The organism is Streptomyces sp. NPDC048197 (genome assembly GCF_043202395.1).
Classification (GTDB): domain Bacteria; phylum Actinomycetota; class Actinomycetes; order Streptomycetales; family Streptomycetaceae; genus Streptomyces; species Streptomyces siderophoricus.
Map to the genome: position 1 here is coordinate 1 of NZ_JBIDAJ010000025.1, position 47135 is coordinate 47135.

Here is a 47135-nt window from a genome sequence, read left to right on the forward strand (position 1 = left end):
GTGTTTGGGACTGCTGACGCTTTACGTCCCAAACACCGGCCCCTCCGGCCCGTCCCCTCCCGTTGGGGGAGTGTGCGGGTAAGTGGGGGCGCGCGCCGTCGAGCACGCACCTGGTGGGCCGAATCGCCGGAATACCGCCCCAGCCCACTGCGTTGAGGCCCTGCAAGGGGCCCTCCCGACCCCTACGGGATCTGTTCGACCCACCCCTACGGGACCTCCCCCACGCCCACCCCCACCCACCCCCCTTCATCCCCTCACGGGAGGGGACAGACCGGAGGACGAAGTCTGTAGGGCTGGCACCGCACCCGACACCCACCCAGCCCGCCGCAGGCGCAACGGCGAACAACACCCGCGGCGGGAAAGACAGCTACGTACGGGGCGCCGCAAAGCGCCACGGCGAGCGAGCCCCGCGGCGGGACAGCCAACTACGTGGGACGCACCGCAAAGCGCAGCGGAACGGCGGGAAAGCCAGCTACGTGGGAGGCGCCGCAAAGCGCAGCGCCCCGCGGCGGGACAGACGGGTACGTGGGATGTCAGAAGGGACCGCTACCGTCTAAACCGTGAGACCGCGTATCACCGACCCCGAGCAGCTCAAGGAGCTGCTCGGGATTCCGTTCACCCCGGAGCAGACGGCCTGCATCACCGCGCCGCCCGCGCCGCAGGTCATCGTGGCCGGGGCCGGGTCCGGGAAGACCACGGTGATGGCCGCGCGGGTGGTGTGGCTGGTCGGCACCGGGCAGGTCGCCCCGGAGCAGGTCCTCGGGCTGACGTTCACGAACAAGGCCGCCGGCGAGCTCGCCGAGCGGGTCCGCGCCGCGCTCGTCAAGGCCGGGGTGACCGACCCGGAGCCCGTGCCGGGGAGCGCCGAGGCCGTCGCCGGCGAGCCGCGCATCTCGACGTACCACGCCTTCGCCGGCCAGCTCCTCAAGGACCACGGCCTGCGCATCGGCCTGGAACCCAGCGCCCGGCTGCTCGCCGACGCCACCCGCTTCCAGCTCGCCGCCCGCACCCTGCGCACCGCCCCCGGCCCCTATCCGGCGCTCACCACCTCCCTGCCCTCCCTCGTGGAGGACCTCCTCGCCCTGGACGCCGAGCTCGCCGAGCACCTCGTGGACCCGGCCGAGCTCCGCCGTTACGACACCGGCCTGCTCGCCGCCCTCGACGGGGTCAAGCTCACCAACGCCGACCTGCGCAAGGTCCCCGACACCGCCCGCGCCCGGCTGGAGCTCCTCGACCTCGTCGCCGCCTACCGCAGCGAGAAGCGCCGTCGCGATCTGCTCGACTTCGGTGACCAGATCGCCCAATCCGCGACCCTCGCCACCACCCGCCCCGAGGTGGGCCGGATCCTGCGCGACGAATTCCGGGTCGTCCTGCTCGACGAGTACCAGGACACCTCCGTCGCCCAGCGGCTGCTGCTCTCCGGCCTCTTCGGCGCCGCGAACGGCACCCCCACCGGACACGCCGTCACCGCCGTCGGCGACCCCTGCCAGGCCATCTACGGCTGGCGCGGCGCCTCCGTCGCCAACCTCGACGACTTCCCCGCCCACTTCCCCTTCGCGGACGGCACCCCCGCCCACCGGTACGCCCTCAGCGAGAACCGCCGCAGCGGCGGCCGCCTCCTCGACCTCGCCAACGGCCTCGCCGCCCCGCTCCGCCGTATGCACGAAGGCGTCGAAGCGCTCCGCCCCGCCCCCGGCGCCGAACGCGACGGCACCGTCCGCTGCGCCCTGCTGCCCACCCACGCCGAAGAACTCCGCTGGCTCGCCGACTCCCTCGCCCACCTCGTACGCACCGGCACCCCGCCCGGCGAGATCGCCGTCCTGTGCCGCACCGCCGGCGACTTCGCCCACATCCAGGGCGAACTGGTCGCCCGCGACATCCCCGTCGAGGTCGTCGGCCTCTCCGGACTGCTGCACCTCCCCGAGATCGCCGACCTCGTCGCCGTCTGCGAAGTGCTCCAGGACCCGACAGCCAACGCCTCCCTCGTCCGCCTCCTGATCGGCCCCCGCTGGCGGATCGGCCCCCGCGACCTCGCCCTCCTCGGGCGCCGCGCCCGCACCCTCGTCCACCACGGCGGCCCGTCCGACGACCCCGCCCAACGCCTCGCCGAAGCCGTCGCAGGCACCGACCCCGCCGAGACCCTCTCCCTCGCCGACGCCCTCGACACCTTCCTGGAGGCCGACGGCACCGACGACGGCCTGCCGTTCTCCGCCGAGGCCCGGGTGCGCTTCGCCCACCTCGCCGCCGAGCTCCGCGACCTCCGGCGCTCCCTGGGCGACCCCCTCATGGACGTCCTCCACCGGGTGCTCGCCACCACCGGCCTCGAAGTCGAACTCTCCGCGTCCCCGCACGCCCTCGCCGCCCGCCGCCGCGAAACCCTCGGCACCTTCCTCGACGTCGCCGCCGGATTCGCCGCCAAACAGGGCGGCGAATCCCTCGACGGCGACGCCACCCTCCTCGCCTTCCTCGGCTTCCTGCGCACCGCCGTCCAGTACGAGAAGGGCCTCGACAGCTCCCTGCTCGGCGGCGACAACACCGTCAAGGTGCTCACCGCCCACAAGTCCAAGGGCCTCGAATGGGACGTCGTCGCCGTCCCCGGCCTCGTCGCCAAGCAGTTCCCCAGCGAACAGTCCCGCGAGTCCTGGACCAGCCGCGCCAAGGTCCTGCCGCACGCCCTCCGCGGCGACGCCGCCACCCTCCCCGACGTCGAGGAATGGGCCGCCCGCGGCATCAAGGACTTCAAGGAGGCGATGAAGCACCACCAGCAGACCGAGGAACTCCGCCTCGGCTACGTCACCTTCACCCGCCCCCGCTCCCTGCTGCTCGGCTCCGGCCACTGGTGGGGCCCGCACCAGAAGCGGCCGCGCGGCCCGTCCGCCTTCCTGGAGGCGCTGCGCGAGCACTGCGAGGCCGGCCACGGGGAGATCGAGCACTGGGCCGACCCGCCCGAGGAGGGCGCCGAGAACCCCACCCTTGCCGAGACCGCCACCGAACAGGCCTGGCCGCTGCCGCTCGACCCCGCCGCCCTGGCCCGCCGCCGCACCGCAGCGGCCGCGGTCCGCAGCCACCTCGCCCGCCACCAGGCCCCGCAGCCACCCGCCGCTGTCTCCCCCGCCGTCCCCGCACCGTCCCCCGCCTACGACCCGGAGTGGCCACCGGCCCCACCGGAGGAGGAGTGGGCGGACGACCCGTACGGCATGCCGGAGGACGACCCGTACGGCGTGCCCGAGGACGACCCGTTCAACGAACCGGACCCGTTCGCCGTCGCTGAGGCGGACCCGTTCGACGACGTTCCGGGCATCGAGGACGTTCCGGAGGCCGTTCTCGAGGACGTTTCCGGTGCGGCAGACGCGCCCCCGCGGCCCCGTATCGTCGCCCAGCGCACCACCGAACCGGACCTCACCACCCCGGACCCCGCCCACCAGGACGAAGGGACCGACGAGCACACCGGCCCCCACCCGCTGCTCCCCGAGGAGCGCCGCATCCTCGGCTCCTGGGACCGCGACCTGGAGGCGCTCGCCGACGAGCTGCGCCGCTCCCGCGCCACCGTCCGCGAGGTCCCGCTGCCCGCCGCCCTCAGCGCCACCCAGCTGCTCCGCCTCGCCGCCGACCCGGACGGCTTCGCCCGCGAGCTGGCCCGCCCCATGCCGCGCCCGCCCCAGCCCGGCGCCCGCCGCGGCACCCGCTTCCACGCCTGGGTCGAGTCCCGCTTCGAGGAGCTCGCCCTCCCGCTGCTCGGCCCCGACGAACTGCCGGGCGCCGACGAGCCCGGTAACGACGGGCCCGACGCCGACCGGATCACCGACGAACACGACCTGGAAACCCTCAAGGAGGCGTTCGCCCGCACCCCCTACGCCCACCGCACCCCCTACCGCGTCGAGGCGCCGTTCCAGCTGATCCTCGCCGGACGGGTCATCCGTGGCCGGATCGACGCCGTCTACAAGGAGCGCGGCCCCGACGGCGACCGCTACGAGATCATCGACTGGAAGACCGGCCGCACCCAGAACGCCGACCCCCTCCAGCTCGCCGTCTACCGCCTCGCCTGGGCCGAACGCCACGGCCTGCCCCCGTCCGCCGTCGGTGCCGCCTTCCTCTACGTCCGCACCGGCGAGATCGTCCGGCCCGCCCGCCTCCCCGGCCGCGCCGGACTCGAACGCATCCTGCGGGGCGAGACCGACGACCGGCCTCCCCCGGAAGGCCGATAGGCTCGGTCGTATGAGCACAACCCCGGACAGCGCCGTCCGCGCGTACCTCGACAGCCACCGCGACGCCTTCCTCGACGACCTCGCCGAGTGGCTGCGCATCCCCTCCGTGTCCGCCGACCCGGACCGCGCCCCCGACGTACGCCGCAGCGCCGAATGGCTCGCCGCCAAGCTCACCGGCACCGGCTTCCCGACCGCCGAGATCTGGGAGACCGAGGGCGACGGCCTGCCCGCCGTCTTCGCCGAATGGCCCTCCGGCGACCCGTCCGCCCCCACCGTGCTCGTCTACGGCCACCACGACGTACAGCCCGCCGCCCGCGAGGACGGCTGGCACACCGACCCCTTCGCGCCGCAGGTCATCGACGGCAAGCTGTACGCCCGCGGCGCCGCCGACGACAAGGGCCAGGTGTTCTTCCACACCCTCGGCGTCCGCGCCCACCTCGCCGCCACCGGCCGCACCGCGCCCGCCGTCAACCTCAAGCTGCTGATCGAGGGCGAGGAGGAGTCCGGCTCCCCGAACTTCCCCGCCCTGATCGGCAAGCACGCCGACCGCCTCGCCTGCGACGCGGTGATCGTCTCCGACACCGGCATGTGGTCCAGGGACACCCCCACCGTCTGCACCGGCATGCGCGGACTGACGGACTGTCAGATCGATCTCTACGGCCCCGACCAGGACATCCACTCCGGCTCCTTCGGCGGCGCGGTGCCCAACCCCGCCACCGAGGCCGCCCGGCTGGCCGCCGCCCTCCACGACACCGACCGCAAGGTCGCCGTCCCCGGCTTCTACGACGGCGTGATCGCACTCACCGACCGCGAACGGGAACTCTTCGCCGAGCTGCCCTTCGACGAGGAGGAGTGGCTGCGCACCGCCCACTCCCACGCCACCCTCGGCGAGGCCGGCACCACCACCCTGGAACGCCTCTGGGCCCGCCCCACCGCCGAGGTCAACGGCATCGGCGGCGGCTACCAGGGCCCCGGCGGCAAGACCATCGTGCCGTCCACCGCCCAGCTGAAGCTGTCCTTCCGGCTGGTCGCCGGCCAGGACCCGGCCGCCGTCCAGCAGGCCGTACGCCACTGGGTCGCCGCACAGCTCCCGCCCGGCATCCGGCACGAGATCACCTTCTGGGGCGCCACCCGGCCCTGCCTCACCCCGCTCGACCACCCCGCGCTGCAGTCCGTCGTCCGCGCCATGGGACGCGCGTTCGGCCAGAAGATCCGCTTCACCCGCGAGGGCGGCTCCGGCCCGGCCGCCGACCTCCAGGACGTCCTCGGCGCCCCCGTCCTCTTCCTCGGCATCTCCGTCCCCTCCGACGGCTGGCACGCGCCGAACGAAAAGGTCGAACTCGACCTGCTGATGAAGGGCGTCGAAACCGCCGCCCACCTGTGGGGCGACCTGGCGGAGACCTGGCAGCGGACCTGACCGCCCCGCGCCCCGCCGCACCGTTCCGCGCCCGTACGCAGCAATCACCCACGCCACAGGGGGAGTTGGAAACAGCAGTGACCACCTGGACCGAGCACACCGCCGACCGGCCGATCACGTTCAGCGCGCCGAGCGGCATCGACCGCTCCGCCCATCACCGTCTCGACGAGGCATGGCTGGCGGCGGCCTGGAGCCACCCGACGACGCGCGTCTTCGTGGTGTCCGGCGGCCAGGCACTGATCGACGACACCCCCGACGGCCGCACCGAACTGATCATGACGCCGTCCTTCGAGGCGCCGCTGACCGAGGCCCACCGCTACTACCTCGGCACCGACGACGAGGGCGTCAGCTACTTCGCCCTCCAGAAGGACAGCCTGCCCGGCCGCATCGACCAGTCCGCGCGCCCGGCCGGGCTGCGTGAGGCGGGCCTCCTGCTGTCCCCCCGCGACGCCGGCCTGCTCGTCCACGCCGTCGCCCTGGAGAACTGGCAGCGGCTGCACCGCTTCTGCTCCCGCTGCGGCGAACGCACCGTGATCGCCGCCGCCGGCCACATCCGCCGCTGCCCCGCCTGCGGCGCCGAGCACTACCCGCGTACCGACCCGGCCGTGATCATGCTCGTCACCGACGAGGAGGACCGCGCCCTGCTCGGCCGCCAGGTCCACTGGCCCGAGGGCCGCTTCTCCACCCTCGCCGGATTCGTCGAGCCGGGGGAGTCCATCGAGCAGTCGGTGGCCCGTGAGGTCTACGAGGAGGCCGGCGTCGTCGTCGGGGACGTGGAGTACGTGGCCAGCCAGCCCTGGCCCTTCCCGTCCAGCCTGATGCTGGGCTTCATGGCCCGCGCCACCTCCGCCGAGATCCAGGTGGACGGCGAGGAGATCGAAGAGGCCCGCTGGTTCTCCCGCGAGGACCTCCGCGCCGCCTTCGAATCCGGCGAGGTCCTGCCGCCCTACGGCATCTCCATCGCCGCCCGCCTGATCGAGCTCTGGTACGGCAAGCCGCTGCCGAAGCCGTGACGGGGTGAGGCGGGCCGGCCTCACGCGTACCGGAGAGGGCCGCCGGCCGGTTCCGTCGCTGCTCGACGGAACCGGCCGACGGCCCTCAGATGCACGTGCATGTGCACGTCGGTCCCTCACCGGGACCTGAGGCGGCGGGCGCCTCAGGCGGCCCGCACCGCGGCCCTCAGGCCACGCCCACCTTCTGCTTGACCTGCGCCAGGGACGGGTTCGTCAGCGTCGTGCCGTCGGCGAAGAGCACGGTCGGCACCGTCTGGTTGCCGTCGTTGGCCTTCTCCACGAACGCCGCGGACTCCGGGTCCTGCTCGATGTTGATCTCGGTGTACGCGATTCCCTCACGGTCCATCTGGCTCTTCAGCCGACGGCAGTAACCGCACCAGGTGGTGCTGTACATCGTCACAGTGCCCGCCATGCGCCCCGCGCTCCTTCGTCAGTCGTCTGTCTCAGTCGTCTGTCTCGTACCGCCCACTCGGCGCGGTTCGTACCGGCCACTCGGCGCGGTTCGTACCGCCCACCGGCGCGGTCATGGGGCACAACGCATGGGAGGGGCGGGCAATTCCCGGGGGGCTTCGGCGGGGGCTTTCCTCGGGGGTCCCCCCCGGGCCCCCGCCCCACCCCCCACCCCCTCACCCACCCCGCAGCAGCCACCCCCTCACGCCATCACCGAGCCCGAGCCCCAGCCCCCATCTCCCCACCCAGACGCTCTCTCCGGCGTTGGTTCAAGCAAAGCACTCATCGTCGGCACGCGTCGGCGGCTGTCCACAGCGGTGGTGATGCGTACGACAGGGAGCGGGAGGCTGTGGACAGGCTTCCCTGGTGTCTCGGTGGACCTGGCAGCATGGCGGGGTGACAGCAGCAACGGACTCCTCTCTGTTCCCGCCGGCCCCGGACTCGGCCGACGGGGTGCTGGACGGGCTCGACCCGGAGCAGCGGGAGGTCGCGACGGCGCTGCACGGTCCGGTGTGTGTGCTGGCCGGTGCCGGTACGGGCAAGACGCGGGCGATCACCCATCGGATCGCGTACGGGGTGCGGGCCGGGATCCTGCAGCCCGCGAGTGTGCTGGCCGTCACGTTCACCGCGCGCGCGGCCGGCGAGATGCGGGGGAGGCTGCGCCAGCTCGGGGCGGGCGGGGTCCAGGCCCGGACGTTCCACTCGGCGGCGTTGCGGCAGCTGCAGTTCTTCTGGCCGAAGGCGGTGGGCGGCGAGCTTCCGCGGCTGCTGGAGCGGAAGGCACAGCTGGTGGCCGAGGCGGGCGCGCGGTGCCGGATCCGGCTGGACCGCAATGAGCTGCGCGACGTCACGGCCGAGATCGAGTGGTCCAAGGTCACCCAGACCGTGCCGGCCGACTATCCGGCCGCGGTCGCCAAGGCGGGCCGGGAGGCGCCGCGCGATCCGGCCGAGACGGGGCAGATCTACGCCACCTACGAGCAGCTCAAGCGGGACCGGGGCGCCATCGACTTCGAGGATGTGCTGTTGCTCACGGTCGGGGTGCTGCAGGACCGGCACGACATCGCCGAGCAGGTCCGGGCCCAGTACCAGCACTTCGTCGTCGACGAGTACCAGGACGTCAGCCCGCTCCAGCAGCGGCTGCTGGAGCTGTGGCTGGGGGACCGGGACAGTCTGTGTGTGGTCGGTGACGCCAGCCAGACGATCTACAGCTTCACCGGCGCCACCCCCGACCACCTCCTGAACTTCCGCACCCGCCATCCGCACGCCACCGTCGTCCGGCTGGTTCGCGACTACCGCTCCACCCCGCAGGTCGTGCATCTCGCGAACGGTCTGCTCTCGCAGGCCAAGGGGCGCGCGGCCGAGCACCGTCTGGAGCTGGTCTCGCAGCGCGAGCCCGGTCCGGAGCCGGTGTACACGGAGTACGCCGACGAGCCCGCGGAGGCGGAGGGCACCGCCCGCCGGGTCCGGGACCTGATCGCGTCGGGGGTGCCGGCCAGTGAGATCGCGGTGCTGTTCCGGGTCAACGCCCAGTCGGAGGTCTACGAGCAGGCGCTGGCCGATGTCGGCGTGCCGTACCAGCTGCGGGGTGCCGAGCGGTTCTTCCAGCGGCCGGAGGTGCGGGAGGCCGGCATCAAGCTGCGCGGCGCCGCCCGTTTCGGGGCGAACGACGCGCTGCTCGACGATGCGCTGGATCTGCCCTCGGAGGTGCGGGCGGTGCTCAGCGACATGGGCTGGAGGAACGAGCCGCCGGCCGGTTCGGGGGCGGTGCGGGACCGCTGGGAGTCGCTGGCGGCCCTGGTGCGGCTCGCCGAGGAGTTCGCCGGGGCCCGGTCCGGGGCCTCGTTGGCGGACTTCGTCGCCGAGCTGGACGAGCGGGCCAATGCGCAGCACGCGCCGACGGTCGAGGGGGTGACGCTGGCCTCCCTGCACGCCGCGAAGGGCCTGGAATGGGACGCCGTGTTCCTGGTGGGGCTGACCGAGGGCATGATGCCGATCACGTACGCCCGGACGGACGAGCAGCTGGAGGAGGAGCGCCGGCTGCTCTATGTGGGCGTCACCCGTGCGCGGCGTCATCTGGCGCTGTCGTGGTCGCTGGCGCGGTCCCCGGGGGGCCGGGCTTCCCGGAGTGCCAGCCGCTTCCTGACCGGGCTGCGGCCCGGTTCCGGGGCGGTGGCCGGGCGTCGTGCGCAGGGCGCGGTCCTGCGGGGCGTGGAGCGCGGCGGGGCGGCGGCTGCGGTGCCGCGGCGTCCGCGGGAGCGCCGTCCGGCCCGTTGCCGGGTGTGCAACCGGACGTTGACGGACGCGGGCGAGATGAAGCTGATGCGGTGTGAGGACTGCCCGTCGGAGCTCGACGAGGCGCTGTACGAGCGGCTGCACGCGTGGCGGGCGGAGGAGGCCGCCCGGTCCCGGCAGCCGGCGTACTGCATCTTCACGGACAAGACGCTGATGGCCATTGCCGAGGCGGTGCCGGGAACCGAATCGGAGCTCGCGGTCATCTCAGGTGTGGGGCGGCGCAAGTTCGACCGCTACGGCAGCGACGTGCTGGCGATCTGTGCCGGCGAGGAGCTCACGGGAGCCTCGGACGACGGGTCCGAAGGCGCCGCGGAAAACTCGTCGGAAAAATAGTTTGCGCGCGCGGAGCGCATCCCCATAGCCTTCGTGAGCAACGGAGACAACGGAACTTTCCGAGATCCGATGGATCCGTGCTGTACTTGAACGCCCTGGAGCGGGTTTTTCCGTTCCACCGAGACGCCGAGAGGAGGCGAGCCCAGTGATCAGCTTCATCGAGACGAACAAAATGACCGATCGCTCGGTCGTCGCCACCTGCACGCTCGGCTCCTCGCTCCGTGGCACCGGTCTGTCCGGCTTCGGCCGCCTTTCCGGTACCGAGGTCGCGCGCCCCGAGTCCCTCGCTGTGCTGACGCGCAGTGAGCGCACCGCGCGACCGACCGAGGCACCTGCGGCAGTAGCAGTCGTGGCCGAGGCGAATGCCTTTGCCTTCGCGGCGGCGGCCAACGGTGCCGAACCCCGGAAGCAGTACCAGAAGCAGCATGAGATGTGGGCCTACCGCGGCCTCGAACCCTGGAGAGATCCAGCCTGATCGGCAGATCAGGTCGGCACCTTCCAGGGCCGCGGAACCCACACCGGGATCCGCGGCCCTTTTGTTTGCCCCACGCGCCCGCCACCAGCGGGCCACACAGACGAGGAACACACACCGTGCAACTGCAGACGCACACCCCGTCCGTAGCAACCGACCTGATCCCTCCGCCCGACCCCCAGGAGAACTCCTTGCTGCCCCTCACCGAGCTCGACGACGAGATCGACCGCCTCGGCGCCGCTGTTCCGTGCCGCACCTACGACCCGGAGGTCTTCTTCGCGGAGTCCCCGGCCGACGTCGAGTACGCCAAGACGCTGTGCCAGTCCTGTCCGGTGCGTGAGGCCTGCCTGGCTGGCGCCAAGGACCGCCGTGAGCCCTGGGGTGTCTGGGGTGGCGAGCTCTTCGTCCAGGGCGTCGTGGTGCCGCGGAAGCGTCCGCGTGGCCGTCCGCGCAAGAACCCGGTTGCGGCATGAACACCACCGGCGCAGGAACGATCGACCGTCCCGTCACACGGGATCCCAAGAAGCAGGACCACACGATGAATCCGATCCTCACCGACACCCCCGTCCCCGCGAACGCCGACGCGATCGAGTCGCGTCAGAACAGGAACCACGCCATGCAACTCATCCCAGAAGCCCTGGCACGTGCGCATATGCATGAACGCCTGCGGGAGGCCGAGTCCGAACGCAGGGGGCACCGGCTCGCCGCCGCGCGGCGGATGCAGCGGCGTGCCGAGCGCGCGTCGCTCCGTGCCCGCCGTGCGCTGGCCATGGCCGTGATGCAGTAAGGCGGTGGGCAGGTCCGCGCGTCCGGCAGGGGTGCGCTGACACCACCTTCCACGGGGTCCGTCCGACAGGGCGGGCCCCGTGGTGCGTTGCGCCCCGGTTCACGTGGTTGACGGGGATATCGTCGGATGGTGAACCAGAAGACGCATCACGAGGCGGAGTTGGCCGACGGGAAGACGCGGTGTGCCGGCTGCGGCGCCGTCGCCGAGGACACACCGCCGACCTGGACCTGTTCCGTCGAGAACGGCGAGCGCCGTTACTTCTGCGACCGCTGTGCCCGGGAGAACATCCGGGCCATCGAGGGGCGCCTGGACTCCAGCTGGTGGTGAGGTACGGCCGGCGGGAGCTCAGGCGGTGGTCTCTTGGGCGGCCTCCTCGTCGATGTCCGTACCGGGGCCGGCGGGGTCCTCGTCCGGGCCGGGGCCGCTGCCGGTGAGGTCGCTGCCGGCCGGCTCGTGTTCGGGGACGAAGCCGGGCAGCCATGCCTCCAGCTCGTCCCGCAGCCGTACGGTCGCGCCGAGCTGGCACAGCACGCCGATGGTGCTCAGGGTCACCCGGTGGATCAGCAGGTACGCGGGCGGCAGGTTGAGCTGCTTGCCCAACTGGTGGGCGGGGGAGCGCGGATCGCCGACCCGGGCGGCCTGCCGGCGCATCCAGCCGCGGGTGAAGGTGAACGCGTCGACCTGCGCGGGCTCGATGATCGGAAGCAGATACTCCAGCACCGCGTCGGGGTCCAGCTCGATGGACTCCTTGACGAAGCCCTCCTCGCAGAGCAGTTGGTAGACCGCGTCCGCCTCGCCGTCCAGGGTCATCCGCAGCGAGGCGCCGATCGTGGCCGGCAGTCCGTCGGGCAGCCGGTCGACGGTGCCGAAGTCCAGCACGCCCAGCCGCCATTCGTCGGCCGGCCCGTCGGGGGTCTCGCCGGCCAGCAGCCGGAAGTTGCCCGGGTGCGGGTCGGCGTGCAGCAGCCCGGTGCGGGCCGGGCCGGAGAACAGGAAGCGGGCCAGCAGCTGGCCGGCGCGGTCCCGCTGCTCGTCCGTGCCGTCCGCGATCACCTCGGACAGTGGCATGCCGTCCATCCACTCCGTCACCAGTACCTGGTCGCGCTGGTGCACCACGGCCGGCACGACCACGTCCGGGTCGTCGGCGAACTCCTCGGCATGGGCCCGCTGGGCGTCCGCCTCCAGGGAGTAGTCCAGCTCCTCCGAGACCCGGTCGCGCAACTCGGTGATCAGCGGTTTGATGTCCATACCGGGCACGAGCGGGCCCAGCAGCCGGGCGAACCGGCTCAGCTGCGCCAGGTCCGACAGCAGCGCCTTGCCGGCGCCGGGGTACTGCACCTTGACGGCCACCTCGCGGCCGTCGTGCCAGACGGCGCGGTGCACCTGGCCGATGGAAGCCGCCGCGGCGGGTTTGTCCTCGAACTCCTCGAAGAGCTGCCGCCAGTCCTCGCCGAGCCGCTCCGCCAGTACGGCGTGGACCGTGCTCGTCGGCATCGGCGGCGCGGCTTCCTGAAGCTTCGTCAGGGCGGCGCGGTACGGGCCGGCGATCTCCTCGGGGAGGGCCGACTCGAACACGGACAGCGCCTGCCCGAACTTCATCGCCCCGCCCTTCAGCTCACCGAGGACCTTGAAGAGCTGTTCCGCGGTGCGCTGTTGGAGCTCCCGGCCGACGATCTCGGCGGATCTGCCACCGATCCGTTTGCCCAGGCCCCAGGTGGCGCGGCCGGCGAACCCCAGTGGCAGCGCGGCCAGCTTGGCGGTGCGGGTGACCGCCTTGCGGGGAAGATCAGACATGCGCCCCTCCAACTCACACTGTCCCCCAACCGGGGTTACCCCGTCATTGTGGCGTGTCATGGCCGAGGATCCGAGGCGCCTGCCGCACACAGCGAAGCGGCAGCCCCGCAGCCGCACTCCGGATGCGGCTCGATCCGCACCGTGCGCACGCCCGCACACGGCAGCGCCAGCTCCATCCGCGCCCCCGTGCACGGCGGGAGGTCCCCGTCGAGGAACGCCAGCGCCTGGACGGCGGCGAGCCCGGCGACCGTGGTGGCCAGCGCGGTGTCGCAGGCCGGCACGGCCGGGGCGGCGCGGCCCGAGCGCCACTGGGCGAGCAGCCGCGGCCAGGCCGGTTCGGCGTCCGTACGGCGCAGTTCGTCGCAGCGGGCGCAGGCCGAACCGCCGGGCAGCACCAGCGGACCCACCACACCCGTGCCCTCGATCACGCCTGCGTAAAGGTGCGGGATGCCGGCGCTCAGCAGCGGCTCGGACAGGACGGGGTCGGGGGCGTAGGCGCCGAGGCCGTCGCGCGGGGTGAGCACCACCAGGGAGAGGCCCGGTTCGCCGGACTCGCTGACCGGCACGCCCGTCGGCCGCTGCCGGCGGCTCCACGGAGAGGCGTGGTGGACCAGCCGCTCCACGGCCTCCTTGCGCGGTTCGCCGATCCGCTCGGCGGGCAGGCCGCCGGGTGTCACGTCCCACGGTGCGACCTTGCCGCCGTCGAACACCTCGACCCACCCGATGCCGGCGGCCGCGAGCTGCGCGGCCACCAGCGCGCCCACTTTCCCCAGCCCCTTGACCCGCGTCCGGACCGCCCGCCGGGCCGCCATCCGCCCCAGGGCGCCGGCCGGCTCCGCGTGCTGCACCGACAGGGAGGCCAGATCGGCCCGCAGCTGCTCGTGGGCGGGCCGGTCGGCGCGTACGGCGTCGGCCGCCGGGCCGCCCGCGGTGGGCGCCTCCAGCAGTCCGGCCGCGCCGAGGCGCCCGACCACACCCCGCGCGTGCTCCGGCGGGAGGTCCAGTAACGCGGCCTCGTCGATGAGTTGCTGCATGGTGCGGGTGCCGTCGATCAGGGTGAGGAAGCTGCCGGTGGCCGTGTCGAGCGGCCCCAGCTCCATCGCATGGGCCGGCGCCACGCCGAACCGCACCGTTTCCCTGTCCCGCCAGCCGCGCCGCAGCGCGGGCTTGAGCATCGGATGCATGTCATCCGCCCCCGTCCTTCGTCGTCCGGCCCTCAGCATGCGCCCTGTCGCGGAGGGGGGCCGAAGTTATCCACAGGCCGGGGAAGGATTTGTCATACAAGCCGTGCCCGCCATGGAGTGGTTCGCCGGCGAACCGACCGCGGGTCGGGACTTCCCGCCGGGCCAGCGGGTAACGTCGGGCGCGTGCCCGCCGACCCTTCCGCCCACGGCTCCGGGGAGACGCCCCTGCGCCGCGCCGCTGACGCCTCGCGCGGGGCTTCCCCGACCCCGAAGGCCCGCAGCTCGGGCACCAGCGCCGTCGAGGTGCGCCGCAGCTCGCGGCGGCGCAGGACGGTCTCCGCGTACCGCGAGGGGGACCGCACGGTCGTGCTGATCCCGGCCCGGATGTCCGAGGCCGAGGAGCAGCGCTGGGTGACGGTGATGCTGGACAAGCTCGCCGCCCAGGAGAGCAAGCGGATGCTCGGCGACCGCGAGCTGGCAGAGCGCGCCGGGCGGCTGTCGGAGCAGTTCCTCGCCGGCCGGGCCCGGCCGGCGTCGGTGCGCTGGGTGACCAACCAGAACACCCGCTGGGGGTCGTGCACCCCGGCGGAGGGCAGCATCCGCCTGTCGCACCGCCTCCAGGGCATGCCGGAGTACGTCATCGACTACGTCCTGCTGCACGAGCTCGCGCATCTGCTCGTCCCGGGCCACGGTCCGGAGTTCTGGCGGCTGCTGGAGTCCTATCCCCGTACGGAACGGGCCCGCGGCTACCTCGAAGGGGTGGTCGCGGCCGACCGGCTGCCGCATCTGCCCGCCGCCCGCCGGGAATAGCGCCCCGGCGGGTGATGTCCGCGTCGCCCCGGTGGGTCGATTCCGCACGCGCCCCGGCATCGCCCGCTGTCACCGCCAGCGGTTAGCCTTGGCCGCCCAGGGACTCACTGCGGGAGCGGGGGACGGGCGTTACGTATGGCCAGGGAATTCCAGCGGGGCCACAAGGCCAGGATCGGTGATCTCACGGCGGGGACGGACCTGTACGTCGGCGTGCAGATCGGCGGGCCCGGCCTGACCTTCGACATCAGCTGTTTCGGCCTGGACGCCGACGAACGGCTCTCCGACGACCGGTATTTCGTCTTCTTCAACCAGCCGAAGTCGCCCGAGGAGGCCATCCAGCTGCTCGGCGCGCAGGCCGGCGACAACGAGTCCTTCCGGGTCACCCTCGACAAGATTCCGTCGCACATCCGGAAGTTGTCGTTCACGGCCGCGCTCGACGGCCCGGGCCAGGTCTCCCAGATCGGTCCCGGTTATCTCCGGATCGTGGCCGGCGGCGAGGAGGTCGCCCGCTACTCCTTCTCGGGCAGCGAGTTCAGTACCGAACGCGCCGTCATGCTCGGCGACTTCTACCTCAAGGACGTGTGGCGGTTCGCCGCGGTCGGCCAGGGCTTCGACGGCGGTCTGGAGGCGCTGCTGAAGAACTTCGGCGGCGAGGTCGCCGAAGAGGTGGAGGCACCGCAGGCCGCGGCGCCCGCACCGGCGCAGGAGGCGCCCGGCTTCGCCCCGCCGCCCGGGCCCGCCGCCCCGGCGCCGTCCTTCGGCGCACCGGCCGCGGCCCCCGTGCCCGAGCAACCCGCCCCGTCCTTCGGCCTGCCCCAGGGCGCAGCCCCCGCCGCGCCCCCGGCCGCCCCGCAGCCGGCACCCGCGCCGCAGGCCCCGCAGCCCGCGGTCCCGCAGGTCCACAACGCACCCACCATCGCCGCGCCGCTCGCCCCGCCCGCCGGCCCCGGGGTGCCGCCGCCCGGAGTGCCCGCGCCGCCGCCTCCCGCCCCCTACGGCCAGCCGGCGCCCGGCCAGCAGCCGTACGGTCCGCCGCAGCCGCCGCCCGCCGGATTCCCCGGCCACCAGCCGGCCCCGCCGGGACCCCCGTACGGCGGCCAGGACCAGTTCCCCGGGCAGCCCGCCCCCTATGGTCAGCCGGGCGCCCAGCCGCCGGGGCCCCCGTACGGCGGCGGGCAGGCACCCGCCGTCCCCCAGGGCGGCGGGCCCGGCCTCGGCGTCGTCCTGGAGAAGTACAAGGAAGCCCCCACCGGGCAGCGGTGGACGCCGCAGAACGGCAAGCTGATCCGCGCCGACCTCGGCATCGACGGCCAGCCGGTGCTCGCCCGCCAGGGCAGCATGGTGCTCTACCAGGGCAAGGTCGACTTCAGCTACAAGGGCGCCGGCTTCCGCGGCCGGATCGTCGGCAACGCCACCGGCCAGGAGATGCAGCTGATGCGCTGCACCGGCCAGGGCCAGGTGTTCTTCGCGGAGAACAGCGCCCATGTCCACCCCATCGAGCTGCAGGGCGAGGCGATCTGCGTGTCCGCCGAGTCCGTCCTCGCCTTCGACGAGTCGCTGCAGTACGAGGTCCGCCGGATCGAGGGCCACGGCATCCCCGGCGGCGCCCTGTTCACCATGCAGTTCCAGGGCACCGGCACCCTCGTCGTCACCACCCACGGCACCCCCGTCGTGCTGCCGGTCACCCCGACCACCTTCGCCGACGCCAACGCCGTCGTGGCGTGGTCCGCCGGCTCGCAGGTGATCATCTCCAGTCAGGTGAGCCTGCGCCGGCACGCCTATCCGGGCCATTCCGGCGAGACCGTGAACCTCCAGTTCCGCGGTGCGCCCGGCAATTTCATCGTCGTCCAGCCCTACGAGGTCTGAGGGAGCCCGTCATGAACCAGCAGCAGCTGTCGGGCTACGTCCCGACCCCGCCCGCCGCCCGGATGGAGAACCACGGCAGCTCCATGGTGAAGATCGCCATGCAGAGCGGCCAGGACGTCTTCGCCCGCACCGGCTCGATGATCGCCTACGAGGGCTTCGTCCAGTACGAGCCCAATCCGCCCGCCGTCCGCCAGATGGCCTCCCAGTGGCTCACCGGCGAGGGCGCGCCCCTGATGAAGTGCTCCGGCGACGGTCTGCTCTATCTGGCCGACTACGGCGCCGACGTGGTCTGCATCAACCTCAACGGCGACTCGCTCTCCGTCAACGGCACCAACCTCCTCGCCTTCGACGCCCACCTCCAGTGGGGCGTGCAGCGCGTCAAGGGCATGGCGAAGTTCGCCGGCCAGGGCCTGTTCAACGTCGGGATCTCCGGCACCGGCTGGGTCGCGCTGACCTCCCGGGGCACGCCCGTCGTCGTCGATTGCGGCCGCGGTGAGGACGAGACCTATGTCGACCCGGACGCCCTGGTCGCCTGGTCGACCCATCTGAAGATGAAGGGTAAGCGCAGTTTCAAGGCGTCCTCGATGATCGGCCGCGGCAGCGGCGAGGCGTACCAACTCGGCTTCTCCGGCCAGGGGTTCGTCGTCGTCCAGCCCAGCGAGGACAGCACCGACCGGCTCCGGGCCCGGGGCTGAGGGGGAGGACCGAACACGTCATGCAGAGTCCGCTTTTCGCCTTCACCGAGGCCCAGACCCAGGACCGCTACGCCCTGCAGAACAGCCAGCTGCTGCGGGTCGCCCTGACGGGCCACGACGACGTCCTCGCCCGTAAGGGCAGCATGGTCGCCTATCAGGGACTGCTGGAATTCGACGGCAACTACACCACGCCCGGCCAGCAGCGGGCCCGCGCCCACTCCGGCGAGGGCCTCGACCTGATGCGGGTCTCCGGGCAGGGCACCGTCTATCTGGCCAACCTCGCCCAGTACGTGCACGTCGTCGACGTCGACCACGACGGGCTGACCGTCGACAGCGCCTACGTGCTGGCGCTGGATTCCGGCCTCCACTGGGAGGTCGTCTCGGTCGACAGCCAGTACGGCATCTCCGGCACCGGCAAGTACCAGCTCAACATCACCGGGCACGGCAAGGTCGCCCTGATGACCTCCGGCCAGCCGCTGATGCTGCAGGTCACGCCCGACAAGTACGTCAATGCCGACGCCGACGCGGTGGTCGCCTGGTCGGCGTCGCTGCGCGTCCAGATGCAGGCGCAGACGCACTCCTCGGGGGTCTGGCGGCGGCGCGGCAGCACCGGCGAGGGCTGGGAGCTGAGCTTCCTCGGGCAGGGCTACGCGCTGGTCCAGCCCAGCGAACTGCTGCCGCCGCAGAACGCCGTCATCGGCGGGGGCCTGGCCGCCCAGTTCGGGATGGGCCAGCAGGGCGCCCGGGGCGCCAACCAGGGCAACATCTTCACCAACTGACGCCCGGAGAACGCGGATCCGGCGCCCGCCCCGCCAACGGGACGGGCGCCGGATCCACCCGGAAGTTGACGGAGCGTCAGAGCAGTGCGCGGGCGCGCTCCACCAGGCGCACCACCGAGGTGTCGGCGACGGCGGGCACCTCGTCGTAGCCGAACCACCGCAGGTCCAGCGACTCGTCGCTGATCGCGGCCACCGCGCCCTCGGGCGCCAGCGCCGCGTACTGGACGTCCAGATGCACCGCGCAGGGCGTCCGATGGCGGTCCAGCCGCACCGGGCCGCCGGGCAGCAGCGTCAGCCCGCGCGCGATCCCGGACTCCTCCCGGGCCTCACGCAGCGCCGCGTCCGCCAGCGAGGCGTCCTCCGGCTCGCAGTGGCCGCCCATCTGCAGCCACATCTCCAGCTTGCGGTGCAGCGTGAGCAGCACCCGGCCGCCCGCCGGGTCGATCACCAGCGCACTCGCGGTGAGGTGCCCGTCCTTGCAGGGCTTCCACATGCCGTCCTGGTGGGCGGCGAGATGGTCGAGGTAGGCCAGCCGCAGCTGCTCCTGGTCGGGCGAGGGCGCGGGCCACTCCTTGAGCACCCGCGCCGCCTCGGCGTGCAGACTCACCGGTCGCCGTCGCCCTTGCCCTCGCCGGGGGCGGCGTCCGGGCCGTCGCCCTCCTCGGGGGAGGCGCCCGGTCCGGTCTTCCCACTACCGCCGGCGGCCTCGCCGAGCATCTTGTCGAGCTCGGAGAAGTCCATCTGCTCGTGGTGGACGAACCCGTCCGGGTCGTCGAGGTCGGCCGCCGTCGGCAGCATGTCCGGGTGCTCCCACAGGCCGTCCCGGCCGTCCAGGCCCCGGGCGTCGGTCAGCGACGCCCACAGCCGCGAGGCGTCCCGCAGCCGGCGCGGACGCAGCTGCAGACCGATCAGCGTGGAGAACGTCTGCTCGGCGGGGCCACCGCTGGCCCGGCGCCGCCGCAGGGTCTCGCGGAGCTTGTCCGCGGACGGCAGATGCGGCTTGGCGGCAGAGTGCACCACGGCGTCCACCCAGCCCTCGACGAGTGCCAGCGCGGTCTCCAGACGGGCCAGCGCGGCCTTCTGCTCCGGGGTGTCCTCGGGCTGGAACATGCCCTGCTGCAGGGCGTTCTGCAGCTCCTCGGGGTGCTGCGGATCGATCTGCCCGACCACGTCCTCCAGCTTGGTCGTGTCGACCTTGATGCCGCGCGCATAGCCCTCGACGGCTCCGAAGAGATGCGAGCGCAGCCACGGCACATGGGCGAAGAGCCGCTGGTGGGCGGCCTCCCGAAGGGCCAGGTAGAGCCGCACCTCCTCCTCGGGCACGCCTAGGCCCTCACCGAAGGAGGCGGCGTTCTTCGGCAGCAGCGCCGCCTTGCCGGCCGGGCCCAGCGGCAGGCCGATGTCCGTGGAACCCACGACCTCGCTCGCCAGGACGCCCAGCGCCTGCCCGATCTGGGTGCCGAACATCGCGCCGCCCATGGAGCGCATCATCCCGAGCAGCGGGCCCGCCATGGCCTGCATCTCGCCGGGCAGCACCTCGCCCATCGCCGACCCGACGCGCTCGGCGAGCGGATTGACCAGGTCCTTCCACACCGGCAGGGTCTCCTCGACCCACTCGGCGCGGCTCCAGGCCACCACCGAGGCGGAGCCCGACGGCAGGGACGTCACGCCGTCCAGCCACAGGTCCGCCAGCCGCACGGCCTCCTCGACGGCACTCCGCTCGCCCGGTGCGACGCTCGCGTCCTTGCTGCCGTCCTCGGCGCCCTGCGCGACCGTCTGCCGCGCGATGTCCTTGGCCATGTCCCAGTTCACCGGGCCGCCCTCATAGGAGAGCATCTGGCCCAGCCGCTGGAAGGCGGCGCCCAGGTCGCCGGGGTTCATCTCGCCGCCGGGGCCACCCATGCCGCCGAAGAGCGCCGCGAACGGGTTGTCCGCGCCGCCGCTCCCGCCGCCGAACCCGAACGGGTTCGCGGGGCCCTGGCTACCTCCCTGGCCGCCCTTCTGCTTGCCGTTGTCGCCGTCCTCCGGCTCCTCCGGCGGAAGGCCGAATCCGAATGGGGTGTCACTCACGGGTTTCCTCGGCTCGTAGGGCCGCCGGCCAGGTGGCCGACGGCGGCTGCCCGACATCACCTCCAGCGTAGACACCCGGACCGCTTCGGGGCTCGGTGCTTCGCTGTCCCGGTGGCTGGGGCAGGATGGACGCCACCTGGTGCGACCGCGTCAGCACGCGCCCGCACTGAAGACAACCGCTGGAGACGCCCGGTGAGTTCCCCAGATCCGACCGTTCGCGCAGCGCGAAACGCTGCCGCCCCGACCGAGAAGACGGACGACGCCCCCGCCGGCGCCGCGGACCGGCCGCTGCGCCGGCCCGTCGTCGCCGTCACCGGAGCCGCGTCCGGGGTCGGCGCGCTGCTCACCCGTGCCCTCGTCGCGTCCGACGAGGTCAAGGAGGTGGTGGCGATCGACGAGCGGCGCGGCGACATCGCCGACGCGCAGTGGCACGTCCTGGACGTCCGCGACCCGGCCATCGCGGACAAACTGCGCGGCGCGGACGTCGTCGTCCACCTCGCGCTCGACCTCGACCTGGAGACCGACGCCACCGCCCGCACCGCCTACAACGTGCGCGGCACCCAGACCGTGCTCACCGCCGCCGCGGCCGCCGGCATCCACCGGGTGGTGCTGTGCACCTCGGCCATGGTCTACGGGGCGCTGCCCGACAACGACGTGCCCCTGGCCGAGGACGCCGAACTGCGGGCCACGGCGGACGCCACCGGCGTCGGCGACCTCCTGGAGATCGAGCACCTGGCCCGCCGCGCACCCCGCGCCCACCCCGGCCTGAACGTCACCGTGCTGCGCCCCGCCGTCCTGGTCGGCGGCACCGACACCGCGCTGACCCGGTACTTCGAGTCGCCCCGCCTCCTGGTCGTCGCCGGATCGCGGCCCGCCTGGCAGTTCTGCCACGTCGAGGACCTGGTCAGCGCGCTGGAGTACGCCGCGCTGGAGAAGGTCGACGGCGAGCTGGCGGTGGGCTGCGACGGCTGGCTGGAACAGGAGGAGGTCGAGGAGCTCTCCGGTATCCGGCGCATGGAGCTGCCCTCCTCCGTGGCGCTGGGCGCCGCCGCCCGGCTGCACCGGATCGGGCTGACGCCGTCGCCCGCCGGGGACCTCGCGTACACCATGCACCCCTGGGTGGTCAGCGGCAGCCGGCTGCACGAGGCGGGCTGGCGGCCGCAGTGGACGAACGAGCAGGTGCTCGCCGAGCTCCTCGAGGAGGTCGCGGGACGGCACACCGTCGCCGGCCGCCGGCTGGGCCGCAAGGACGCCACCGCCGCGGGGGCGGCCGGCGCCACCGTCGCCCTGCTCGGCACCGCCGCACTGGTACGGCGCGCCCGCAAGGCCCGCCGCCGGATCTGACCGGGGCGCCCGGACCGGGCCGCGTACTGGAGGAGTCTCCATACCGGTGCCGGGACGACCGGCGGATCCGGCCATTCCCCGGCGCTCCCCGGGTACGGCACGATGGGGGTATGTCTGGCACGCCCTCTCCCTCGACGCCCGGCCGCGACCACCCCGGTGAGCGCGCTGCGGCGGACCCGATCCGGCTCCTGGCGATCCGCGACACCCCGCTGTCCGTGGACGAGGTGTTCGCCGCCGTGGGCGATGCGGCGGCCGGCGGGACCGCCCTGTTCGTCGGCACCGTCCGCTCGCACGACAACGGCGCCGACGTCGACGGCCTGGGCTACTCCGCGCACCCGACCGCCGAGGCGGAGATGCGCCGGATCGCCGAGAAGGTGATCGCCGACCACCCCGTGCGGGCGCTGGCCGCGGTGCACCGGGTGGGCGATCTGCGGATCGGGGACCTGGCGGTGGTCGTCGCGGTGTCCTGCCCGCACCGGGGCGAGGCGTTCGACGCCTGCCGCAAGCTGATCGACGACCTCAAGCACGAAGTTCCCATCTGGAAACACCAGACGTTTGTGGATGGAACCGAAGAATGGGTAGGCGCCTCTTAGAGCGCGTGAGATAGCGGTCGTCTCCTGGAGTACGACGTCCGGTCGCCCTCGAACACGGGGGCGAAGCGGTGCCGTGGGTTCCGGTTGCGTAACCCGCCCCCTCGCGTGAGCGTTGACCTGGCAGATGGTTAATCTGCTTATTCGTTGATTGCGGTCGTGCAAGGGGTAGGGAGGTCGCTGATGGGTGCGCTCCTCTGGTTGCTGATTCCGGTGGGTGCCGGGCTGGTCGCCGCGGCGTGGAGCACCTGGGCCCTGCGGAACCGCAAGACCGGGGACGTCGCGGAACTCGCCGGCTACGCCCGGTTCCGTGACGCGATGGAGAAGCAGCATTCCGTTCCGGATCCCGCTCCGGCCGCCTCGGACTCGGCCTGAGTCGCCTCACCCGTACGCAGTAGCAAGCGCCGCCGCGTCGACCGGCCCGCGTACGGACGCGTGTTCGGCCTCGTACGGACGGCCCCGCGGGCCGGTTGTCATACTCGTCCCGTACTGTCGTTCCATGCCACGCCGCACCGCGACGCTGCTCGCCTCGACCCTGATGCTGATCGCGCTGCTCTGCGCGGGGGTGCTGATCCCCGTGCCGTACTCCGAGATGTCGCCCGGCCCGACGGTCAACACGCTCGGTGAGCACAACGGCGAACCGGTGCTGCAGATCGCCAAGCGGAAGACGTACCCGACGACCGGTCACCTCAACATGACCACGGTCCGCGTCACCGGCCCCGACTACCGGATGAACCTCCTGGAAGCGGTCTACGGCTGGCTCGACCACGACAACGCCGTGGTCCCGCACAAGACGCTCTACCCCGAGGGACAGACGGCCGAGCAGGCCGACCAGGAGAACGCCGAGGAGTTCACCCAGTCCCAGGAGAGCGCCAAGACCGCCGCGCTGAACCAGCTGCACGTCCCGGTCGCCACCCAGACCGTGGTCGCCTCCGTCGTCAAGGACAAGCCGGCCGACGGACGGCTGCACGCCGGCGACGTGATCAAGGCCGTGGACGGCACCGAGGTCAAGCAGACCGGCGACGTCGCCAAGCTCGTCACCAAGCACAAGCCGGGCGAGAAGGTCGTCTTCACGATCATCCCCGCCAAGGACGCGGCCGCGGCGGAGAAGCAGGGCAAGAAGCCCGCGGGGGGCGCCCGGCAGATCACCCTCGCGACGCAGAAGGCGGACGACGGCCGGGCGATCGTGGGCATCCAGGCCGGCGTCGACCACATCTTCCCGTTCCCCATCGACGTCAAGCTGGCCGACGTCGGCGGGCCGAGCGCCGGGCTGATGTTCGCGCTGGGCATCGTCGACAAGCTCACCCCCGGCAACCTCACCGGCGGCCACTTCGTGGCCGGCACGGGCACGATCGACGACAACGGCAAGGTCGGCCCGATCGGCGGCATTTCGATGAAGACGGTCGGCGCCCGCGACAAGGGCGCGGAGTTCTTCCTGACGCCCAAGGACAACTGCGCCACCGCCGCCAAGGACATCCCGGCCGGCCTGCGCCTGGTCAAGGTCGGCACGATAGGCGACGCCGTCAAGGCACTGCAGAAGATCAGCAAGGGTGACACCGCCGGCCTGCCGAGCTGCAGCCCGGCAGGCCGGTCGTAGGGCGGCCGGCCCCGGAGCCGGACGCCGGGTCAGCCCTCGAAGGTCGCGGCGAGCGCGTCGGCCAGGCCGGGCACCAGCGCCGAGCCGGTGAGCACCTCGGACGCGGAGTCCTTCGCGCGCAGCCGCAGCGCCGACTCGCGCCGGCCGTCGCGCAGCACGGCCACCGTCATCCGGACCTCCTCGCGGTCCGGGTGCCGGGCGACCCACTTGGCGAGCTGCGCCTCGTCCATGCCCTCGGGCTCGGCGTCCTCGGCGGACGGCGGCAGCATCAGCCGTTCCACGGTCAGTGCGCAGCCGGTGACGGCGTCCGGCCAGGCGATGGTGGCGAGGAACTCGTCCAGCGGCACGTCCGCGGGGATCTCGTCCTGCTCCACGGGGGTCAGGGAAGCGGTGGTGGTGTCGTCGATGCCGAGCTGCTCGGCGAGCGAGGGCTCCTGCGCGCGCAGCTTGGCGGTGTCGACGAGGGCGAACAGTCGGGCGGGCTGGTCCCAGCCGAGCCCGGCGCTGTACTCGTCGATTTCGAGTACCGCGCGGGTCAGCGGGTCGGCGGCGAGGGGGGTGCCGTCGACGGGAGAGCCGGGAAAGTCAGTCATGCTCAACATCGTGCCTTGTCCACCCCCGAAATCGGGAACCGGGTAAAGCCTTCGTAAGTTGCATCACTGGGTCCTACTATCGCCGGGCCTGCTCCACACGACAGCGAAACTTCGAGGTGCGCACCTTGGCTTTCCAGATGCCGGACCGCGGCGGAGGCCCGTCCGGGCCACGGATCAGAGTCGGCCGACCGTCGCGGCGGATCCGGACCCTGCTCATGACCTTGGGCGTGCTGGCCGTGCTGGCCATGCTCTTCGTGATGTTCGCCGGGTTCTGGACCGACTGGCTCTGGTACCGCTCGGTCCATTACTCCTCGGTCTTCACCACGACCCTGTGGACCAAGATCGGCCTGTTCTTCGCCTTCGGCATCGTGATGGCGGTGGCCGTCGGCCTCAACATCTGGCTGGCGCACCGGCTGCGCCCGCCGCTCAGCGCGATGTCCATGGAGCAGCAGAGCCTGGACCGCTACCGCATGGGCGTCGCGCCCTTCAAGAAGTGGGCGCTGATCGCGATCGCGGCCGTGGTCGGCCTGATCGCCGGCGCGTCCGCGTCCGGTGAGTGGCAGACGTGGCTCCAGTGGGTCAACGGCGTGCCGTTCGGCAAGAAGGACCCGCAGTTCGGCATGGACGTCGCGTTCTACGCGTTCGATCTGCCCTGGTACCGCTTCCTGTTGAGCTTCGGCTTCGCCGCCGCGGTGCTGTCCCTGGTGGCCGCGGCGCTGACGCACTACCTCTACGGCGGGCTGCGGCTGACCAGCCCCGGCTCGCGCGCGACCGCCGCCGCCACCGGCCATCTGTCGGTGCTGCTGGGCATCTTCGTCTCGCTCAAGGCGATCGCGTACTGGCTCGACCGGTACGGCCTCGCGGTGAAGTCCAGCGGCCTGAAGTCGGCCGACAACTGGACGGGCCTGCGGTATGTGGACGCCAACGCCTATCTGCCGGCGAAGACGATCCTGTTCTTCATCGCGGCGATCTGCGCGGTGCTGTTCTTCGCGACCCTGTGGCGGCGTACGTGGCAGCTGCCGGTGATCGGCTTCGGCCTGATGGTGCTCTCCGCGATCCTGATCGGCGGGCTGTATCCGGCGATCGTGCAGAAGTTCCAGGTCCAGCCCAACGAGCAGGCCAAGGAAGCGCCGTACATCAAGCAGAACATCAAGGCGACCCGGGACGCGTACGACATCCAGGGTTCGGAGGTCACGCCGTACAAGGGCAATGACAAGCCCACCGGCAAGGACGACAGCCAGCGGCTGCGCGACGACGCCGACGCCACGGCCAGCATGCGGCTGCTCGACCCGAACGTCGTCTCGCCGGCCTTCCAGCAACAGCAGCAGGTCAAGGGGTACTACCAGTTCCCCTCCACGCTCGACGTCGACCGGTACAAGGACCAGGACGGCGCCGAGCAGGACACCGTCATCGGTCTGCGCGAGCTGAACATCGCCGGCATCCCCGAGCGCAACTGGATCAACGACCACTTCAAGTACACCCACGGCCACGGCGTGGTCGCCGCCAAGGGGACGGAGACCGGTGAGGGCGGCGGCCCCAAGTACACCGAGTCCGGCCTGCCCGCCAAGGGGCAGCTGAGCGCGAAGCCGTACGAGCAGCGGGTGTACTACGGCGAGAAGACCACGCAGTACTCCATCGTCGGCGGTCCGCAGCAGGAGCTGGACTACTCCCACGACGGCACCGAGAAGAGCTACAGCTACCGGGGCAACAGCGGCGTCAGCCTCGCCAACCCGATCAACCGCGCGGCCTACGCCGTGGCCTTCGGTGAGCCGCAGATCCTCTACTCCGGCGCGATCGGCGACCACTCGCGGATCCTGTACAACCGCACGCCGAAGGAGCGCGTCGAGTCCGTCGCCCCGTGGCTGACCATCGACGGCGACGCCTATCCGGCGGTCATCGACGGCCGGATCAAGTGGATCGTGGACGCCTACACCACCAGCAACGGCTATCCGTACGCCTCGCGCACCACGCTCGGGGACACCACGGCCGATTCGCTCACCGACGGCCAGCGGGCGGTGGTGGCCCAGCAGAACCAGGTCAACTACATCCGCAACTCCGTCAAGGCGACGGTGGACGCCTACGACGGCTCGGTCAAGCTCTACCAGTGGGACGAGAAGGACCCGGTCCTCAAGACCTGGATGAAGGCCTTCCCCGGCACGGTCGAGAAGAAGAGCGCGATCGGCCCGTCGCTGAAGGAGCACCTGCGCTACCCGCAGGACCTGTTCAAGGTGCAGCGCCAGCTGCTGACCACGTACCACGTCACGGACCCGAACACGTTCTACACCGGCTCCGAGCGCTGGCAGATCCCCAACGACCCGACCACCAAGTCGGGCAACGCGGTACCGCCGTACTACCTGAGCATGAAGATGCCGGACCAGAAGGGCCGGGCCTTCTCGCTGACGACCACCTTCACGCCCAACAAGCGGGAGAACCTGGGCGCGTTCATGGCGGTCGACGCCGATGCGACCAGCGGTGACTACGGCAGGATCAGGCTGCTGAAGCTGCCGTCGGAGACACCGGTGCCCGGCCCGCAGCTGGTGCAGTCGAAGTTCAACTCCGACCCGGTCATCGCCAACGAGCTCAACATCCTCAAGAAGTTCGGCGACTCGGAGATCGAGTACGGCAATCTGCTGACCGTGCCCCTGGACGGCGGACTGCTCTATGTCGAACCGGTGTACCTGCGCGGTGCCAACACCAACTACCCGTTGCTGAAGAAGGTGTTGGTGAGCTACGGCGACAGCAAGCCGGTCCTGGAGGACTCCCTGAAGGACGCGCTGGACGTGGTCTTCGGCAAGAAGGCGGCCAGCTCCGGAACGGAGCACCCGCCGGGCGGCGACACGGGCAAGCAGCCGCCGGCCGACCAGACCGTGCAGCAGGCGCTGGCCGATGCCGAGAAGGCGTACGAGGAGGGCGAGAAGGCCCTCGGGCAGCGCGACCTGGCCGGGTACGACGAGGCGAAGAAGAAGCTGAAGGCGGCGCTGGACCGCGCCGCCAAGGCCGCCCAGAAGGCCGGCAAGCCGGGCAGCTGACCTCCCGGCGGTGCAGGGGCCCCGCGGCAGCCGGTGCGTACCGGCCGCCGCGGGGCCGCGCCGCTTTTTGGGCTGTGCGGCGGCCCCGCGGGACCGTGATAGATTGACGGCACAACGACGCGGGGTGGAGCAGCTCGGTAGCTCGCTGGGCTCATAACCCAGAGGTCGCAGGTTCAAATCCTGTCCCCGCTACTGAAGGTCGAAGGCCTGGATCCTCAAGGATCCGGGCCTTCGTCATGTGTAGGCACCGATCCGGAAAGAAAGCCGGGTCGCACGGCTCGTGTGGGGAACCTGTGTGCTTGAGTTTGACATGTCGTCGTGTCGGGAAGTCGACAAACCGCTGAAGTGACCTCACTGGCTGCGGTATACCAGGTGTACGCGGGTTACGGGTGATGCGACGATGGGTCTTATGGGGGACAAGGCAAGGTTGTTGGAGACGGACCGGTTTGTACCTGCGCCCGACGACGGGCGCGAATCCGAGCTGCAGATCGACGCGATGGAGGCCGCGGAGGCCGCCGAGGCGTCCGATGCCGTGACCGAGACCGGCCACCGCCGGGCCGCCGAGGCGGGCGACCCGGCCGCGATGAGCGCCCTGGGCGCGATGCTGCTGCGCCGCGGTGACCTCGACGGCGCCGAGCCGCATCTGCGGTCCGCGGCCGCCACCGGCGACCGCGCCGCGGCCAACAACCTCGGCGTCCTGCTCCACCAGCGCGGCTACGGCGACGAGGCGGCCGGCTGGTGGCGGATCGCCGCCGTCGCCGGTTCCGCCGCCGCCGCGCACGCCCTCGGCCGGCACTACCGCGAGCGCGGCGACGAGCCGGCCGCCGAGTACTGGCTGCGCCAGTCCGCCGAGTCCGGCCACTGCCTGGGCGCGTACGCCCTCGCCGACCTGCTCGAACACCGCGGGGACGCCGGCGCCGAGCGCTGGTTCCGGGCGGCCGCCGAGCGTGGCCACCGCGAGGCCGCGTACCGCCTCGCCCGGCTCGTCGAGGACGGCCGCGAGGCCGACCGCCGGGCGGTGCCCGCGTACGGCGAGCTGACCCAGCAGGAGGAGGCCGAGCAGTGGTACCGCCAGGCCGCCGCCCGCGGCCACCGCAGGGCCGCGCTGCACCTCGGCGCGCTCCTGGAGGACCGCGGCGACGTCCAGGAGGCGGGCCGCTGGTACCTGTCGGCCGCCAAGGACGGTGAGGCGCGCGCCGCCTGTGCGCTGGGCTACCTGCTGCGCGACGCCGGTGACGAGGAGAGCGCCGCGGAATGGTGGCGGCGGGCCGCCCAGGACGGCGACGGCAACGCCGCCAACGCGCTGGGCGCGCTGCACGCCGACCGCGGCGAACTGCAGACCGCCGAGCGCTGGTACCGCGTCGCCCTGGACGCCGGGGACGTCAACGGCGCCTACAACATCGGGCTGCTCTGCGCCGAGCAGGGCCGTCCGGGCCGCGGCGAGCAGTGGTACCGCCGGGCCGCGTACGCCGGGCACCGGGAGGCCGCCAACGCGCTGGCGATCCTGCTGCTGCAGCGCGGTGACGCCTCGGGGGCCGAGCCGTGGTTCTCCAAGGCGGCCGAGGCGGGCAGCGTGGACGCCGCGTTCAACCTCGGCATCCTCTACGCGAGTCGCGGCGACGAGCGGACCGCGCACACCTGGTACGAGCGGGCGGCCGCGGCCGGGCACACCGACGCGGCGCTGCAGGTGGCCATCGTGCAGCTGCGGGAGGGCCGGCTGCAGGACGCCGAGCGCAACCTGCGCTGCGCGGCCGACGGCGGCAGCGCGGAGGCGGCCTTCCGGCTCGCCGACCTGCTCGACCGCCAGGCCTCGGCGGCCGGTGCGGGGCAGGCGGACGGCGACCGTACGGCGGAGGACGAGAGCACGCAGTGGTACGAGCGGGCGGCCCGCCAGGGGCACCGCCGCGCCCAGGTCCGGGTTGGCATGTTCGCGGCGGCCCGGGGGGATGTCGTCGAGGCCGCCGACTGGTACCGCACGGCGGCCGAGGCGGGCAGCCGGAACGGTGCCTTCAACCTCGGGCTGCTGCTGGCCCGTGAGGGGAGCCTGCCCGAGGCGGCGCTGTGGTGGCAGCGCGCCGCGGAGGCCGGACACGGCCGGGCCGCGCTCCGGCTGGCGCTGCTCGCGGCCCGCCGCGGGGCGCTCGCCGAGGCGCAGCGCTGGTGCGCGCACGCCGTCGAGACGGGCCCGCCGGAGGTCGCCGAGCGCGCCGCGCGGCTGCGTACCGCCCTGCAGGACGAGCTGACGGCGTAGCGACGGGCCGGTGGACCGGTGCGGACGGCCTGGTGAAAGGAATTTGCACCGGTCGTCCGGCGGGGGTTAGAGTATGGGCACAACGACGCGGGGTGGAGCAGCTCGGTAGCTCGCTGGGCTCATAACCCAGAGGTCGCAGGTTCAAATCCTGTCCCCGCTACTGAAGGACGAAGGCCCGGATTCCCAGGAATCCGGGCCTTCGTCGTATGCGCACCCGCCGGGCGGGCGGCCACCGGCAGGCCGGTGGCCGCTGCGCGCGTCAGGACGAGGTGCTGCTGCAGTTGGGGCAGATGCCCCGGTAGGTCACGGTGACCTCGGAGACCTGGAAGCCGTACCGCTCCGGCTCGGGGAGGGCGGTGAGCGGGTCGCCGTGGACGTGCACGTCACGGATCGTGCCGCACTGCGAACAGATCAGGTGCTGGTGGTCGTGGTGGGCGTTCGGGTCGTAGCGCTTGGCGCGGCCGTCCGTGCTCACCTCGATGACCTCACCGAGCGAGACCAGCTCGCCCAGGGTGTTGTACACCGTGGCGCGGGAGATCTCGGGAAGCCGGCCGGCCGCCAGGGCGTGCACCTCGTCGGCGGTGTAGTGGACGTGGTCCCCGTCGAGGACCTCGGCGACGACGCGTCGCTGCGCGGTCAGCCGCCAGCCGCGTCCCCGGAGTCGTTCCAGCAGGTCACTCATGCCAATCACCTATCAGTCAGATAGTGCCAGGGTACCAGCGGCCGTCCATCGCCGGATCGGGTACGAGTTTCGGGTTCTTCTTGACTTAGACATTGTCCAATGTAGGATCGGGTACGGCGCAAGCCCAGGGCAGGTGAAGAGACTTTCAGGAGGCGCACGTGTCGGTAGAGAGCACCACCGGACCGCTGACCACGGAGGCCGGCGCTCCGGTCGCGGACAACCAGAACAGCGAGACGGCGGGCATCGGCGGCCCCGGCCTCATCCAGGACCAGCTCCTGATCGAGAAGCTCGCGCACTTCAACCGCGAGCGCATCCCGGAGCGCATCGTGCACGCCCGCGGCGCCGGCGCGTACGGCACGTTCACGGTCACCGCCGACGTGACGCCGTACACGCGCGCCGCGTTCCTCTCCGAGGTCGGCAAGCAGACCGAGGTCTTCCTCCGGTTCTCCACCGTCGCGGGCAGCCTCGGCGCGGCCGACGCGGTGCGTGACCCCCGTGGCTTCGCGCTGAAGTTCTACACGGAGGAGGGGAATTACGACCTCGTGGGGAACAACACCCCGGTCTTCTTCATCAAGGACGCCATCAAGTTCCCCGACTTCATCCACACCCAGAAGCGCGACCCGTACACCGGCTCTCAGGAGGCGGACAACGTCTGGGACTTCTGGGGGCTGAGCCCGGAGGCCACCCATCAGGTGACCTGGCTGTTCGGCGACCGTGGCATCCCCGCCTCGTACCGTCACATGGACGGCTTCGGCTCGCACACCTTCCAGTGGAACAACGCCGCCGGTGAGGCCTTCTGGGTCAAGTACCACTTCAAGACCGACCAGGGCATCAAGAACCTCACCCAGGACGAGGCCAACAAGCTCGCCGGTGAGGACCCGGACAGCCACCAGCGGGACCTGCGCGAGTCGATCGAGCGCGGGGAGTTCCCGACCTGGACCGTCGGCGTGCAGATCATGCCCGCCGCCGAGGCCGCGACCTACCGCTTCAACCCGTTCGACCTGACCAAGGTGTGGCCGCACGCGGACTACCCGGTCATCGAGATCGGCAAGCTGGAGCTCAACCGCAACCCGGAGAACATCTTCGCCGAGGTCGAGCAGTCGATCTTCAGCCCGCACCACTTCGTGCCGGGCATCGGCCCGTCCCCCGACAAGATGCTCCAGGGCCGGCTGTTCGCGTACGGCGACGCGCACCGCTACCGCGTCGGCATCAACGCCGACCACCTGCCGGTCAACCGCCCGCACGCCACCGAGGCGCGCAGCCACGGCCGGGACGGCGCGCTCTACGACGGCCGCCACGGCCGGCAGAAGAACTACGAGCCCAACAGCTTCGGCGGTCCCGCCCAGACCGGTCTGCCGCTGTGGCAGCCGGCCGCGGTCACCGGATCCACCGGTGAGCAGGCGGCGCCCTCACACGCCGAGGACGACGACTTCGTCCAGGCCGGCAACCTCTACCGCCTGATGACGGAGGACGAGAAGGAGCGCCTGATCAACAACCTGGCGGGCTTCCTCGCCAAGGTCTCCCGCGACGACATCGCCGAGCGGGCGATCGAGAACTTCCGCAAGGCGGACGCGGACTACGGCAAGCGGCTTCAGGTCGCGGTCCAGGCCCTGCGCGGCTGATCACCGAACGGCCCTTCGGGGCCGCTCGGCGGCCGCTTGCCGTAACAGCCGAAGAGGCCGGATGCCAAGGGGCTCCGGCCTCTTCGTGCGCCCGGCTCCAGGAGCCCGGCGCTTCCTCGGGTGCCGTTCTGACCTGGGGTCAGGCCGGGACGGCGCCGGCCCGTAGGCCGGCCGTCGACCAGCAGCGGATGATGTCGCGGACGGAGACCACGCCGACCGGCCCGTGGTCGTTCAGCACGATCAGATGGCGGAAACCGCCGCGGACCATGGCGTCCGCGGCGTCGTCGAGGGTCCAGTCCGGAGCGGCGAAGACCACGTCCGGGGTGGTGTGGGCGTGCACGGTTTCCCGGTCGGGATTCTCGCCCGCGCCGAGGGAGTTGAGGATGTCGCGCTCGGTCAGGATGCCGATGCCGCTGTTGTCGCTGTCGAGGACCACGGCCGAGCCGATGCGGCGGGCCGCCATCAGCTGGGCCGCCTGGCGGAGGGTGTGAGCGGGACCGATGGTGAGGACCACCGTGCTCATGGCGTCCTTGACGTACATGGGCATGGAGTGGAGCCACCTCCTTGGTGAATGTGCCTTGCGAACGCATTCACAAGTTCACAAACTTGGGGATTCTCATGTTCACATGCCGTCGAGCGTGGTAACAAGGGGCAAGTGTTGGACGGATGTCCGAACGCCCGCCCCTGGAGGCGCTGCGTCACAGGTCAGCGCGGTGAGCGGCGGACAAAAGCCGTCAGAAAAGCGGGCGTTCCCGGCGGGTCAGTGGGCGGCGTCGCCGAGGTAGCTCAACAGGTCCTCGTGCAGCAGACCGTTGGAGGCCGCCGCATTGCCGCTGTGCGGGCCCGGCCTGCCGTCCAGGCCGGTGAACTGCCCGCCGGCCTCCTTGACCACCACCGCGCAGGCCGCCATGTCCCACAGCGACAGCTCCGGCTCCGCGCAGATGTCCACCGCACCCTCGGCGACCAGCATGTACGGCCAGAAGTCGCCGTACGCCCGGGTGCGCCAGCAGTCCCGGCTCAGGTCGAGGAACCCGGACAGCTTGCCGCGCTCCTCCCATCCCGTGAGCGAGGAGTACGCGAACGAGGCGTCCTGGATGCGGCCGACCCTTGACACCTGCAGGCGGGACGCGGAGGTCAGGCTGCGGCCGGTGAACGCCCCCAGGCCCTCCGCCGCCCACCAGCGGCGGTTGAGCGCCGGCGCGGAGACGATGCCGACCACCGGGCGGTCGCCGCCCTCGCCGCGCTCCATCAGTGCGATCAGCGTCGCCCAGACCGGCACGCCACGGACGTAGTTCTTGGTGCCGTCGATCGGATCGATGATCCAGCGGCGCGGTCCGGCGCCCTCGCTGCCGAACTCCTCGCCGAGCACCGCGTCCCGCGGCCGGGCCCGCTGGAGCTGGCCGCGGATGAGCTCCTCGGCGGCCTTGTCGGCCTCGCTCACCGGCGTCATGTCCGGTTTGGTCTCGACCTTCAGGTCGAGCGCCTTGAAGCGCTCCATGGTGGCGGCGTCCGCGGCGTCGGCGAGGACATGGCCGAGGCGAAGATCATCGTGATAGTCGGGCATGTGCGAACAGTATCCATTGGTATACCTGCGGGCCACACGACCATGCCCGGCGGGCGTGTGACGCCCTCCGTCCGGCGGGTGCCGGCCCGGCCGCGCCCGCTCGGGCCCCGGCGGCGGGCCGGTCGCCCGAAGCCTCGACGAGGACGCCGCGACGCCCCTTGACAGCCCCTGACGCCGCCTCAATTCTGTGCGCACACCGGCCACCTGGGCCGGCGGCCGGGGAGGCGACGGATGCCCGCAGCGCGTGAATCCTTGCTGGACGCCGCCTACACGGCGCTGACCGCCCGGCCCTGGTCCGACATCCGGATGGTCGAGGTCGCCGCCGCGGCCGGGGTGTCCCGGCAGACGCTCTACAACGAGTTCGGCAGCAAGGACGGGCTGGCGCGGGCCCTGGTGCGCCGGGAGACCGACAACTACCTCGCCGGGGTTGCCAGGGTGCTCGCCCGGGGCGGCGGCGGAAGGTCCACCACACGCCGTGACGGCGCCGCCCGGGTGGTGGCCGCGGCCGCCTGGACGCTCCGGACCGCACGGGCGAACCCCCTGGTCAGGGCGGCACTGACGGGCTGCTGGGGGGACCGGCTGCCGGCTCCTGCGGCGGCCGCCGAGCCGGCGCCCGGCGAGCTGGTCGGCCGGTTCTGCGCCCAGGCGGTCGCGGCCCTGGAGCCCGACTGGCCCGCGGACGAACTGCCCGCCCTGGGTTCCGCCTGCGAGACCGCGGCCAGGCTCACGCTGTCCTGTGTGGTGGCCCCGCCCGCGCCGGTTCCTCCGGGGGCGCCACCGGGACGCGTACCGGCGCAGCGGGCGCGGCGGGACCAGGAGGCCGAGGCGGTGTCGCGGCTCGTACGGGGCGCGTTCGGGCGGCTGGCCGGGGACGGCACGCAGGGCGCGGCCGGGCGTGGTTGACGGTCTGTCAGGCAAGTCGCCCGGTCAGTGGGCGCCGCCCGACAGCTGGAGCCCGACGATGCCCACGATGACCAGCGTGATGGAGACGATCTTCAGGGTGGAGACCACGTCACCGAGGAAGACCATGCCGTAGACCGCCGTCCCGGCCGCGCCGAGGCCGGTCCACACCGCGTACGCCGGACCCACGTCGAGCTTGCGCAGGGCCAGGGTCAGCAGGCCGAAGCTGGCGAGCGCGAAGGAGCAGAAGGCGATGGTCGGCAGGAGGCGGGTGAAACCGTGCGAGAGCTTCAGGCAGACCGCGAAGCCGGTCTCCAGCAGCCCCGCCACCACGACCAGCAGCCACGCCATGCCCCATTGCCTCCGTCAGCCGGACGAGTGACGACGGGACTTCAGCCTCACTCCGCTGGGGCCCCGCCTGGCGGTCAGCGGCCGGTGACGAGCGCCAGCCTTGGTGTGATTATGCAGTTGTCCCGGGCGGACGGCAGCGACATCCGGGAGATCAGTCGCCCTCGCGTCGTTCACGGGTGGACAGCAGCCGGCGCAGCGAATGCAGCCGGGCCGGGTCGGCATGGCCGTCGGAGACCCACTGGTCCAGGGCGCAGTCCTGCTCGTCGTGGCTGCAGACGCGCGGGCAGTCGACGGTGCCCGGCTCCAGGTCGGGGAAGGCGTGGATGACCCGGGACGGGTCGATGTGCGCCAGCCCGAAGGAGCGGACGCCGGGGGTGTCGATGACCCAGCCCGCGTCACCGGGCAGCGGCAGCGCCAGCGCGGAGGTGGTGGTGTGCCGGCCGCGGCCGGTGACCGCGTTGACATTGCCGGTGGCCCGGCGGCGCTCCGGGACCAGCGCGTTGACCAGGGTCGTCTTGCCGACGCCGGAGTGCCCGACGAACGCCGTCATCCGGCCCTTGAGCGACTCGCGGACCCGCTCGGCGGCGCTGCCGTCGGTGAGTTCGTCGCGGTTGGTGACGATGGCGGGGACACCGAGCGTGCCGTAGGACTCCAGCAGCGCGTCGGCGGACGCCAGGTCGGACTTGGTCAGCACCAGCAGCGGGTCCAGGCCCGCGTCGTAGGCGGCTACCAGGCAGCGGTCGATGAGCCGGGGGCGCGGCTCGGGGTCGGCGAGCGCGGTGACGATGGCGAGCTGGTCGGCGTTGGCGACCACCACCCGCTCGTACGGGTCGTCGTCGTCGGCCGTCCGGCGCAGCGTGGACGTGCGCGGCTCGACCCGGACGATCCGGGCCAGGGTGTCCTTGGCGCCGCTCAGGTCGCCGACGACGGCGACCCGGTCGCCGACCACCGCGCTCTTGCGGCCCAGTTCGCGGGCCTTCATCGCGGTGACCGTCCGGCCCTCGATGAGGCAGGTCAGCCGGCCCCGGTCGACGGTCAGGACCAGGCCCTCGGCCGCGTCCTCGTGCTTGGGGCGGATGTTCGTGCGGGGCCGGTTGCCCTTGCGGTTGGGGCGGACGCGGACGTCGTCCTCATCGGGGTTCTTGCCGTAGCGGCGCATGGCGGCCGGTCCCTCAGGCTCTCCGGGCCGGGCCGGGCGACGCGGCGAGCATGTCCGTCCACAGCGCGGGGAAGTCCGGCAGGGTCTTGGCCGTGGTGGCGACGTTCTCCACCTCCACGCCCTCGACCGCGAGGCCGATGACCGCGGCGGCGGTGGCCAGCCGGTGGTCCTCGTAGGTGTGGAAGATCCCGCCGTGCAGCGGGCGCGGGCGGATGTGCAGCCCGTCCGCGGTCTCGGTGACGTCACCGCCGAGCTCGTTGAGCTCCTTGGTGAGCGCGGCCAGCCGGTCGGTCTCGTGCAGCCGCAGGTGGGCCACGCCGCGCAGCGTGGAGGGGGAGTCGGCGAGCGCGGCGACCGCGGCGATGCCGGGGGTCAGCTCGCCGACCTCGCCGAGGTCGACGTCGATGCCGTGGATCCGGCCGCTGCCGGTGAAGGTCAGGCCCTGGTCGGTCAGCTCGCAGGAGCCGCCCATGGTGGTGAAGATCTCACGCAGCGCGTCACCGGGCTGGGTGGTGTGCTCGGGCCAGTCCGGGATGGTGACCCGCCCGCCGGTGACCAGCGCGGCGGCCAGGAACGGCTGGGCGTTGGACAGATCGGGCTCGACGACCAGGTCGCGGCCGAGCAGCGCGCCCGGGGTGACCCGCCAGACGTTGGGCTCGCCGCCCGCCTCCGGGGTGTCCACCTGCGCGCCGACACTGCGCAGCATGTCGACGGTCATCCGGATGTGCGGCATCGACGGCAGGGCCGCGCCGACGTGCCGGACCTCGACGCCCTGGTTGAAGCGCGGCGCGGACAGCAGCAGGGCGCTGACGAACTGCGAGGACGAGGAGGCGTCGATCTCCACCGCGCCGCCCTCCAGGGCGCCGCTGCCGAAGACCGTCATCGGGAGCGCGCCGCGGTTGTCGTCGTCGATCCGGGCGCCCAGCGAGCGCAGTGCGTCGATCACGCCGCCGAGCGGGCGTTCGTAGGAGCGCGGGTCGCCGTCGAAGCGGACCGGGCCGTCGGCGAGCGCGGCGACCGGCGGCAGGAAGCGCATGACCGTTCCGGCGTTGCCGACGTCGACGGTGGCCGGGCCGTGCAGACCGGCCGGGATGATCCGCCAGGCCTCGCCGCCGCCGGGCCGGTCCACGGCGTCCGCGGAGCCGGCGGAGCTGGAGGAGGCGGTCTCCTCGATGCCGACGCCCAGGGTGCGCAGTGCCTCGGCCATCAGCAGGGTGTCGCGGGAGCGCAGCGGGCGGCGCAGCCAGCCGGGCTCGGAGGAGAGGGCGGCCAGGACCAGGCCGCGGTTGGTGACCGATTTGGAGCCGGGCACGGTGACGGTTGCATCGACGGCCCCGGGTGCGACGGGGGCGGGCCACAGGGCGGGATGTGCGGGGCTCTCGGTCATGCCCTTACTTTAATGGCTGGGCAAGGGTGCCGATCTTGATCAAAAGTGGCGCAACCCATCCGAAACATGGCACTGGTAGTGCGCGCGCGTGCCGGAAGTGCGGAGCGGCGGACGTACGGGCCGCGCACGGCGGACGTACGAGGCGCTGCGGACATACCGGGCGGGAGTACGGGGCGTGCCGCCGTTGACGACCGGGGGCCGCCGGTGACCTCAGAGGCCGAGCAGCCAGCGCCCGCCGCCGATCAGCGAGCACAGCGTCACCACGTGGAAGAGACCGAGCCACAGCGCGGCCGGGACATGGGTCAGCCGCGCCAGCTGGTCCGGATCGGAGTCCACTGCTCCGCCCCGGCGCCGCTTGCCCATCAGCTCGAAGGGCGGCCGCACCCCGCCCAGCAGCAGGAACCACACCGCCGCGTACCCGAAGCCGGCCTGCACGTCCGGTGTGGTCAGCCAGGAGACCAGCAGGAAGGCGGCGCCGGCCAGGACGACGGTGAGCACGCCGTAGGCGTTGCGGATCATGACCAGCATCGCCAGCAGCAGTGCGGTCGCGCCCCACAGCAGTGCCGTGATGTGCCCGGCCGCCAGCAGGGCGGCGCCGGCCAGACCGAGCAGGGACGGTGCCACATAACCGGCCGCAGCGGTCAGCACCATGCCGAGACCGGTCGGTTTGCCGCGGGAAACGGTCAGTCCGGAGGTGTCGGAGTGCAGCCGGATGCCGTCCAGGCGACGCCCGCTGAGCAGCGCGATCAGGCCGTGCCCGCCCTCGTGGGCGATCGTGATCGCATTGCGCGACAGCCGCCACGCGGTGTGCGGGACGACGGCGGCCAGGGCGAGCACCGCCGTGGCGATCACCAGCCAGAGCGACGGGGCGGGCTGGGACCCGGTGACCCGGCCCCATATGTCGGTGAGGTGGTCGGTCTCCATGTCTCCCCTTCGTGTGGCATGGCAGTGTGGCATGCATGTGCGGGAGGTATGCAGCGAGTCGTCGCCCCGAGGACCTGGTCGGCCTGTTCGGGGTGCAGCAGTGGGAGCCCGAGGAGACGCTGGCGCCCAGTTGGAACGTGGCGCCGACGGCCACCGTGCACGCGGTGCTGGAGCGTCCCCTCAAAGGCGAGGGTGCCCCCGACGGGCCGGTGCGCCAGCTGCGGCCGCTGAAGTGGGGGCTGGTCCCGTCGTGGTCGAAATCACCCGACGGCGCGGCACGAATGATCAATGCGCGGGCGGAAACGGTCCACGAGAAGCCGTCGTTCCGGCGGGCCTTCGCGACCCGGCGCTGTCTGATCCCCGGTGACGGCTACTTCGAGTGGGTCACGGACGCGGCCGAGAGAGAGCTGGAGGAGCAGGGCCGGAAGAAGCGGCCCCGCAAACAGCCCTACTTCGTGACGCCCGCGGACGGCTCCGTGATGGCGATGGCCGGGCTGTACGAGTTCTGGCGGGACCGCACGCTCCCCGGCGACCACCCGTTGGCCTGGTGGGTGACCTGCACGGTCGTCACCACCGCCGCCGAGACCACCCCGCTGGCCGGGGCGGACGGCGGCGCCGGCCCGCAGTCGCTGGCCGAGATCCACCCCCGGATGCCGCTGGTGCTGCCCCCGGACCGCTGGGACGCCTGGCTCGACGCGGGCCGTACGGACCCCGACGAACTGCGCGAACTGCTGGCGCCCCCGCCGCCCGGGCTGATGCGCGCCCATCCCGTACCGACCGACGTCAGCAACGTCCGCAACAACGGCCCCGAGCTGGTCACCGAACTCGACGGGCCGGAGGTCGGCACGCTGTTCTGAGCCGGTGCGCACCCGGCCAGGCCCGGCCCGAAGGCCCCGGCGACGGGCGTGGGGCGGTGCCGTTCGGGTCCCGGCGCGGGCAGGATGGGCCTATGAGCACAGGGGCGAAGGAGACCGAGACGGTCGGGACGCCGGCGGGCGAGGCCCGGATCACCTGGCACCGCGCGGCGACGCCGGCGCGGGCCGTGGTGGCGGTGAGCCACGGCGCCGGCGGCGGTATCGAGGCGCGCGACCTGCGGGCACTGGCGGCCGCGCTGCCGGCCCGCGGCTACCCGGTGGCGCTGGTCGAGCAGCCGTGGCGGGTGGCCGGCAAGAAGCTGGCGCCGGCGCCGAAGACCCTGGACGCGGCGTGGACCGCGCTGTGGCCCGCGCTGGAGAAGCCGGGGCTGCCGGTGGTCGCCGGCGGCCGGAGCGCGGGCGCCCGGGTGGCCTGCCGTACGGCCCGCGAGCTGGGCGCCGGGGCCGTACTGGCGCTGAGCTTCCCGCTGCACCCACCGGGCAGGCCGGAGAAGTCCCGGGTGGAGGAGCTGACCGGCGCCGGGGTGCCGACGCTGGTCGTCCAGGGCGGCCGCGACCCCTTCGGCCGGCCCGAGGAGTTCCCGCCGGGCACGGAGCTCGCCGAAGTGCCGCACGGCGACCACGGCTTCGCGGTCCCGAAGAAGGCGGGCGTCGACGAGGCGGCGACGATGGCCGTCCTCACCGACGCCGTACTCGCCTGGCTGGACGGGCTCTTCGGCTGAGGGCGGCCCCGCACCGCACCGGCGAGGGCCCGCGCACCCGCAACGGGCCCGCCGGCGCCGGCACTCAGTCGCCCTGCCCGCGCGGCCGGGCCCGTACGTGCACCCGCTCGCCCTGCCGCCCGAAGAGGCTCAGCACCTCCACCGGCGTTCCGTCGGCGGGCCCGAACCAGTGCGGCAGCCGGGTGTCGAACTCCGCCGCCTCCCCGGCCCGCAGCACCACATCGCGGTCGGCCAGCAGCAGCCGCAGCCGTCCGGACAGCACGTACAGCCACTCGTAGCCCTCGTGGATCCGCTGCTCCGGCGGGCCGGCGACGGGATCGATCACCAGCTTGAACGCCTGCAGCGCGCCCGGCTGGCGGGTCAGCGGCACCACCGTCATACGGCCGCGCCGCTGCGGCACCGCGCGGATCCGGGGGTCGCCCACCTCCGGCGCGCCCACCAGCTCGTCCAGCGGCACCTGGTGTGCCTGGGCCAGCGGCAGCAGCAGTTCGAGGGTGGCCCGGCGGCCGCCGGACTCCAGGCGCGAGAGGGTGCTCACCGAGATGCCGGTCGCCTCGGACAGCGCGGCCAGCGTCACCCCGCGCTCCTGCCGGAGCCGCCGCAGCCGGGGCCCCACCTCGGCGAGGACCCGGTCGTAGATCTGGTCCGGTGCCGGTGCCGGGGCTGGTGCCGGGGCGCCGTCGGGGGAGGAGCCGGCCGCCGGGGCGGCCACCGTGCGGTCCGGCGGGGTGCCGGCAGTGTCGTCGTCCACGCTCCCATTGCCGAACCGGCAACCACATTTGTCAACCCCGGGACGGGAAACCGGACGGGAAACCGCCGGAAGAAGATCGCGCGGAGCGGGAATGCGCGGACCGGGGCGGCTGTTGTGGCTTTCGTACGGACGCGCGTACGTCCAGCGAAGCACGAGGAATGGGAGTCCGCCGCATGGGAATCGCTTGCCCGGCCCGCCCGGCCGCTGATCTGTCGTGGTCGCAGATGCAGGTGGCACAGCCCGCCCTGGCTGGAGCGGCGGCGGCACCGGATCGTCGTCTATTCTCCGAATCGAGTGGGTCCGCTTCCGGATCCGTGACGGTGTTGGAGGAGGTGGGTCCGGTCACCGGTACCGACGCAGGGACCGACGGCTCGGCCGAGGAGATGTCCGACCGCCGGCAGGAGAGTGCGGCCGAGCGCAATGCGCGCTTCGAGCGGGACGCGCTCACCTTCCTCGACCAGATGTACTCCGCCGCCCTGCGCATGACGCGCAACCCGGCCGACGCGGAGGACCTGGTCCAGGAGACGTACGCGAAGGCGTACGCGTCGTTCCACCAGTTCCGCGAGGGCACCAACCTCAAGGCGTGGCTGTACCGCATCCTCACGAACACCTTCATCAACTCCTACCGCAAGAAGCAGCGCGAGCCGCAGCGCAGCGCGGCGGAGGAGATCGAGGACTGGCAGCTGGCGCGCGCCGAGTCGCACATGTCGACGGGGCTGCGCTCGGCGGAGTCCCAGGCGCTGGACCACCTCCCCGACTCGGACGTGAAGGCCGCCCTGCAGGCGATCCCGGAGGAATTCCGCATCGCGGTCTACCTCGCCGACGTCGAGGGGTTTGCGTACAAGGAGATCGCGGACATCATGGGGACACCCATCGGCACGGTGATGTCCCGTCTGCACCGCGGCCGCCGCCAACTGCGCGGCATGCTGGAGGATTACGCCCGCGAACGCGGGCTGGTTCCGGCGGGTGCGGCCACTGCGGACGACCCGCAGGCCGCGCGGACGTCGGAATCGCACGACCGGAAAGGCTCGGGATCATGAGCTGCGGAGAGCCGCACGAGAAGGACTGCTCAGAGGTCCTTGACCACCTTTACGAGTATCTCGACCGGGAGATGCCCGCCGGGGAGTGCGCGGAATTCCAGGTGCATCTCGACGAATGCTCGCCGTGCCTGGAGAAGTACGGCCTGGAGCAGGCCGTCAAGAAGCTTGTCAAGCGCTGCTGCGGCCATGACGACGTCCCCAGCGACCTGCGCTCCAAGGTCATGGGCCGGATCGACCTCATCCGGGCCGGCGAGGCCGTGCCCGAGATGAGCGTCCTGGAGCAGGCCCGGCACGAACAGGCCCAGCGGGAGCAGCAGGCGCGTGAGGCGGAGACCGGCGGCGCCGGCTCCGGCCCGGCGGCCGGCCCCCGTACCGCCGACGCCTGAAGGACGGCGACCGGCAGGGCCCCTGGGTGATCAACTCCCCGCCACGTTGCACGGACCGCGGCCGTGCGGGCGAAGACCGCGGCACATCACCCCAATGAGTGAGGGGCGGGGCGATTCCTCCCGCCCGATCCACTGATGCGCCTTCCCGGGCGCGCCAACCCCTCTATTCTCACCGACCCGAGCGCGCTGCGGATGCGGCGTGCCGAGGGCCGTCCCCGCCCCCGGAACGGGGCGGAGCCGGCGGGCACGGTGAGGAGGGCGCGATGCGGGAACTTCCGGCGGCCGCGCGAGGGTACATCGGCGGTACGGCCCTGGCCGCCGCGCTGTGCACCGCTTGGGCCTTACGGCCGGGACCGGGCGCCCCCTGGGGCACCGCCCTCGCCCTGGCCGCCCTGTACGCACTGGGCGAACGGATCCCCCGCTGCCCGCTCCTGGGCCGCCGGCTGCCGGACCGGACGCGCACCGGCGGCACGGGCTGGACCAGCCCCCTGGTCCTCGCCGGGGTCTTCCTGCTCCCGCCGGCGCTGGCCGCGCTGGCCGCCGTCCCCGGAGCGCTGCTCGCCCCGGTCCGGCCCCGGGCGGCCACCGCCCGCCGGATATGGCACGCCGCCGAGCAGGCCCTCGCCTGCGGTGCGGCCGCCGCGGCCTTCCGGGCCCTGGGCCACCCGGACCCGGCCACCCCGCGCTTTCCCCTCCTGCTGCTGCCGGCGCTGGCCGCCGCGGCCGTCTGCTGCGCGGTGCTCGCGGCGCTGGACGGCGGCATCCTGATCGCCGCCGAACGGCATCCGGTACGCACCGCCTGGCGCGGACTGCTCGCCCCCGGCCAGGCCCGGTACCTCGTGCACGGTCTGGCCGGGCTGATGATGGCGGTCCTGTGGCGGAGCTCGTACGGGCCGCCGGCGGCGCTGCTGGTGCTGCTGCCGATGTGCCTCTCGTGCTGGGTCTTCGACCGCTGCCACCGCGAACGCGCCGCCCACCAGGCCACCATCCGGGCGCTCGTGACGGCCGTGGACATCAAGGACCGCTACACCCGCGGGCACGGCGAACGGGTCGGCCGCGCCTCGGTGATGATCGCCCGCGAGCTGGGCATGGCGGAGGACCGGACCGAGGCGCTCCGGTTCGCCGGCATCCTGCACGACGTCGGCAAACTCGGCGTGCCCACCCGGTTGTTGCGCAAGGACGGGCCGCTGACCCCGGAGGAGCGCCGGGTGATCGAGCTGCACCCGGAGTACGGGCACGAGATCGTCCGCGGCATCGGCTTCCTGGGGGAGGCGCGGGCGGCGATCCTGCACCACCACGAGCGGCTGGACGGGCGCGGCTACCCGTACGGTCTGCGCGGCCACCAGATCCCGGAGTTCGCCAGGGTGGTGGCGGTGGCGGACGCCTTCGACGCGATGACCTCCACCCGGTCCTACCGCCGGGCCCGGCCGGTGCCGGTGGCCGTCGCGGAGCTGCGCAAATGTGCCGGCACGCAGTTCGACCCGCGAATGGTGCGGGCACTGGCGGCGGCGCTGCACCGGCACGGCTGGGACCCGGACCAGGTCACCGCGGCGGACGACGGGCCGGGCGCGGCCCGGAGCGGAAACGTCACGCCTGAGCGGCTGGCGGACCGGGCCGGGGACGCCGGCGGAGCGGCGGGACCCGCCCCGGACGGCCGCGCTGACCGGCCGGCCGGCGCGGTGCCCGAGCCGGTGCCCGGGGCCGCCGCCGGCAGCGCTCGCCGGGGTGGTGGTCCGCGATGAGCGGCACCCGGGCAGAGCCCCCGGATCCCCGGCGGACCGGCCGTCCGGCGGCCGACGGCCGGCCCACCGCCGTACCGGACGGCCCGCGGACCACCGCCCGCCACCCCGGAGGCCGCGCCGTCGTCGCCGCCGTCCACACCGCCGCCGCCGTGCTGGCCTGCTGGTCCCTCGGCCGGACCCTGTGGGCCGGGCTCGACCAGCCGGGGATCGCACTGGCCTTCGGCGTGCTGATCGCGGCCGGCGAACTGGCCGCCTGCGGCCCCGCGCCGGCCACCGGGCCGGGTCGGGCGCAGGACGACCGGACGGCGGCCCCGCTGGGCGCGGCCGGGGCACTGGCGTACGCGCTGCTCGGCGAGGCGGGCGGCCGGCCGACGACACACGGCGTCCCCCAGACCGTGGCCGTGGTCCTGGCGGCCGCCCTGATCGGCGTCGTCCCGCAGGTCGCGCGCGGCCGGTGCACGGCGCCGGACCGGCTCGCCCGCCGGGTGCTGACCACGGGATTCGCCGCCACCTGCTTCCAGCCCCTCTACAACACCGGCACCCTGGGCAGCTGGGTGGCGAACGGACCGGCCTATCCGTTCTTCCTGATCGGCCTGCTGGCGCTGACCACGCTGTGTGACGCCGTACTCGCCGCCACTCTGGCGCACGCCCGCACCGGCTGGCCGTACTGTCCGCTGCTGCGCGACGAGTTGCGGGCGCTGCCCGGCATCGGCACGGCCGTCTGTGCCACCGGTGTGGTGATCGCGCTCGCCACCGCGGTCGCCGGCCTGTGGGCACTGCCGGTGTTCTGCCTGCCGCTGCTGCTGACCCAGTTCGCCTTCGGCCGTTTCGCGGCGGTACGCGGTACGTACCGCCAGACCATCGCCTCGCTGGCCCGCGCCACCGAGATCGCCGGGTACACCCCGCACGGCCACGCCCGCCGGGTGGCCGTGCTCAGCCGCGCGGTGGGCCGCGAACTGGGCCTGACCGAACCGGACTTGGACGTCCTGGAATACGCCGCGCTGATGCACGACATCGGTCAGCTCTCCCTCCTGGACCCGGTGCCGGACGGTGCCACCGCCCCGCTGCCGCCCGCCGAACAGCGCCGGATCGCCCTGCTGGGCGGCGCCGTTGTCCGGCAGACCGGGGTGCCCGCCGAGGTCGCGATGATCGTCGAGCGGCAGGCCGACCCGTACCCGGACCAGCCGGTCACCGCGCGTATCGTCCGGACCGTCAACGCCTACGACGACCTGGCGGGCGGCGCCGGCGGGCCGGGCGGCCGGCTGCGCGCCCTGGAGCGGTTGCGGCTGGCCACCGCGCAGGACCACGAGCCCCGTGTCGTCGAGGCGCTCGCCCGGGTCCTGGCCCGCGGCGGCCGGCAGGTGTGAGAAGGACCGCACCGGGGCGGCCCGGCCCCCGTACCGCCCTTCGGTTCCCTCCGCTTGCGGAATTCCGCCCGAAGTGCCAGAACCCATGGGTAATGAGCGGCCTCCGAGACGGGCATGGTTGGATGCGAAGGAAGCCCCTGTGAGGAGCGTCCCAGGGGGTTCAGGGGGTCGGTGAAGGGCATCAGCCGCAGGGGGGAGCAGCAAACCAGGCTGAGCCCGACGGCAATCTGTGGCAGGTTGTCGAGTGGGCCCCCCGGAAGGGCCCCGGGAGCCGCCCGGGAGACCCCCTGGCGGCATCGAGAGCAACCAGCAGGCGGGAATCGTGAGGATCTTCGGCAAGGTACGGCACCGGCCCTCCGCCTCGTGGCGGCAGGCGACCGACCGCGCTTTCACGCTGATCGGTGACGGCCGTTACGAGGACGCGGGGGCGTTGCTGACCAGGGCCGCGGACATGGAGCCGTGGCTGTCGGAGTCCTGGTTCAACCTCGCCCTGCTGCACAAGTTCCGGCACGACTGGGAGCAGGCCCGGGCCGCCGGTCTGCGCGCGGTGGCGCTGCTCGACCGCGAGACCGGTGCGCCCGACTGGTGGAACGTCGGCATCGCCGCCACCGCCCTCCAGGACTGGCCGCTGGCCCGCCGGGCCTGGCAGGCGTACGGCCTGAAGGTCCCCGGTGAGGGCTCGCCGTCCGGCGAACCGGTCGGGATGGCCCTGGGCAGCGCCGCGGTCCGGCTTTCCCCGGAGGGCGAGGCCGAGGTGGTCTGGGGCCGCCGGCTGGACCCGGCCCGCATCGAGGTGCTGTCGATCCCGCTGCCGTCGTCCGGGCGGCGCTGGGGCGAGGTCGTGCTGCACGACGGCGTCCCGCACGGCGAGCGGACGACGTCCGACGGGCAGGCGTACCCGGTCTTCGACGAGATCGAGCTGTGGGCGCCCTCCCCGGTCCCCACCTGGGTGGTGCTGCTGGAGGCCGCCACCGAGGCGGACCGGGACGCCCTGGAGCGGCTGGCGGCCGACGCCGGCTTCGCCGCCGAGGACTGGTCGTCCTCCGTACGCCTGCTGTGCCGTACGTGCTCGGAGAGCCGGATGCCCAGCGACGAGGGTGACGGCGAGCACCTGGACCCGCACGACCACAGCGAACCGGGCCACCCCGGCCCGCTGGGCCACCGCACCGCGGGCTCCGGCTCGCTGTGGGTGCCGGAGCGCGAATGCGGTATCGCGGCACCGTCCGCGCTGGTCCGCGGGCTGCTCGACGGCTGGGTCGCGGACAGCCCGGACACCCGCGAATGGCGTGATCTGGAAGAGGTCTGCTGAGCGCCGGGCCGCCACCGTAGGCTGTAGGGCGTCCCATCAGGGTTTTGAGGAAGGCGTACGGCGGAGATGGCCCAGCAGGACAGTGATCAGCAGGAGAGCGTCGAGTTCATCGTCGACACGGAGGACTGCGAGGAGCGCGAGACCGCCCACCGGGAGCGCGGCACCTCCCGCCCGATCACCGTGGTCGGCAACCCGGTGCTCCACAAGGAGTGCAAGGACGTCACGGAGTTCGACGAGGGCCTGGCCCAGCTGATCGACGACATGTTCGCCAGCCAGCGCACCGCCGAGGGCGTGGGCCTGGCCGCCAACCAGATCGGTGTGGACCTGAAGGTCTTCGTCTACGACTGCCTGGACGACGAGGGCGTCCGGCACGTCGGCGCGGTCTGCAACCCGGTCCTGGACGAGCTGCCCGCCGAGCGCCGGGTGCTGGACGACTCCAACGAGGGCTGCCTGTCCGTGCCCGGTGCGTACGCCGAGCTGGCCCGTCCCGACTACGCCGTGGTGCGTGGCCAGAACGCCAAGGGCGAGCCGATCGCCGTGCGGGGCACCGGCTACTTCGCGCGCTGCCTGCAGCACGAGACCGACCACCTCTACGGCTACCTCTACATCGACCGGCTGTCCAAGCGGGACCGCAAGGACGCGCTGCGGCAGATGGCCGAGCGGGAGCCGCGCTACCCCGTGGTCGCCAACGACTGAGCGGACGCGGGACGACCGGCGGGGGGGGGGGGGGGGCGCGGGGGGGGGGGGGGGGCGCCGCGCCCCCCCCCCCCCGGGGCGGGGCCC

Annotated in this window: 42 protein-coding genes and 2 tRNA genes; 30 read left to right on the top strand and 14 right to left on the bottom strand. The window is 72.8% G+C overall.

All coding sequences use genetic code 11. The annotated features are described in order from the left end of the window. Positions 1-560: 560 nt before the first annotated feature. The 3 genes from ACGF4C_RS27615 (at position 561) to nudC (ending at position 6635) form a co-directional block, all read left to right on the top strand. Entirely contained in the window at positions 561-4205 is a 3645-nt protein-coding gene (locus ACGF4C_RS27615) for a UvrD-helicase domain-containing protein (RefSeq protein ID WP_393569494.1), read from the top strand. 10 nt (positions 4206-4215) lie between these two features. Beyond that, positions 4216-5622 carry a dipeptidase gene (locus ACGF4C_RS27620; protein WP_393569495.1) on the top strand — a complete coding sequence of 469 codons (1407 nt, stop codon included), beginning with the start codon at positions 4216-4218 and terminating at the stop codon, positions 5620-5622. A gap of 77 nt (positions 5623-5699) precedes the next feature. Then, complete coding sequence (gene nudC / locus ACGF4C_RS27625; RefSeq protein ID WP_030417137.1) at positions 5700-6635, top strand: NAD(+) diphosphatase; 936 nt, start codon at positions 5700-5702, stop codon at positions 6633-6635. 166 nt (positions 6636-6801) lie between these two features. On the opposite strand, the gene ACGF4C_RS27630 is transcribed toward nudC, so the two are convergent. Continuing rightward, on the bottom strand, positions 6802-7047 hold the full coding sequence (locus tag ACGF4C_RS27630; RefSeq protein ID WP_201801654.1) for a mycoredoxin: 246 nt from the start codon (positions 7045-7047) through the stop codon (positions 6802-6804). 434 nt (positions 7048-7481) lie between these two features. Between ACGF4C_RS27630 and ACGF4C_RS27635 the strand changes: the two genes are divergently transcribed. The 5 genes from ACGF4C_RS27635 (at position 7482) to ACGF4C_RS27655 (ending at position 11296) form a co-directional block, all read left to right on the top strand. Next, positions 7482-9710 carry an ATP-dependent DNA helicase UvrD2 gene (locus ACGF4C_RS27635; protein ID WP_393569496.1) on the top strand — a complete coding sequence of 743 codons (2229 nt, stop codon included), beginning with the start codon at positions 7482-7484 and terminating at the stop codon, positions 9708-9710. 145 nt (positions 9711-9855) lie between these two features. After that, the gene (locus tag ACGF4C_RS27640) at positions 9856-10185 is read left to right on the top strand and encodes a hypothetical protein (protein WP_030413461.1); all 330 of its coding nucleotides are present in this window, start codon (positions 9856-9858) and stop codon (positions 10183-10185) included. 116 nt (positions 10186-10301) lie between these two features. Continuing rightward, the gene (locus tag ACGF4C_RS27645; RefSeq protein ID WP_030413462.1) at positions 10302-10655 is read left to right on the top strand and encodes a WhiB family transcriptional regulator; all 354 of its coding nucleotides are present in this window, start codon (positions 10302-10304) and stop codon (positions 10653-10655) included. After that, on the top strand, positions 10652-10969 hold the full coding sequence (locus ACGF4C_RS27650; RefSeq protein WP_030413463.1) for a hypothetical protein: 318 nt from the start codon (positions 10652-10654) through the stop codon (positions 10967-10969). The genes ACGF4C_RS27645 and ACGF4C_RS27650 overlap by 4 nt, the downstream gene beginning before the upstream one ends. A 126-nt stretch (positions 10970-11095) precedes the next feature. Continuing rightward, entirely contained in the window at positions 11096-11296 is a 201-nt protein-coding gene (locus tag ACGF4C_RS27655; protein ID WP_362141008.1) for a hypothetical protein, read from the top strand. Positions 11297-11314: 18 nt separating this feature from the next. Here the strand turns inward: ACGF4C_RS27655 and ACGF4C_RS27660 are convergent, their stop codons facing one another. Together ACGF4C_RS27660 and ACGF4C_RS27665 are read right to left on the bottom strand one after the other, a co-directional pair. Then, positions 11315-12763 carry an ABC1 kinase family protein gene (locus ACGF4C_RS27660; RefSeq protein WP_393569497.1) on the bottom strand — a complete coding sequence of 483 codons (1449 nt, stop codon included), beginning with the start codon at positions 12761-12763 and terminating at the stop codon, positions 11315-11317. A 56-nt stretch (positions 12764-12819) separates the two neighbouring features. Further along, positions 12820-13938, bottom strand: a complete 1119-nt coding sequence (locus ACGF4C_RS27665; RefSeq protein WP_393569615.1) for a ThiF family adenylyltransferase — start codon at positions 13936-13938, stop codon at positions 12820-12822. Positions 13939-14130: 192 nt separating this feature from the next. Here ACGF4C_RS27665 and ACGF4C_RS27670 point away from each other — a divergent pair, with 192 nt between their 5' ends. The 4 genes from ACGF4C_RS27670 (at position 14131) to ACGF4C_RS27685 (ending at position 18097) form a co-directional block, all read left to right on the top strand. Further along, positions 14131-14757 (top strand): M48 family metallopeptidase, encoded by a 627-nt coding sequence (locus ACGF4C_RS27670; RefSeq protein WP_393569498.1) that lies wholly within the window; start codon positions 14131-14133, stop codon positions 14755-14757. Positions 14758-14892: 135 nt separating this feature from the next. Further along, on the top strand, positions 14893-16623 hold the full coding sequence (locus tag ACGF4C_RS27675; protein ID WP_393569499.1) for a TerD family protein: 1731 nt from the start codon (positions 14893-14895) through the stop codon (positions 16621-16623). Positions 16624-16634: 11 nt separating this feature from the next. Beyond that, the gene (locus ACGF4C_RS27680; RefSeq protein WP_030806226.1) at positions 16635-17318 is read left to right on the top strand and encodes an AIM24 family protein; all 684 of its coding nucleotides are present in this window, start codon (positions 16635-16637) and stop codon (positions 17316-17318) included. Positions 17319-17338: 20 nt separating this feature from the next. Beyond that, positions 17339-18097, top strand: a complete 759-nt coding sequence (locus ACGF4C_RS27685; protein WP_030413470.1) for an AIM24 family protein — start codon at positions 17339-17341, stop codon at positions 18095-18097. 76 nt (positions 18098-18173) lie between these two features. Here ACGF4C_RS27685 and ACGF4C_RS27690 read toward each other — a convergent pair whose 3' ends face one another. Beyond that, the gene (locus ACGF4C_RS27690) at positions 18174-18704 is read right to left on the bottom strand and encodes an NUDIX hydrolase (RefSeq protein ID WP_393569500.1); all 531 of its coding nucleotides are present in this window, start codon (positions 18702-18704) and stop codon (positions 18174-18176) included. Continuing rightward, positions 18701-20167, bottom strand: a complete 1467-nt coding sequence (locus ACGF4C_RS27695) for a zinc-dependent metalloprotease (RefSeq protein ID WP_393569501.1) — start codon at positions 20165-20167, stop codon at positions 18701-18703. Before ACGF4C_RS27695 ends, ACGF4C_RS27690 begins: the two co-directional genes overlap by 4 nt. Positions 20168-20359: 192 nt before the next feature. On the opposite strand from ACGF4C_RS27695, the gene ACGF4C_RS27700 reads away from it, so the two are divergent. From ACGF4C_RS27700 to ACGF4C_RS27715, 4 genes are all read left to right on the top strand, one after another. Further along, positions 20360-21511 carry an SDR family oxidoreductase gene (locus ACGF4C_RS27700; RefSeq protein WP_030413473.1) on the top strand — a complete coding sequence of 384 codons (1152 nt, stop codon included), beginning with the start codon at positions 20360-20362 and terminating at the stop codon, positions 21509-21511. A gap of 110 nt (positions 21512-21621) precedes the next feature. Beyond that, positions 21622-22104 (top strand): molybdenum cofactor biosynthesis protein MoaE, encoded by a 483-nt coding sequence (locus tag ACGF4C_RS27705; RefSeq protein ID WP_393569503.1) that lies wholly within the window; start codon positions 21622-21624, stop codon positions 22102-22104. A 180-nt stretch (positions 22105-22284) separates the two neighbouring features. Next, on the top strand, positions 22285-22476 hold the full coding sequence (locus tag ACGF4C_RS27710; protein WP_393569505.1) for a hypothetical protein: 192 nt from the start codon (positions 22285-22287) through the stop codon (positions 22474-22476). Positions 22477-22600: 124 nt separating this feature from the next. Further along, positions 22601-23698, top strand: coding sequence for a PDZ domain-containing protein (locus tag ACGF4C_RS27715; RefSeq protein WP_393569507.1), 1098 nt, complete (start codon positions 22601-22603; stop codon positions 23696-23698). 29 nt (positions 23699-23727) lie between these two features. Here ACGF4C_RS27715 and ACGF4C_RS27720 read toward each other — a convergent pair whose 3' ends face one another. After that, complete coding sequence (locus ACGF4C_RS27720) at positions 23728-24300, bottom strand: PPA1309 family protein (RefSeq protein WP_388964348.1); 573 nt, start codon at positions 24298-24300, stop codon at positions 23728-23730. A 128-nt stretch (positions 24301-24428) separates the two neighbouring features. Here ACGF4C_RS27720 and ACGF4C_RS27725 point away from each other — a divergent pair, with 128 nt between their 5' ends. The 4 genes from ACGF4C_RS27725 (at position 24429) to ACGF4C_RS27740 (ending at position 29731) form a co-directional block, all read left to right on the top strand. Further along, positions 24429-27320, top strand: a complete 2892-nt coding sequence (locus tag ACGF4C_RS27725) for a UPF0182 family protein (protein WP_393569617.1) — start codon at positions 24429-24431, stop codon at positions 27318-27320. A 118-nt stretch (positions 27321-27438) separates the two neighbouring features. Beyond that, positions 27439-27512: transfer RNA gene (locus tag ACGF4C_RS27730), tRNA-Met, on the top strand. Positions 27513-27720: 208 nt separating this feature from the next. Further along, entirely contained in the window at positions 27721-29571 is a 1851-nt protein-coding gene (locus ACGF4C_RS27735; protein WP_393569510.1) for a tetratricopeptide repeat protein, read from the top strand. Positions 29572-29657: 86 nt separating this feature from the next. Further along, positions 29658-29731: transfer RNA gene (locus ACGF4C_RS27740), tRNA-Met, on the top strand. Between the two features lie 99 nt (positions 29732-29830). On the opposite strand, the gene ACGF4C_RS27745 is transcribed toward ACGF4C_RS27740, so the two are convergent. Further along, entirely contained in the window at positions 29831-30253 is a 423-nt protein-coding gene (locus ACGF4C_RS27745; RefSeq protein ID WP_393569512.1) for a Fur family transcriptional regulator, read from the bottom strand. 158 nt (positions 30254-30411) lie between these two features. On the opposite strand from ACGF4C_RS27745, the gene ACGF4C_RS27750 reads away from it, so the two are divergent. Then, positions 30412-31875: a catalase gene (locus ACGF4C_RS27750; protein WP_393569514.1), complete on the top strand. Its 1464-nt coding sequence runs from the start codon at positions 30412-30414 to the stop codon at positions 31873-31875. A gap of 139 nt (positions 31876-32014) precedes the next feature. Here ACGF4C_RS27750 and ACGF4C_RS27755 read toward each other — a convergent pair whose 3' ends face one another. Continuing rightward, on the bottom strand, positions 32015-32416 hold the full coding sequence (locus ACGF4C_RS27755) for a cyclic nucleotide-binding/CBS domain-containing protein (RefSeq protein WP_393569619.1): 402 nt from the start codon (positions 32414-32416) through the stop codon (positions 32015-32017). Positions 32417-32635: 219 nt separating this feature from the next. Beyond that, entirely contained in the window at positions 32636-33439 is an 804-nt protein-coding gene (gene hisN, locus ACGF4C_RS27760) for a histidinol-phosphatase (protein WP_393569516.1), read from the bottom strand. 231 nt (positions 33440-33670) lie between these two features. Between hisN and ACGF4C_RS27765 the strand changes: the two genes are divergently transcribed. Further along, complete coding sequence (locus ACGF4C_RS27765) at positions 33671-34342, top strand: TetR/AcrR family transcriptional regulator (RefSeq protein WP_393569518.1); 672 nt, start codon at positions 33671-33673, stop codon at positions 34340-34342. 24 nt (positions 34343-34366) lie between these two features. On the opposite strand, the gene ACGF4C_RS27770 is transcribed toward ACGF4C_RS27765, so the two are convergent. The 4 genes from ACGF4C_RS27770 to ACGF4C_RS27785 form a co-directional block, all read right to left on the bottom strand. Then, positions 34367-34690, bottom strand: a complete 324-nt coding sequence (locus ACGF4C_RS27770; protein ID WP_030413485.1) for a multidrug efflux SMR transporter — start codon at positions 34688-34690, stop codon at positions 34367-34369. Between the two features lie 151 nt (positions 34691-34841). After that, positions 34842-35849 (bottom strand): ribosome small subunit-dependent GTPase A, encoded by a 1008-nt coding sequence (gene rsgA, locus ACGF4C_RS27775; RefSeq protein ID WP_393569521.1) that lies wholly within the window; start codon positions 35847-35849, stop codon positions 34842-34844. A gap of 13 nt (positions 35850-35862) precedes the next feature. Beyond that, the gene (aroA, locus tag ACGF4C_RS27780; protein WP_393569523.1) at positions 35863-37236 is read right to left on the bottom strand and encodes a 3-phosphoshikimate 1-carboxyvinyltransferase; all 1374 of its coding nucleotides are present in this window, start codon (positions 37234-37236) and stop codon (positions 35863-35865) included. Between the two features lie 210 nt (positions 37237-37446). Beyond that, positions 37447-38160 (bottom strand): M50 family metallopeptidase, encoded by a 714-nt coding sequence (locus ACGF4C_RS27785; RefSeq protein ID WP_393569525.1) that lies wholly within the window; start codon positions 38158-38160, stop codon positions 37447-37449. A gap of 35 nt (positions 38161-38195) precedes the next feature. Between ACGF4C_RS27785 and ACGF4C_RS27790 the strand changes: the two genes are divergently transcribed. After that, positions 38196-39017 (top strand): SOS response-associated peptidase, encoded by an 822-nt coding sequence (locus tag ACGF4C_RS27790; protein WP_030413489.1) that lies wholly within the window; start codon positions 38196-38198, stop codon positions 39015-39017. A gap of 92 nt (positions 39018-39109) precedes the next feature. Beyond that, on the top strand, positions 39110-39757 hold the full coding sequence (locus ACGF4C_RS27795; RefSeq protein ID WP_393569528.1) for an alpha/beta family hydrolase: 648 nt from the start codon (positions 39110-39112) through the stop codon (positions 39755-39757). Between the two features lie 64 nt (positions 39758-39821). On the opposite strand, the gene ACGF4C_RS27800 is transcribed toward ACGF4C_RS27795, so the two are convergent. Next, entirely contained in the window at positions 39822-40397 is a 576-nt protein-coding gene (locus tag ACGF4C_RS27800; protein ID WP_393569621.1) for a helix-turn-helix domain-containing protein, read from the bottom strand. Between the two features lie 443 nt (positions 40398-40840). On the opposite strand from ACGF4C_RS27800, the gene ACGF4C_RS27805 reads away from it, so the two are divergent. From ACGF4C_RS27805 to def, 6 genes are all read left to right on the top strand, one after another. After that, positions 40841-41548, top strand: a complete 708-nt coding sequence (locus ACGF4C_RS27805) for a sigma-70 family RNA polymerase sigma factor (RefSeq protein ID WP_362141090.1) — start codon at positions 40841-40843, stop codon at positions 41546-41548. Beyond that, complete coding sequence (rsrA, locus tag ACGF4C_RS27810; protein WP_393569530.1) at positions 41545-41934, top strand: mycothiol system anti-sigma-R factor; 390 nt, start codon at positions 41545-41547, stop codon at positions 41932-41934. Before ACGF4C_RS27805 ends, rsrA begins: the two co-directional genes overlap by 4 nt. Before the next feature lie 263 nt (positions 41935-42197). Next, positions 42198-43676, top strand: coding sequence for an HD-GYP domain-containing protein (locus ACGF4C_RS27815; RefSeq protein ID WP_393569532.1), 1479 nt, complete (start codon positions 42198-42200; stop codon positions 43674-43676). Continuing rightward, positions 43673-45043, top strand: coding sequence for an HD-GYP domain-containing protein (locus ACGF4C_RS27820; protein ID WP_393569534.1), 1371 nt, complete (start codon positions 43673-43675; stop codon positions 45041-45043). Before ACGF4C_RS27815 ends, ACGF4C_RS27820 begins: the two co-directional genes overlap by 4 nt. 322 nt (positions 45044-45365) lie before the next feature. Continuing rightward, positions 45366-46352 carry a tetratricopeptide repeat protein gene (locus tag ACGF4C_RS27825; protein WP_393569536.1) on the top strand — a complete coding sequence of 329 codons (987 nt, stop codon included), beginning with the start codon at positions 45366-45368 and terminating at the stop codon, positions 46350-46352. Positions 46353-46418: 66 nt separating this feature from the next. Next, the gene (def, locus tag ACGF4C_RS27830; RefSeq protein ID WP_393569538.1) at positions 46419-47048 is read left to right on the top strand and encodes a peptide deformylase; all 630 of its coding nucleotides are present in this window, start codon (positions 46419-46421) and stop codon (positions 47046-47048) included. Positions 47049-47135 lie beyond the last annotated feature (87 nt).

Bases quoted from the DNA above. Each gene is read 5' to 3' on its own strand.
- ACGF4C_RS27620 (WP_393569495.1), top strand. From the start codon at position 4,216: ATGAGCACAACCCCGGACAGCGCCGTCCGCGCGTACCTCGACAGCCAC.
- ACGF4C_RS27630 (WP_201801654.1), bottom strand. From the start codon at position 7,047: ATGGCGGGCACTGTGACGATGTACAGCACCACCTGGTGCGGTTACTGC.
- ACGF4C_RS27650 (WP_030413463.1), top strand. From the start codon at position 10,652: ATGAACACCACCGGCGCAGGAACGATCGACCGTCCCGTCACACGGGAT.
- ACGF4C_RS27655 (WP_362141008.1), top strand. From the start codon at position 11,096: ATGGTGAACCAGAAGACGCATCACGAGGCGGAGTTGGCCGACGGGAAG.
- ACGF4C_RS27660 (WP_393569497.1), bottom strand. From the start codon at position 12,763: ATGTCTGATCTTCCCCGCAAGGCGGTCACCCGCACCGCCAAGCTGGCC.
- ACGF4C_RS27665 (WP_393569615.1), bottom strand. From the start codon at position 13,938: ATGCTCAAGCCCGCGCTGCGGCGCGGCTGGCGGGACAGGGAAACGGTG.
- ACGF4C_RS27675 (WP_393569499.1), top strand. From the start codon at position 14,893: ATGGCCAGGGAATTCCAGCGGGGCCACAAGGCCAGGATCGGTGATCTC.
- ACGF4C_RS27680 (WP_030806226.1), top strand. From the start codon at position 16,635: ATGAACCAGCAGCAGCTGTCGGGCTACGTCCCGACCCCGCCCGCCGCC.
- ACGF4C_RS27685 (WP_030413470.1), top strand. From the start codon at position 17,339: ATGCAGAGTCCGCTTTTCGCCTTCACCGAGGCCCAGACCCAGGACCGC.
- ACGF4C_RS27705 (WP_393569503.1), top strand. From the start codon at position 21,622: ATGTCTGGCACGCCCTCTCCCTCGACGCCCGGCCGCGACCACCCCGGT.
- ACGF4C_RS27710 (WP_393569505.1), top strand. From the start codon at position 22,285: ATGGGTGCGCTCCTCTGGTTGCTGATTCCGGTGGGTGCCGGGCTGGTC.
- ACGF4C_RS27715 (WP_393569507.1), top strand. From the start codon at position 22,601: ATGCCACGCCGCACCGCGACGCTGCTCGCCTCGACCCTGATGCTGATC.
- ACGF4C_RS27720 (WP_388964348.1), bottom strand. From the start codon at position 24,300: ATGTTGAGCATGACTGACTTTCCCGGCTCTCCCGTCGACGGCACCCCC.
- ACGF4C_RS27725 (WP_393569617.1), top strand. From the start codon at position 24,429: ATGCCGGACCGCGGCGGAGGCCCGTCCGGGCCACGGATCAGAGTCGGC.
- ACGF4C_RS27735 (WP_393569510.1), top strand. From the start codon at position 27,721: ATGGGTCTTATGGGGGACAAGGCAAGGTTGTTGGAGACGGACCGGTTT.
- ACGF4C_RS27745 (WP_393569512.1), bottom strand. From the start codon at position 30,253: ATGAGTGACCTGCTGGAACGACTCCGGGGACGCGGCTGGCGGCTGACC.
- ACGF4C_RS27755 (WP_393569619.1), bottom strand. From the start codon at position 32,416: ATGTACGTCAAGGACGCCATGAGCACGGTGGTCCTCACCATCGGTCCC.
- hisN (WP_393569516.1), bottom strand. From the start codon at position 33,439: ATGCCCGACTATCACGATGATCTTCGCCTCGGCCATGTCCTCGCCGAC.
- ACGF4C_RS27765 (WP_393569518.1), top strand. From the start codon at position 33,671: ATGCCCGCAGCGCGTGAATCCTTGCTGGACGCCGCCTACACGGCGCTG.
- ACGF4C_RS27770 (WP_030413485.1), bottom strand. From the start codon at position 34,690: ATGGCGTGGCTGCTGGTCGTGGTGGCGGGGCTGCTGGAGACCGGCTTC.
- rsgA (WP_393569521.1), bottom strand. From the start codon at position 35,849: ATGCGCCGCTACGGCAAGAACCCCGATGAGGACGACGTCCGCGTCCGC.
- aroA (WP_393569523.1), bottom strand. From the start codon at position 37,236: ATGACCGAGAGCCCCGCACATCCCGCCCTGTGGCCCGCCCCCGTCGCA.
- ACGF4C_RS27785 (WP_393569525.1), bottom strand. From the start codon at position 38,160: ATGGAGACCGACCACCTCACCGACATATGGGGCCGGGTCACCGGGTCC.
- ACGF4C_RS27790 (WP_030413489.1), top strand. From the start codon at position 38,196: ATGTGCGGGAGGTATGCAGCGAGTCGTCGCCCCGAGGACCTGGTCGGC.
- ACGF4C_RS27795 (WP_393569528.1), top strand. From the start codon at position 39,110: ATGAGCACAGGGGCGAAGGAGACCGAGACGGTCGGGACGCCGGCGGGC.
- rsrA (WP_393569530.1), top strand. From the start codon at position 41,545: ATGAGCTGCGGAGAGCCGCACGAGAAGGACTGCTCAGAGGTCCTTGAC.
- ACGF4C_RS27815 (WP_393569532.1), top strand. From the start codon at position 42,198: ATGCGGGAACTTCCGGCGGCCGCGCGAGGGTACATCGGCGGTACGGCC.
- ACGF4C_RS27820 (WP_393569534.1), top strand. From the start codon at position 43,673: ATGAGCGGCACCCGGGCAGAGCCCCCGGATCCCCGGCGGACCGGCCGT.
- def (WP_393569538.1), top strand. From the start codon at position 46,419: ATGGCCCAGCAGGACAGTGATCAGCAGGAGAGCGTCGAGTTCATCGTC.